Source organism: uncultured Cloacibacillus sp. (assembly GCF_963926575.1).
Classification (GTDB): Bacteria; Synergistota; Synergistia; order Synergistales; family Synergistaceae; genus Caccocola; species Caccocola faecigallinarum.
In genome coordinates this window covers 1-55,296 of sequence record NZ_CAWUXW010000005.1, presented here as the reverse complement: position 1 = coordinate 55,296, position 55,296 = coordinate 1, and the positions used below count along the sequence as shown (strand labels likewise).

The window sequence follows — 55,296 nt, the reverse complement described above, 5'->3', positions numbered from 1 at the left end:
ATCCCTGTAAGTTAACTGGATAGAGCATTATAACCGCGCCCGCGATTTCGCGCGCGTCGAGCTCCTGTCCAAGCTCTGAAAGCGCGGCTATCCCGGGATATTCTGCGCCGTGTATCCCCGCGGTGAGCAGCAGCGACGGGCCGGGCCGTTCGCCGTTTACGAGCACCAACGGGATTTTCACGCCGCTTCCCGGAACGACGGCGAATCCGCGCGCGGTTTCGCCGCGTCCCGCCGTTACGCCGCATATTGACATTGTGTCGTTTCGCATAAAATTCATCTCACTTTCTTAGCGCCGCGAGCCCTGCGTCATGCGAAGTGGCACGCCGTCCAGTGCCCCGGTTCCTTCTCTTTCAGCGCAGGTTTCTCTTTTGCGCATATCTCCGCGCATTCGGGGCAGCGGCTGTGGAAGGGGCAGCCGGAGGGCAGGTCGCGCGGGCTGGGTATTTCGCCTTCGAGCGGCTGGACTTTTTCGCCGCGGCGGAAATCGACCTTGAATATGGCGCGCATCAGAGCTTTGGAATAAGGATGGCGCGCCTTCTCCGATATGCGCCCGTGCTCTATGACTTCCATGATGTTGCCGAGGTACATGACCGCTATGCTGTCGCACATGAGGTCTACGAGGCCGATGTCGTGGCATATAAATATGTAGGTTATGCCGCGTTCCTTCTGGAGTTTGACGAGCAGGCGGCAGACCTTCTCCTGTACGGAGACGTCGAGCGCCGAGGTTGCTTCGTCGCAGACGACGATTTTCGGTTCGAGAGAGAGGGCGCGCGCTATGCCGAGGCGCTGGCGTTGTCCGCCGCTCATGCTGTGCGGATAGCGTTCGGCGAAATCTTCCGGAAGCTCGACCATGCGCAGCAGCTCCCTCGCCTTTTCGCCAATTTCGCTCTTTTTTATCAGGCCGAAGTTAAGCAGAGGCTCGCAGAGTATATCCTTGACCTTCATCTTAGGGTCGAAGGCGGCCGTCGGGTCTTGAAAGATCATCTGTATTTTTCGTCTGTTCTCTCGGCGTTCCTCGCCTTTTGTCTTGAGTATGTCTTTCCCCTCAAAGAACACCTCGCCCGATGTAGCGGGGTGAATCTGCAAAATCGTGCGCACCAGCGTGCTTTTGCCGCATCCGCTTTCGCCTATGACGCCGAGCGTCTCACCTTCGTAGGCGCGCAGATTTATGTCGTCGCAGGCGGTCACGTATTTGCCGTCCTCCAGCGTGAACTTTTTCGTAAGGTTCTTTATGTCCATCACGACGCGCCTTTCCGGCGCGCGTACAGCAGTCTGATTATTCATCGCCGTACTGCCTGCCTCCTATCACGGGGACCGCCGAGAGCAGCTGCTTGGTGTATTCGTGGCGCGGAGAATATATTATCTGCTCGCGCGGGCCGCTCTCGACGACTTCACCATTCTTCATAACCATTATCTTGTTCGACATATACGAGGCGACGCCGAGATTGTGGGTCACGATGATGACAGCGGCGTTGTATTTGTTGCGGACATCTACTATTTGGCGTACTATCTGCGCCTGGGTCGTCACGTCGAGCGCGCTCGTCGGCTCGTCCGCGAGCAGCAGCTTCGGGCCGAAGGTCATCGCCATAGCTATACCGACGCGCTGGCGCATTCCGCCCGAAAGCTCGAACGGGTAAAGCTTCATTATGTTGTCGTGGTTGGGCAGGTTGACGCTGCCGAGCATCGCCTCGGCCCTTTTGACGGCTTCTTCTGCGGAGCTTTTCGGCTCGTGCGCGCGTATGTAGTCGACGAACTGCTCGCCGACGCGGCGTATCGGATTTATCATGTTGCCGCTGTCCTGAAAGATCATCGACATCCCGCGCCCGCAGAGCGCGCGCCATTCTTCCGCCGTGTTCGCGAGCAGGTCGCGCCCGTCGAAAACGACGGAGCCGCCGGTCACGCGCCCGTTGCCCGGAAGGCAGCCCATGACGGCGCGTATCACAGTCGTTTTTCCGCTGCCGCTCTCGCCGACGATAGAGAGTATCTCGCCCGCGTCGAGCGAAATGTCCGCTTCCTTCACCGTCGGCTTCGAGCCGTAGCTGACCGTCAGGTTCTTCACTTCAAGAAGCATTTTGCTCCTGCCCTTCCGCTACTTCGCCGCAGCGGGCTTTATCTCTTTCGTGAGCCAGTAGTAGTCGCATGGCAGAATCTCGGCGTTGGCGACGGCCTTGCTGCTTACCATGTTCGTCTCGGGGTGGCCGAAGATTATCGTCGCCGCGTCGTCGAGCAGTATCTGCTGCATCTTGATGACGAGCTCGCGGCGCTTCGCGGGGTCGAACTCGACTGCGAGCCGGTCGCTCAGCGCGTCGAACTCCGCGTTGCTGTATCCGCTTCCGTTCTGCGGGTTGCTTCCGTTTACGTTCGTCTTCCAGTACTGGTTGATGAAGACCTCGGGGTCTCCGGCCTGCGCCGCAAGGATATTCGAGATAAGCAGGTCGTATTCGCCGCGTACCCCGATGCCGTCGAGGACGTTGTAGTCGACGTTCTTGAGGTTTATCTTTATGCCCACGTTCTTAGCGTCGGACTGGGTCGCCTCAGCGAAGAGCGGCAGCTCGGCGCGTCCGCTGTAGAAGATGAATTCAAGTTCGAGGGGTTTGCCGTCCTTATCGACGTAGCCGTCGCCGTCCGTGTCCTTCCAGCCCGCCTCGGCGAGAAGCTGCTTCGCTCGCTCGGGATTGTAGCTGTTGGGATCTTTGAAAGTGTCGAAGCCGTAATCCATCGACGGAGGGATCGCAGGACCGCCGGGAACGAATGTACCTTTAAGCAGCACCTTACAATATGTCTCACGGTCAAGAGCCGAGAGCAGCGCCTGACGGACGCGCTTGTCATGCAGAGGACGCCCCTCCGCACTGTTGAGCCGCGCGAGAACGTCGCGGAGCGACGCTATAGAGCTGATGTTGAAAGCCTTTTCGTCGGAGAAGAGCGAAAGGTCGCCTGGCGCGATGTTGATCGCCATGTCTATCTCGCCGGACTGGAGCGCCATCGCGCGCGTGTTCGGGTCGTCTATCGTCGGTATCTCGACTACGTCGTAGGGAACCTCGCCGTCCCAGTAGTGCGGGTTGCGCTCCATTACGGCCTTGGCTTTGCTGTATTCCTTAACCATGTACGGCCCGGTGCATATAGGCCCTTCCTTGGCGTAGTCGCGGTCCTTCACGTCCGTGTCGATGATTATGAAAAGCGGGTCGCCGAGCATTCCGGGCAGCGTCGGCACTGGGCGCTTCGTCTTGACGTAAAGCGTCTGCCCGTCGGCGCGGATTTCGTCGTATTCGAACATCGCCTTCGCGCGCGCGGCCTTCTCGAAGGTGCGCTCAATCGTCTTCTTCGCGTCCATCGCGGTCATCTTCTTGCCGTTTGAGAACGTCGCGCGGTCGTCGATAACGAAGGTCCACGTCAGGCCGTCGTCGCTGATTTTCCAGCTCTTCGCGAGCCACGGCACGGCGTTCATTTTCTTGTCGAACTTCACGAGGCATTCGCCGAGGCCGTAGCGCATGACGACCCAGCCGAAATAGTTGTCCGTCGTCTCAAGGCTGTCCGCGAAGTTCGTAACGCCGAAGCGCAGCGTGCCGCCGCCCGAGGCCGCAGTCGTCCCCGCTTCTTCGCCTTTCTGTCCGCTCATGAAGGCGAAGGCCGCCGCCGCTATTACTGCGACGGCTATGATTATTTTTACCGCTTTGCTCATTTTTACCTCTCCTTTATATTTTTGAAAAATTTTTTGAATCCTGTGTCAAGCGCAGGCGCTTAATCTTCCTGCCTCGGGTCGAGCACGTCGCGCAGAGCGTCTCCCCAAAGGTTGAAAATTACGACGGTGACGAAAATCGCAAGCCCCGGGAAGACCATCAGCCACGGCGCGGTCTGCAGCTGCTGGCGTCCTTCGTTGAGCATCAGCCCCCATTCGGGCGCGGGCGGCTGCGAGCCGAAGCCGAGGAACGAAAGCCCCGCGAGCTCCATCATCATCGCGCCGATGTCGGAAGCCGCGGTGATTACCATAAGAGGCAGAATGTTCGGCACGATATGCCGCGAGAGTATATGCAGCGGCTTTCCTCCGTTCACTACGGCGGCCTCCACGAAGTCGCGCTTTTTAATTTTGAGCACCATGCTGCGCGCGAGGCGCGCGTACTTCGTCCACGAGACGATAGTCAGCGCAATGATGGCGTTTATCAGGCTTCCGCCAAGGATGCCAGCGATGGCTATCGCGAGTATCATTCCGGGGAAGGAGATCATCATGTCGGAGATTCTCATAATCACTGTGTCTGTCTTGCCGCCGAAGTACCCCGCCGCCACTCCGAGCGACGTGCCGACGGCGAAGATGACAGCGACGAGCAGAAGGACGCTCGACAGCGAGTAGCTCGCGCCGTAAAGTATGCGGCTGAAGCAGTCGCGCCCGAGCTTGTCCGTGCCGAAGAGGTGTTCGCCGGACGGCGGCAGATAGGCGTTTTTCATCTCCGCGGTGAGCGGGTCGTAGGGCGCGATAAGAGGCGCGGCGAGCGCCAGAAGTATAAGCAGAAGCACGAGCGCGCTCGCAAAGGCGAAGGCGCGGTTCGTTTTGAGAGCGTTGACGAGGTTTTCCATTTTTATTTACCTGCCTGCCTTTCTAAGACGTGGGTCGAGCCTGTTGTATGAAATATCTATGACGAGGTTGATTATCATATACATGAGCGCTATCCAGAGCACTATGCCCTGCACAAGCTGGAAGTCGCGGTAGATAATCGACTGTACTGCGAGGTAGCCGAGGCCGGGCCATGAGAATACTATCTCGACGACCGCCGCGCCGCCGAGCAGGTTGCCGAACGACAGGCCGAGCAGAGTGATGAGCGGCAGCATAGCGTTCGGAAGGACCTCTTTCCATAGTATGTGGCTCTCGCTCATGCCGCGCGCCCGCGCGCCCGTTACGTAGTCCTGGTTAAGCTCTTCGAGCACCGCGGCGCGCACCTGGCGCGCGTACTTCGCCGCCATGACGATTCCGAGCGTCAGCGCCGGAAGCACGAGATTCCGTAAATTTACCGAGCCTCCGACTATCGGAAGCCAGCGCAGCTTGAGGCCGAAAATCCACAGAAGCATGAGCCCCATCCAGAAATTCGGGATAGATATGCTGACGAAGGTCATCGCGCGCACGATGTAGTCGGCGATGCTGTTTCGTTTAACCGCCGAATAAATCCCGAGCGGGACGGCGACGGCAAGCATGAATAAAGTCGAAGCGAGGGAAAGTATCACCGTCGCCGGCAGGCTGTGCATCAGCTCCTCGACGACGGGCTTCTTCACCATGTAGGAGAAGCCGAGGTTGCCGCGGAGCGCGCGCCCCAGCCAGTCGAGATACTGGAAGACGAAGGGCTTGTCGAGGCCGAGCTCGGCGCGCAGCGCGTCGATTTCCTGCTGGCTCACGATAATGTCTTCATTGCCCGCTATCATCTGTCGCACCGGGTCTCCTGGTGAGAGCATCACCAGCGCGAAGGTGATGAAGCTGATTCCGAGCAGGACGAGAACGATCTGCCCGAGACGGTACAAAAGCTGCTTCTTTGACACTACGCATCATCTCCGTATAACAATAAAATCCCTTTCCGCAAAACACGGAAAGGGACACGTCACGACGATGCGCTACATACCTTCCGTCACTCGCGGAAAAAATACGCTGCATACCGGCGGGGCTGCGCTCTGGCTTAGCATCACGACGGAAGCATCACAGTTGCGTGACAGCTGCGGAATCTCACCGCATTCCCTGATTTAACTCTCCGAAGAGAGCACCTCGCGGTCAAATTTTCGTTGTTTGGATTATAATACCGACTGTGAAAAAATTGCAAGTACGCAGTTTTGATTAACTTAAATTTCATCTGTGGGCTGCGCCATGCTATTTACAACACTGTATATAGTGTTATAATCACTTAGCAGTCTGCATATAGTGTATGGAGGGTTCAAAGATGAGATGTCCCGTGTGCGGAGCGCCGGAGACCAGAGTGATAGAGACGCGGAGCGCCGACGAAGGGCGCGTCAACCGCAGGCGGCGCGAATGCCCCGAGTGCCAGAACCGCTTTACGACCTACGAGCGGCTTGAGGAGAAGAGCTTCCTCTGGGTCGTGAAGAAGGACGGGCGGCGCGAGGCCTTCGACCGCGAGAAGCTCATACGCGGCTTCCAGCACGCCTGCGAGAAGCTCCCCGTCACGCTCGAGACGCTCGAAGCGGCGGCGGCGCGCATAGAAGAAGAAATCCGCGCGACGGGGCAGGGCGAGGTGCCGACGACGCAGCTCGGCGAGATGGCCTCGGACGAACTGAAAAAGATAAACAAGGTCGCATACGTGCGATTCGCTTCGGTTTACAGGGAATTCACGGACGTATCAAACTTCACGCACGAGATAGCGCGGCTTTTGGAAGACAAGGAGGCACACCGCAATGGATAAGGAAATACAGACATTCGGACGGCAGGAGCAGCTCTTCGCGGGGAACGGCGAATCGACCGACCTCGCGCTGATGGTAGACGCGCTTGCGCAGGAGGAGCGCTCGCCGTGGGACGCGAGCCGCATCCGCGACGCGCTGATGGTCGAGGCGGGCACCGACCCCGCGACGGCCGAGAGCATCGCGCTTGAGGTCGAGGAAGATCTGCTCAAATACGGGCGCACGAAGGTGACGACCTCGATAATCCGCGAAATGGTCAACGTCAAGCTCTTCCAGCGCGGCCTCGATGCGAAGCTCGCCGACCACTCGCGCATAGGGCTTCCCGTCCACGACCTCGAGACGATGATGTTCAACAAGAACAAGGAAAACAGCAACACGAGCCACAACCCCGAGTCGATAAACCTCTCGATAGCGGAGATGGTGCTCAAGGAATACGCGCTGACGAAGGTGTTCTCGCGCGACGTCGCCGACGCACACCTAAAGGGCGACATCCACCTGCACGACCTCGGCATGGTCAACCGCCCCTATTGCTCCGGACAGAGCGTCGCATACCCCGCGCGCTACGGCCTCAACATCCCCTCGATAACGAGCGTCTCAAACCCCGCGAAGCACGCCGACGTGCTGCTCGCGCACATGCTTAAGATGACCTCCGTGCTCCAGAACCACTTTGCGGGTGCGATCGGCTGGGACGCCGTAAACATGTTCTTCGCGCCCTACACGGTCGGCTGGAGCTACGAACAGTACCGCCAGCTCGCGCAGCAGCTGATATTCGAGTTCAACCAGCTCGCGGGCGGACGCGGCGGACAGGTCGCCTTCACCGACATCAACCTCTATTACGAAATTCCGAACCACTTCCGCGACGTGCCCGCGATAGGGCCGGGCGGGAAATTCACCGGCAAGACCTACGCCGACTACGCGCCGGAATCGAAGATGTTCCTGCGCGCTCTGTTCGACGTCTACATGAGCGGAGACAGCCGCGGGCAGCCCTTCTTCTTCCCGAAGCCGCTGCTTCACATCACGGACTATTTCTTCAAGGAAGAGGGCTGGGAAGAGTTCCTGAATCTCGCCTGCACGCTCTCGTCCGAGAAGGGGAACACATATTTCGTCTTCGACCGCGGAGGCGTCGCGAAGCTCTCCGAGTGCTGCCGCCTTTCCTTCGAGCTGACGCCGGAGGATCTTGACGAAGCCAAGCACCCGTGGAAGATGCGCTACTGCGCGCTCCAGAACGTCACTCTCAACCTGCCGCGCGCCGCGTACCGCGCCGCGGGCGACGACGAGCTGCTCTTCGACATAATCGACGAGGAAATGGAGCTCGCCGCGAAAGCGCACCTTCAGAAGCGCGCCTTCATAAAGAGCATACTCGACCTCGGGGAGAAAGGGCCGCTTGCGGCGCTCTGCGTCTCGCACGACGACGAGCCCTACCTGCGCATGCGCAAGGCGAGCCACCTCATAGGCATCCTCGGCCTCAACGAGATGGTGCAGGCGATGACCGGCAGCCAGCTCCACGAAAGCGAGGAAGCCGCGACGCTCGGCCGCGCCGTCATACAGTACATGGACCTCAAGTGCCAGCAGCTCTCCGAGCGGCTCGGCCTCAAAATCGTCCTCGAACAGACGCCCGCCGAGAGTACAGCGCTGCGCTTCGCGAAGCTCGACCTCCGCGCCTACCCCGACGTCGCGAAGAAATACGTCAAGGGCGACCTCGAAAGCGGCGAGATATACTACACGAACAGCACGCACCTCAACTACAGGCTCGCGCAGGACCCGATAGACAAGGTCGTGCGCGAGGGCGAGCTGCACCCGATGATAAAGGCCGGAGCAATAACGCACGTCTGGATGGGCGAGCACAAGCCCGACCCGAAGGCGCTCGCCTCCTTCGTAATAAAGACCTTCAGACACTCGGAGAACGCGCAGGTAGCATTCAGCCCCGAGTTCACGATATGCAACGAATGCAGCCACATGGAACGCGGCCTGCACGACCACTGCGAGCTCTGCGGCTCGGAGGACGTCGACGGCATCACGCGCGTCACGGGATACTTCACGCGCATATCCTCGTGGAACGCCGGAAAGCGCGGCGAGCTCAAAGACCGCGCGCGCACGCCCGTCGGCGCACCGAAATAACGCGGCGCAAATCATGGAAAAAAACATAGACTTCGCGGCGGGGGGATACCTCCCCGCCTCTTTTTTAGACTGGGAGGCGCACATCTGCGCCGTGATATTCTGCCTAGGCTGCAACTTCCGCTGCCCGTGGTGCCACAACGGCGAGCTCGCGCTCGGCCGCGGCGAACCTCTCGGCCTCGCGCAAATCTTAGCCGACATCAAAAGGCGCGCAGCCTTCCTCGACGGCGTGGTGATAAGCGGCGGCGAGCCGACATTGCAGCCCGGCCTGCCGGCGCTCGCGCGCGCGATAACCGCGCTCGGCCTCCCCGTAAAGCTCGACACAAACGGCTCGCGCCCCGAAGTTATAGAAAAGCTGCTGAACGAAGGACTCGTCGAGCACATAGCGATGGACGTCAAAGCCCCTCTCGACGCCGCATCCTACGAACGGCTGACCGGAACGCGCGTAAACGTCGAAAAAATCCGCGCTTCGGTGGAAATCATCAAAAGCCGCGCGCCCTCATACGAATTCCGCACCACCTACGTCCCCGCGCTGCACACGCGCGAAGACCTCCTCGCGCTGCGCGAAGCCCTGCGCGGCGAGCCGTGGTTCGTCCAGTGCTTCAAGCCCAACAACTGCCTAGACGAAAAATTCCTAACCGCCGAAGCCGCAAAAGCCGAATACCTGCGCGAACTGCTGCCTGGCGTGGTTGTGAGAGGGTAAACGCGCGGTTATTCAACTATTTGAGAAAACGTCCGCTGCCCGTCGCACCGCGTCAAGCGCGGGACGACAAGCTATGTCGTTTTTCTTGTAAAGTTATAGTTGTTTTACTATATGAAGGATACGCAAAGCATCTCGTCATGCCGCGCCTGACGCGGCATCCAGGGGCTTTAATTCGTTAGGTTTCGGGAGTTTGAGTCTCTGGACTCCGCGTCCATTGGCGAAAGCGCCGCCGATACTAGCAATGCGCTAAAGAAATTTGAAATGTCCGCTTACGCGAACGGCGCATTGCGTCGAAGCGCGGAGTGACAAAATTTATTGTTTTTATTTTTTAGTTAAACGACAATAAACCGCTATAATATATGGGCCGTTTCTCACCTTTCGTAAACAAAACAGAGCCGGAGCTTGCGTCATCGCGCTCTGGCTTTGCTGTTCCGCCGCCGCACATAAGCGCTTCAATCCGCGCGCTGCACGGGGCGCTGGGATTGGCTTCTGCGCCTTAAACGTAACATAAGCGTTTCAACTCACGCGCCCCTTAAGGGCGCGGCTTTGTGGAAAAATTGGAAAATTCGAAGAGTGCGGAAGGGCTTTTCGCCGCTTCCGCACTTCGCGCGTGCGCTATTTCTGCGCTTCGAGCTTCTTCGTCAGCTCGCGGATGAGTTTTTCGTTCTGTTTCATTATCTCCGCGTTCTTCTTGATTATTTCTCTATTCTGCCTGTTTTCGTCGGCCAGCTTCGCCTGCTCGGCTTTGCTCTGCTTGTCGCGCGCTTCGAGCTCGTCGAGCTTCGCCTGCATAGCGATCACCTGATTGCGCAGGCCGTTCATCGTTCCGGCGACCTTCGGCTTGTCCGGCGATTTGCCGACCGTGAAGCTCACGCCCGCGCGGCCCATGATGTCTCCGTCCGAGCAGAGCGACGCGCCCAAGTTGAACATCACGTTCTCCTTCGCGTAGTGGAAAACGCCGACAGCTACCGCGTACTCGTCGCGGTACGTGCCTATCGCGGCGGAAAGCGTCGTCGGCTCATAGGGGTTATAGTCGATCGGGTGAAGCCCCGACAGCGCCGCCGCGTGCGCACCGACCACATTCACATCCTCGCGCAGGTCGTCCATCTCGCGATAGATATTGTTCTCCATCATCGTCCCCATGCGGTTGTAGGCGTCCCACAGCTGACCGCCGTTCACGGCGTCCGTGCTTCCCTGCGCAATCGCGCCGCCCGTGACGTTCGTTATCCTGCCGCCGCCCATATCGATATTGCCGCCGCCGGTCGTGATGTCCGCGCCGCCCATGCTGATGCCCGAGCCGGAAATATTGACCTTGCCGACGTTTATATCGTTCGCCGTCACCGTGTCGAACGTTGGCTTCTTATACCCGTTCTCCGCGCCGCCGAGGACGGAGCCGATTTCACCAATCGTCTCGGAGTTTTTGTCGATATCGGCCTTCAGCGCAGAGTCGGCTTGCTGGTAGGCTTCGGTTATCTCGGTTCTCAGCGCAGAGTCGGCGGCGGTGTAGCCCTCCTCGATTTCCTCGCGCAGGCTCGGGTCTACGCCGATTGTGTAATCCTTGTCGCCGTTCTGCGTGATATTGATATCGTCGCCCGCGTTCACCGTCAGGCTGTCGCCGGGCTTGATCGTCGAAGCTGCCGGAGGAGCTCCGGCGCCGTCGCCTGCTCCCGCGCCGCCGGACTGCTGAGAATCGTCGGTCGGGTTGAACGTCCAGCCCTCGGAGAGCGCGGAGAAAAAAAAAAAAAAAATGCACTGCTAAACTAATCCTGTACACGCAGGGGGTAGAAATGGGACAAGATATAATTGTTCTCGGTACATGACAATCATATCTTGAGTCATAAGCATAGTGCTTATATGTACAGGAGGCCTGCCATGCGGTACACGAAGGAAGAACGTCTTGAGATAGGGCGAAAGGTTTATGAAGGTACAATGAGCCGTTATGAGGCTGCGGAAGCCTACGGCATCAGCGACGACACTGCAAGGGACTACATGCGCATGTATCGTGATTCCAACAGTCTGCCGCCTAAATCCTCGGGGAATAACACAGGCTGCTATGTTTACAAGCCTTCCGAAAGCCGACCGGACATCTCAGATTATGAGTCTATGACTAAAAAAGAACTCATTATCGAGCTGATAAAATCAAAAGTGGCTGAAGCAAGATTAAAAAAAGGCTACGAGGTGAAAGGAGATGGTCGAACAAAGGAATATATTCTTTTAGACAGCTCGAATACCAAGTAATCCTCGAACTCTCCGAATATTTTCCGGTAATCCTCCTATGCCGCGTAACCGGAATCCCCAGAAGCAGTTTCTATAACTGGAAGCGCAGCATTTTTGAACCGTCCAAGAGGGCGGTGGATTTTGCCGGAAACATAATGCTCTTTATGGAATATCATAAGAAGTACCCATCGCACGGATACAGATGGCTCAACGCGAAAATAAGGCTTGATACAGGGATAGTCCATTCCGATCCGTACGCCTATAAATGCTGCAGGGCTGCCGGTATAAAAAGCAGGACGAAACACTACCGCTATAAAAAACCAGGCAATCCGTACAGGCTGTTTCCGAACCTGCTTCTCGCCGGCCTTCCCGCATACGCGCCGATGCAGTACATAGCGAGCGACATGACGGCGTTCTGCTTCAAAGGGACGTATTACGAACTCACGCTGTACATGGACCTGTGGAACAACGAAATAGTGAGCCATGCGTTGTCTTCAAGACGCGGAGACAGGATGACATACATAAACGGTTTAGAAGGACTGATAAAAACCAGAGAAAAAGAAACGGAATGGCAGACGATACTGCATTCAGACCAGGGCGCGGTATATGCGTCCAAGAAATACAACGACATACTTCGCCTTCACCACATAGGACATTCAATGTCCAGAGCTGGTACGCCGACGGACAACGCTGCGATGGAAGCGATAAACGGCTGGCTGAAATCGGAACTGTTTACAGACTTTCACGTAACTGGCAAAGAAAGCATAGAACGGGAGATAGAAGAATACATAAAATTCTTCAACGAAGAGCGTCCCGCCTATGCGCTGGGATATATGACGCCGAAACAGTATAGGGAGGCGTATAGCGGAAACGGTAATTCTAAGAGGAAGAAGTGAAGTAAAGAGATATACCCCTATTGTACAGGATTAGAAAAATCTAATGTCCAATTTTTGTTGACTAGTGCAGCTCGGTCAAGCTCGCCAAGGGCGAGTTCTTCGCTGGGTGCGCCGTATATCCTGCGGAGGTCGTTCGCGAACGCCTTGCGGTCTTTGTCGCTTACATATTTCAGCGTGTTCCTGACTTGATGTACAATGCATCTTTGATATTCGGTCTGCGGGAAGGCCGCCTCTATGGCATCCTTGATGCCGGTAAGGCCGTCGGCACAGACGATAAGGATGTCTTTTACGCCTCGGTTCTTAAGCTCGTTAAGGATAGAAAGCCAGTACTTCGCGCTCTCGTTCTCCCCAATGTAGATGCCAAGAACGTCCTTGTGTCCGCTCGCAGATATGCCTAGAACAATATACGCAGCCTTCCTGCGTACGCCTACCTCGTCCCTTACAGCGTAGTGAATTGCGTCGATGAAGACTACCGGATATACATCTTCGAGCGGACGTGACTGCCATTCCTGTATCTTAGGCAGAAGCTTATCAGTAACGTCTGAAATGAATCCCTCTGACACCTCAAAGCCGTATATATCCATGATAGTGTCGGAAATATTGCGTGTCGTCATTCCTCGTGCGTACATGGCGATTATCTTCTGCTCGATGGCGTTGATATCCTTCTACGGCAGACGCCCCCGCATACTGCGCCGGCTGAGGATATTTTTGAATGCGCTCCGCGCAGCCGGCTTGTAATGTCCCTTCTTCACAACCTTTGGTTCAAAGGCTGAGTCTCGATCCTGAGGAACGTCTATAGTGATGCTGCCAGCGCTGCTCATGATTTCCTTTGATTTGTATCCGTTACGGCTGTCGGGGTTGTCTGAATGTTTATACTTCTCGTACCCAAGATGCTCGTTCATTTCCTCTTCGAGCATATCCTTGATGGTGTCTCCGAGAAGGTCCTTGACGGCATCTTGGAGATCCGCCGCTGTCTTGATATCGTACATACCGACGAAATTGCGGAGGAACTCGCGCTTTTCCGGGCTCATCTCGGAACGGCGCTGCCGCCTGGTTTTCTTAGGCTCATCTGAAGAACTCTGCTGTTTGCTGATGCGTGACATAATAAACCATCCTCCTAGCAAGTCTACCATAGCAGGGTGGGATGGATTTCAACTTACAGAATTCTGTTCACACTCTCTTTTTGCAAGACTTTGCTTTTTCGTTCGTCTCGCTTTTTTGTTTTCTCGCGGCTTTCATCCGCGTTCGTCGTAGAACGCGCCGCGGAGCTTCGCGCGGATTTTCTTGACGCGCGCGGCGACGGCCTGCTGCGTTACTCCGAGGCCGCGCGCTATCTCGGCCTGCGTGAAGCCTTCCATGAGCGCCTGCGTTATGTCCAGCTCCTCACGCGTCAGCAGGCGTTCGAGCGTTTCGCGCAGCTCCGTCTCTTCGTAGCGTTCTTCGTTTTTCCCGAGCGTCGCCTCAAGTTCTTCCGTCATCGCCCCGCCGCCGTACGCCGCATGTCTTCTCATTCTCGCCGCCGCGTCGCGCACGAAGCCCGGAAGGTTGACTTTGAAGCAGCGCGCAAGCTACCGATTGTCCGGGCAGCGCGGTATCAGCACTATCAGCGCGAGGTTGCCCTCCTGCACCAAATCCTCAAAGTCAGCTCCGCGCCCCGCGTAGCGCCATGCGACGGAACGCACGAGCGGCGCGTATGCCGCGATGTCTTCGTCCACGGCGCGCGCCGTGATTGGGGGATCTTCCATGAATGACATGACTGTGCCCTCCTTTGGATAAATTGCCTCCAATGGTGGGGAAGCGGCGGCAGTTTTACAAAGGCTGGAATTTTACGAAGGCGCGGAACGCGCGGCGGCGAGGGCGGATGCAGGAGGGTGCGCGGCGGCTGCGGCGATGCGCTTGTGCGGCTGCCGGCGTTTATAGTCATTTGACTTCTGGATAAGGACGTGTCATACCGGGCTTGACCCGGTATCCAGATACCGTCTTGAAAGTCAAACATAAATGTAAGGCATCTCGCTGTCTTTCGACAGCATCATCATAACTCTGCGGCATGTATTGTCTCTTGTATGTGTACGTGCCGCTTTTTGTTGTGCCTTGTACTGTTTTTCGCCTGCCGTCCACAGCCTAGGTTTATGCCGGTGCGTACTCCGGATCGAATTTTACCCTGTGTGTAAGCACTCCCCAGATTATGTGAAGCAGTTTACGCATGCTTGCTATTACAGCTAGCTTTTTGCATTTCCCTCGCGCCAGCAGTCTGTTGTAGAAAGCGCTTATCACCTTGTTTTTTCGCGTAGCTACAAGCGCCGCCATGTACATGGCGTGTCTCAGCACTGCGCTTCCCATGCGGCTCATCACAGGCTTTTTGTGTATCGATGTACCCGACTGGTTTTCGCAGGGTGCTATCCCAAGACGTGAGACCAGCTGTTTTACGCTCCTATATCGGCTTATGTCTCCGGCTTCGCCGATAAACGACGCGGAGCTTACTTTGCCTATGCCGTCTATGCTGCGGAGCAGCTCCGCCGTATCTCTTAATCCGGCATCGTCTATGTGTTTCTCTATCGCTTCGTCTATCTCGCGTATCTGCTGTTCAAGATGGGCTATGAGTTCTTGTACGCTCTCTATGACCGGATGCGGATGGCTGCCGCCGGCTCTGAATTTTTCAAGCCTGTTATATTCAGCTTCCCTCAGCGTTACAAGCTCAGCACGTCTCCGTGTAAGTTCTCTCAGCAGACGTTCCGCCAGGCTAGGGGCCTGCCACGGCGTGATCTGTCCTGTCGTAATCATTGAGATTAGGTACGAGGCTATGAGTCTTGCGTCAGCGGCGTCGTTCTTGTTGAGATGCATCGTCGCCTTTCTGTAAGATTTCACTGCAAATGGGTTCAGCACATACAGGGATATTCTGCCGGACATATTATTGTCTGCGAGGTAATAAGAGAGCTGTTCCCCGTATACTCCTGTGGACTCCATTCCTGCGGCTATAGAATAGTCATCCCCGTCTGCATGTTTTGAAGCAATCTTTGATGCGTGTTCAACCATCTGTTTGAAACCCGATGGTTGGTTCGCTATTTTTTGCTTGACCACAGCACCTTGCTGTCGGAGCTCATAAGCACGACGGAAAGAGAAGCCTTAGAGACGTCGATTCCAAGATAGAAGTTATACGGCATTTCGTCACCTCCGAAAAGATAAAAGTAAAAGATTCCACAATGCACTGCGTCGGAGAGCGCCTGGTTTCAACATACTCGCATATTCAAGTTCGCGTCAACATATGACGGACTTAGGATACCTGTTCGTTGTAAAGCAGGGCGGTTGACCAATCTGGACCACAGTATCTATGTACTCAGCGTCTTTCCGGTCTTTCCGACACCTGTATCATAAGGGCTGACGCCCGAATGAACCAGTGATGACAGCTTACTTTTTCTACAATCACCTCATTTTTGTTTGCGTTACTGTATTATACGAGTGTCTTGTGTTTCCCGCGGCCTCACATGTTTGAAGTCGCTGGATGCCGCGTCCACCGGCGAAAACGCCGCCGGTACTAGCAATGCGCTAAAGAGATTGCGATTTGTTCGCTGACGCGAACAGCGCATTGCGTCGAAGCGCGGAATGACGACAAATCCAACTACTTCTCGTTAGTAGTTAAATGAGTACAGCGCCGGAAGCTGGAAGATTTCCGGAGCGGCACAGGATGGGCATATGGAGCGTGCGGCACGTAGTTTGGCCCCGTGTGCCGGATAATTAAAAAAATACTGTAAAATATGCAGGCGCAGGGCTGAAATTTATAAAAAGATAAGTTATAATTTGCGGCATATTCATATTTTACAGAAGAGGGGTAGTTCTTATGAAGTTGACCAAACGTTTTGTTCTAGCCCTTGCGGCCGTCTTCGCGGCGGCAGGCATCGCGTCGGCGGCTGAGACCGTCAAGATAGGCGTCTATCTGCCGATAACCGGCGGCAACGCGGTCGGCGGGCAGCTTGAGCTCGACGGCGTGAATCTCGCGCACAAGCAGTATCCCGAGGTTGACGGCAAGAAGATCGAGCTCGTCGTAGTCGACAACAAGAGCGACAAGGTCGAGGCGGCGAACGCCGTCAAGCGTCTCATAGAGCGCGAGAAGGTCTGCGCGATAATCGGAACCTACGGCTCGTCGCTCGCGATGGCCGGCGGCGAAGTGGCGGAGAAGGCTGGCGTCCCGATGGTCGGCACGTCGTGCACGAACCCGCTCGTCACGCAGGGCAAGAAGTACGTCTTCCGCGTCTGCTTCATCGACCCGTTCCAGGGCGCTGGCGCGGCGAACTACGCCGTCACCGAGCTTAAGGCGAAGACCGCGGCTATGCTCATCGAGGTCACCGAGGACTACAGCGTCGGCCTCGGCAACTTCTTCAAGCAGAATTTTGTGAAGCTCGGCGGCGAGGTCGTATCGGTCATGAACTACCAGAAGGGCGACCAGGATTTCACGGCTCAGCTCACCGAGATAATCAGCAAGAATCCCGACGTCCTCTACATCCCGGCTAACTTTGCGGAAGGCGCGATAATCATGCGCCAGGCGCGCGAGCTCGGCGCGACGTTCAGCATCCTCGGCGGCGACGCTATGGACAACCCAGAGATGGTTTCGATAGGCGGAGACTCCGTCGAAGGATTCAGCTACACCTCGTTCGCCTACTCGCCGAACATGCCTGAGAAACTCATGAGCGACATACAGAAGCAGTTCACGAAGCAGTGGCGCGAGACCTATCCCGACAAGGACCCCGCGGCCCTTACCGGATGCGGATACGACGCGTACCTGCTCATCTACAACGCGATAAAGAACGCGAAGAGCACCGATCCTGAAAAGATAACGGCGGCCATCGCCTCGACGAAAGACATGCCCGGCGTAACCGGAACGACGACGATAAACGCGACGCACGACGCCGAAAAGCCGATAGGCATCATCAAGGTCGAGAACGGCAAGCAGGTTTTCCACGCTATAGTGGACGCGCCCGCGAAATAGCATAAACTCATAGGGCCGCGCTTTCCGTGCGACGGTTCGCCGGCGGTGGGGCGGCGGCCCTCTTTCTCTTCCGGCGGGGACGCTCCGCCGGACTACATTTTTTCTGCGGCCTTCCGCGCGCGCGGTAAACAGGCGCGCGCCGGAGCTTCCGGCCCGGATCTCTTAAAAGGGGAGAGCCAATGACTTCAAACATGATGATCCAGCATCTTTTCAACGCTCTGATGCTGGGCAGCCTCTACGGCCTCATAGCCATAGGCTACACGATGGTCTACGGCATACTGAGGCTCATCAACTTCGCCCACGGCGATATTTTTATGATAAGCACATATTTCGTCTTCGTCGCTATCGCCGCGCTGCATCTGCCGTGGATACCGGCGGTCGTTCTTTCCATAGCGGCGACGGCTGTCTTCGGCTTTATGATCGACAGGGTGGCCTACCGCCCGCTGCGCTCCGCGCCGCGCATTTCCGCTCTCATATCGGCGATAGGCGTATCGTTCTTCATTGAAAACCTCTGCCTTGTAATTTTCACCGGAGTTCCGAAGCCGATGCCGCGCTTCGAGCCTCTCGTAAAGGTCATATCGCTCGGCGACGTCAGGATTCTGCCGCTCGTCATTTTCGTTCCGGTCATTTCGTTCGTACTTGTCGGCGCGCTTCTGTGGATGCTCTACCGCACGAAGCCTGGGCTCGCGATGCGCGCCATCTCGCGCGACATCGAGACGACGCGGCTGATGGGCGTCAAGGTCGACAGAATCATAGCGCTGACCTTCGCGGTCGGCTCCGCGCTCGCGGCCTGCGCGGGCATCATGTGGGCGCTGCGCTATCCGCAGATTCATCCGTTTATGGGAGTTTTCCCGGGGCTTAAGGCCTTCATCGCCGCGGTGCTCGGGGGCATAGGCTCGGTGCAGGGCGCGATGATAGGCGGGCTTCTGCTCGGCTTCATGGAGATTCTGCTCGTCGCCTTCTTCCCGGCGCTTTCGGGCTACCGCGACGCCTTCGCCTTCGTCCTGCTTATCGTGATACTTTTCTATCGTCCGACGGGACTGATGGGCGAGAAGATGGAGGATAAGATATGAAGAAGTCCACGAAGAATCTGCTGAATATCCTCTGCATCGTCCTGCTCGCGCTCTTCCTCAAATGGGCCGGCGCGAGCCTCGACGGGTACAAGGTGCAGGTGCTGAACCTCATCGCGATAAACGCGATACTCGCCGTCAGCCTCAACCTCATATACGGCTTCACGGGGATGTTCTCGCTCGCGCACGCGGGCTTCATGGCGATAGGGGCCTACGTCACCGCGATACTGATTCTGCCGCAGGCGCAGAAGGAGATGATGTATATCCTCGAGCCGATGATGTGGCCGTTCAACGTCGTGCATGCACCGTTCTTCGTCGCGGTCGTCGCGGGCGGAATCGCCGCGGCCTTCGTCGGACTGCTGATGGCCGCTCCGTGCCTGCGGCTCGGCGGCGACTATCTCGGCATCGCGACGCTCGGCTTCGGCGAGATAATCCGCGTCATCTTCACGAACATCACGCCCGTCACCAACGGCGCGCTCGGCCTCAAGGGCATACCGGCCTACGCGAATCTCGGCTGGAACTATTTCTGGTGCATCTTCACGATATATGTGATAGTCAAGCTGCTTTCGAGCAACTTCGGCAACACGCTGCGCGCCGTCCGCGACGACGAGGTCGCCGCGAAGGCTATGGGCATAGACACGTTCAAAGCCAAGACGATATCGTTCGTCGTCGGCGCGTTCTTCGCGGGAATCGGCGGCTCGCTGACGGGCAGCCTCATAACGACGATAGACCCGAAGATGTTCAATTTCCAGCTCACGTTCAATATCCTGATGTTCGTCGTAGTCGGCGGCCTCGGCTCGATAACGGGCTCGCTCGTCGGCGCGGCGGTCGTCACGGTGCTGCTCGAATGGCTGCGCTTCGTCGAGGACACTATACAGATAGGCTCGTGGGAAATCGCGGGCATTCCGGGAATGCGCATGCTCATCTTCTCGCTGCTGCTGCTCTTCATAATCCTGTACAGGCGCGAGGGCATCATAGGCGGCTGCGAATTCAGCTGGGACGGCGCGGCGCGCTTCCTGCGCAGGCTGAGGAAAGGAAAGGGAGGCGCGGCGAATGGCTGACGCAATACTCAAGACCGAAGACGTAGTGATAAAGTTCGGCGGGCTGACCGCCGTCAGCGGCTTCAGCATAGAGGCCGAGCGCGGCTCGATAAGCAGCCTCATCGGGCCGAACGGCGCGGGCAAGACGACCTGCTTCAATATAATCACTGGCTTCTATAAGCCGACCTCGGGGCGCGTCATATTCAACGGCAAGGACGTGACCGGCATGCCGCCGCACCTCGTCTGCAAGACAGGCATCGCGCGCACCTTTCAGAACATAAGGCTCTTCACGGGCGGCACCGTGCTGCAGAACGTCATGACGGCATGCTGGGTGCGCCAGCGCGCGCCGTGGTGGAGCGCGCCGCTCCAGCTTCCGATTTTCCGCCGCGAGGAGCGCGAGATACGCGATCGCTCTATGGAGCTGCTCGCCGCTGTCGGCCTCGACGGCCTCGCGGAGGAGGTGGCGACTGGGCTGCCCTACGGAGCGCAGCGAAGGCTTGAGATAGCGCGCGCTCTCGCGACCGGGCCGGAGCTCCTTCTGCTCGACGAGCCCGCCGCGGGCATGAACCCGCAGGAGAGCCTCGAGCTGATGGATTTCATAAGAGACATACGCGACCGCTTCAAGGTCACGATATTGATGATAGAGCACGACATGAAGGTCGTCATGGGCGTTTCGGAATGGATTCGCGTGCTCGACTACGGGCAGCTCATCGCTGAGGGGACGCCGGACGAGATAAAGAAGAATCCGCGCGTCATCGAAGCCTATCTCGGAAAGGAGGCGGCGGGATGCTGAAGGTAAAGGACCTCTCCGTCAACTACGGCGGCATACGCGCGCTGCGCGGCGTTTCGCTCGAAGTCCCCGCCGGGAAAATAGTCACGCTTATAGGGGCCAACGGCGCAGGAAAGAGCAGTACTCTGCGCGCGATAGCGGGGCTCGTCAAGACCTCCGGCGGCACCGTAACGTGGGACGAGAAGCATCTGCTCGGCCTGCCGCCCGAGGACGTGCTCGCGCGCGGCGTCGCGCTCTGCCCTGAGGGACGGCGCATATTCCCGCACCTCACGGTGCTCGAGAACTTACAGCTTGGCGGCTACGGCTGCCGCACGAAGGAGGAACTCGAAGCGGGCATAGAGCGCGCATTCACGCTTTTCCCGCGCCTCAGGGAGCGCTCGTGGCAGAAGGGCGGCACGCTCTCGGGCGGAGAGCAGCAGATGCTCGCGGTCGGGCGCGCACTGATGAGCGACCCGCAGCTGATTATGCTAGACGAGCCGTCGATGGGGCTCGCGCCGATACTCGTCGAAGAAGTCTTCCATATAATTTCGCAGATAAACGCCGAGGGCAAGACCGTCCTGCTGGTCGAGCAGAACGCCTTCGCGGCGCTGCGCATAGCGGACTACGCATACGTGCTCGAGGTCGGCGAGATAACGCTCGAAGGCACGGGGCGCGAGCTGCTCGACGACCCGCGCGTCGTCGAAGCCTACCTCGGCGGCTAGGAAATTTATATCAACAGCGAAAGAAGCGCCCTTCCTGCGGGAAGGGCGTTTTTTTATGTGTGCCCTTCCGCGCGGCGGGTGGCTCGCGGCGTTTGCGTTGAAATTCGGAAGCGGATATAATGTATCGCAGATTCCGCATTTTTGTTTCACGGTTCGTTTTTTCTCGGTATAAATACGCAGATAGGGGCCGCAGATTACGTGGACGTGCGCTGAATTTTGCGGCGCGTGCAAAATTTTTATCCTTTTTTTGAGTTTTCGTCTCTCCGCTAAAAGCATATTGCAGGCGGATATTGTATAATCGAAAGGTATTTTGTAAAGACTTTATGCAAGGAGCTATGCTTATGGAAAAGAACGAAGTGAAAAGACTGCTGTGCGAAGCCGTCGATTCCGTCAAGGAAGAGACCAAGGCTTTCGCGGACGACATCGCCGGACATGCGGAGCTGGGATTTTTCGAGACGCGCACCTCTGACAAGCTTGCGGAGGCGCTTGAAGGGCTCGGCCTCGACGTTAAGCGCGGACTCGCGCGCACGGGACTGCGCGCCGATATGGCGGGCGGCGCGGAAGGGCCGAAGGTAGCCGTAATAGGCGAGCTGGACGGCATCGTCTGCCGCCAGCACCCGCTCGCCGCAGCGGACACCGGCGCGTCGCACGCATGCGGGCACAACCTCCAGATATCCGCCGTCTACGCGATGGCGGCGGCGCTCAAAAAGACGGGGCTCATGAAGGAGCTCGCCGGCTCCGTAGCCTTCCTCGGCCTTCCGGCGGAGGAGTTCATCGAAGTCGGACGCCGCACCGAAATGCGCGACAAGGGCGAACTCGTTTACTACGGCGGCAAGCAGGAGTTCGTGCGTCTCGGCGTATTCGACGATATAGATATGAGCATGATGGTCCACGCGGGCGACAACGCGCCGGGGCGCGGCTTCACCGTCCCGGACGGCGGCAACGGCTTCCGCATCTTCATGCTGCGCTACGAGGGCAAGCAGGCGCACGCGGCGGCGGCTCCGCATCTCGGAGTGAACGCGCTTTACGCCGCGGTCGCCGGCATCAACGCCGTCAACGCACTGCGCGAGACCTTCCGCGACGAGGATCACATCCGCGTCCACTACATCATCACGAAGGGCGGAGATTCGGTCAACAGCGTACCGGACGACGTGCGCCTCGAAGGCTACGTCCGCTCGGGCAACATAGAGAAGATAGACGAAACCTTCATGAAGGTCGTCCGCGCCTTCAAGGCGGGCGGCGAGGCGCTAGGCGCGAAGTGCCACGTCCGCAGCATCGCGGGCTATCTGCCGCTCAACGCGAGCAAGGATCTCAACAGGATTTTCGCCGACAACGCGGACGCGCTCGTCGGACCCGAGCATGTCGAGCGCCACACCTATTTCGCGGCGTCGACCGACCTCGGCGACATCGCGCACCTGATGCCCTCTATCCAGCCCTCTGGCGGCGGCACGGTCGGCGCGCTGCACTCGAAGGAGTTCTGCGCGGAGGATTTCGAGGCGGCGGTGCTCGACCCCGCGAAGGTCATGCTTATGACGCTCGTCGATCTGCTCTACGATGGCGCGAAAGAGGCCAAAGAGGTGCTCGCGAATTTCAAACCGGTCTATACGAAGGAAGAATATCTCGCTGCGATGGACAGCAGGTTCTTCTCTGAGTAATAGAAAAATTCTTTATTCATTTTAAGGAGGCGTTTCTGCCATGGATATTGTCGACAAGGCGATACGCAACTGGAAGCTCCACGTCCTCGCGCTGGTGCTTACGGTTATCGCCGAACTCATCGGGCCGAAGAGCTTCAAGCTCGGCCCCGGCCTTCTCGTGCTGGTGCCACTGCTCTACTCGTTCGCGCTCGGCGCGCTCTGCGGCATACCGAAGCTGAAGATCCTCAAGCGCAGCGATATGTTCGAGGCTTCATCTCTCGTCGGCGTGACTTTCTTCTTCCTTATGGCGCGCTACGGCACGCTTGTCGGCCCGAGCTTCTGGAAGGTCGTCGAGTCCGGCCCGGCGCTTATTCTTCAGGAATTCGGAAATATCGGGACGGTCTTCTTCGGCGTGCCTATAGCGGTGCTTCTCGGCCTCAAGCGCGAGGCGGTCGGCGCGGCCTTCTCGAACGCGCGCGAGCCTAACATCGCCATCATCGGCGAAAAGTACGGCCTCGACACGCCCGAGGGGCGCGGCGTCATGGGCGTCTACGTCACCGGTACGGTCTTCGGCGCGATATTCTGCAGCCTGCTGAGCTCCTTCGTCGCCTCGACGATGCCCTTCTTCAGCCCGCAGGCGCTTGCTATGGCGACCGGTACGGGAAGCGCGGGCATGATGACCGCGGCGCTCGCCCCGCTCGTCGAGATGTACCCCGACATTAAGGACGAGCTGACGGCTCTCGCGGCCGCGAGCAATATGTTCTCCGGCCTCGACGGCGTCTACATGTGCGTCTTTATGAGCCTCCCGCTCGCCAACTGGCTCGTGCGCAAGATGGGCGTCAAGGACGCCCCGAGCGTCCCGACGAAAGCCGGAGCGCAGGAAGGAGGAAACAAGTAATGAATTACCGTCAGATGGCAGTTTTCCTCATGATCTGCGGCCTTCAGATACTCGTCGGCAACTGGGTCGGCGCTAAGGGTTACGCGAGCGGAGCCGCCGCCGCGGCCTTCGTCGAGTCCATCCCCGGCCTGCTCGTGCTGCTTGCGATAATCGTCGGCGGAGTCGCGGTCGCGCACTTCATCCCGTGGAAGGGCCTCCCCGCGGTCGCCTATATAGTCACGCTCGGCTGCATAGTCACGATCCCCGGATTCCCCGGCTCGGAGATGCTCACGGCCTACGTCTCGAAGATCAGCTTCATCGGCCTCTGCACGCCGATACTCGCCTACGCGGGCCTCGCGGTCGGCAAGGACATCGACGCGCTCAAGTCGCAGGGCTGGAAGATAGTCGTCGTCGGCCTCTTCGTCTTCGTCGGAACCTTCATCGGCTCCGCGATAATCGCGGAAATCGTGCTGCGCATGATGAACTAGCGCCGCGGACGATTTTTTACGAAAAGCCTGTAAAACTTAAGGCCGCCCGAGAATGGGCGGCCTTTTTCGTATTAGAAGTCGTAGTGCGACCACATGCTGATGATTTTGACTGTCATTATCTCTTCCAGAACTTGATAGACGAGCCTGTGCTGTATGTTGTTGCGGCGCGAAAGAGCGCCCTCTAGGTCGCCTTTGAGCCTTTCGTAACGCGGCGGAGTCTGATAGGGATTCTGCTTTATCAGCTCAATCAGAGCCTTCGCCTTGCCGTCGAGCTTCGCCGCCTTGAGTTTGGGAATGTCCGCCGCGGCCTTCTTCGTGTAGATGATTTCGTACATCACCAGGAGACCTGGTCCTCGGTGATGCATTCCTCCGGCGGCGTGGCGAGGCCGTCGATTATCTTCTCGCGCATACCTGGAATGGAGGTCAGGTACAGCGTCTCCATTATGCTGTTGTAATCGTCCTCGCTGAGGATGACCGCGTTGCCTTCTTTGGTGCTGACGCTGACCGGCTCGTTGTACTTTATCGTCTGCTCAAGGATGCCGAAGAGGTTCCGGCGCAGCGCCGTGGCGTTCGTAGTGAACATGACAATCACCTCGCATGTACATTATAGCGTACATTTATTGATTCGTCATTGCGGCTTCGCCAGCAGCGGCTCGGGGTCGAAGAATATGCCGCGCCATGCGGTGCTGAAATGGAGGTGCGGGCCGGTCACGCGGCCGCTGCTGCCGGAGAGCGCTATGGTCTGCCCGGCCTTCACCTCGTCGCCGGCCTTGACGCGGATTTCGGAAAGATGGCAGTAGAAGGTGGTGAAGCCCGCGCCGTGGTCTATGTAGACGCAGCGGCCCGCGAAATAAAAATCCGCCGCGAGCGTCACGACGCCGTCAGCCGCGGCCTTGACGGGCGTGCCCGTCTTCGCGCGCATGTCCGCGCCGCCGTGGCGTCCGCTGAATTTGCCGTTGAACCAGCGGCTCTTGCCGTAGTGCGACGTGAATATGCCCGGCACCGGGCGCGTCAGCGGCAGCGACGGCGCGTGTCCGGCGCGCGTGCTCATGAGCGCCGCGCGCCCGAGCTCCGCCTCGCACTTTATGCGCTCGGCCTCCTTCTGCGGCGGCGCGGCCTTCGACGGCGCGACGGTCAGCTTTTCGGCGGGGTAGCTGTGCGGCAGAAGCTTCACCCTGTGCGCGACGCGCTCCTCCGCTCCGCCGTCCGAGCGGAAGACTACGGCGAGCTCCGCCTCTCCGGGCTCCGTCCCCTGAACGTCGCTGCCGAGCAGCGCCGAGTAGACGCCGTCGGCGCCAGCGGCGAGCGGCGCTTCGCGGCCGAGCCACGAAACCTTTACGGACGAGAGCTTCTCTCCGCGCGCCTCGACGCGCACGAGGAACGGCCGCCCGGTCTTGACCTCCGAGGGGGCCTTCACAGTCACGTCCGCGCTCGCGCCTCCCGTGAGCAGGGTTATAAGCGCAGCCGCGGCCGCGCAGCGTTTTATAAGTTTTATCATGACAAGCGCCTCCGATACGAGCTCCGATAATGATAGTAAGCGCGCGCGCCGCTGTCAAACCCGCGCGTTATACATTCCCGCGCGCATTTGAGGCCGAGAGCGGAAATATTATATAATTGTAACATTAAGCGAACGAGCGGACGGCGCGGCGGCGCGCGCCGAAATCACGCGACGGAGAGGGCGGTTGGATGAAGAGGATATTCTGCGTTTTTGTTTCGATGTTTATCGTTATGTTCTGCGCCGGAAGCTGCGGCGCTGCGGAGCGCGTCGCGCTCATGCTCGAAGGGGCGGACCCGAAGGCTCTGCCGAACAGCTTCAACGGGCTCTGCTACAGCGGCCTCGAGAAGGCGCGCGAGCGTTACGGCAGGAAGATACAGACGAAGGTCTACAACTCATACGGCGACGACAACATACTCGCGCCGCTGCTGCGCAGCGCGTCGTCCGATTCCGACCTCGTGATAATCACCTCGGCGCTCTACATCCCCGCGCTCAAGGAAATGAAGAAGGACTTCCCCGAATGCTCGTACATAGTCTTCGACAGCCGCGATATAAAGGGCGTCACCAATATAATATTCCGCGAGGAGGAGGGCGGCTTCCTGGCCGGGGCGCTCGCCGCGATGATGACGCGGCAGAGCGGCATCGAGCGTATAAACGACGAGCTGGTCGTCGGCATAATCCTCGGCGAGAAGGTGCCGCCGGCGCAGCGCTTCCACCTCGGCTATAAGGCCGGCTCGTGGTACGCCTCGCCCGAAGTCGAGGTGCTCTGCGAATACACGGGCAGCTTTGTGGACGGCTCGCGCGTTGAAGCCGCGGCGGCCAAGCTCAGCGCGAAGGGCGCGGACGTGATATTCTGCGCCGCGGGCCCCGCCTCGATGGGCGCGATACGCTACGCCGAACGCGGCGGCTATTGGTGCATCGGCGTGGACAGCGAGCTAGAGGCCGAGTTCCCGAACGCGGTCCTCGCGAGCGTCGTAAAAAGAAGCGGCCTCGTCGTCACGAAGGTCGTCGAGAGCTACATGAGCGGCAGCCTGCCGAAGGACAGCTTCTCGATAGGCCTCGCCGAGGGCTGCATGGATATATCGACCTGGACGCGCGAGGCTAAGATGAACATCCCCGTCGACGTCCGCGAAGACATCGACGAAATAGCCGAAAAAATCAAAGACGGGCTCATCGTAATAAACGGGCAGAGCTACGGCGGAATAACGGCGGATTAGCGCCGCGGCGCGCATTTGCCGCGCGGACGGCTCTGTAGTAAACTCATGTCGGAAATAAAAAATATTTTGGAGCTGATATAGATGCTGCATTGCGGAATTATCGGACTGCCTTTGAGCGGCAAGAGCACAGTCTTCAACGTAATCACAAGGGCCGGGGCGGAGGTCAAGCCCTACGCGGGAGGCAAGACGGACCCGAACAAGGCCGTCGTGCCGGTGCCGGACAAGCGCTTCGACGCGCTGGTGGAGATTCACGCGCCGCGCAAGGAGACGCCGGCGCAGGTTGAATTCGTCGACCTCGCGGGGCTTTCGCGCGGGGCCGGAAAGGGCGAGGGGCTCGGCAACGCCTTCCTTTCGTTCGTCGCAGACGCGGACGCGCTGATACACGTCATTCGCTGCTTCGCGAACTCCGCCGTCGAGCATCCCGAGGGGAGCATCGACCCGGTGCGCGACTGGGACATCGTGGACAACGAGCTGATCTTCCGCGACCTCGGCGTCATCGACAACCGCCTTTCCAAGCTGCGCGCGAAGAAGAAGCTGACGCCCGACGAGGACAAGGAAAAGGCGCTGCTCGAAAAATGCTACGACTGCCTCATGGAGGAGAAGCCGCTTTCGAGCATCGAGCTGAAGCCCGAAGAGACGCGCCAGCTGCGCGGATTCGCCTTCGTCACCTCGAAGCCGCAGATAATCCTGCTCAACCTCGACGAGAGCCAGAACGAGGAGACGAAGATTCCGAAGTGGGACGAACTCAAGAAGCGCGCCGAGGAGCGCGGGGCGAAGCTCTGCACGCTCTACGGAAGCCTTGAAATGGACATCATGGACCTCGAGCCCGAGGAGGCGAAGGAGTTCACCGAGGGGCTCAACATCACGGAGCCGGGGCGCGAGCGCCTCATCGAGGAGGCCTACCGCGTGCTCGGCCTGATAAGCTTCTTCACCTGCGGCCCGGACGAGGTGCGCGCCTGGACGCTGCACAAGGGAGAGAACGCCGTCGACGCGGCGGGTACGATACACTCGGACCTCGCGCGCGGCTTCATACGCGCGCAGGTCGTCGCCTTCGACGACTACATGGCGCACGCGCATTCGTTCGACGAATGCCGCAAGGCCGGAGTGCTGCGCCTCGAGGGCAAGGAGTACATCGTCAAAGACGGGGACATGATAGAGATTCGCTTCAACGTCTAAAATCTGCACGCAGTCCGCGCCGCTTCGTCCCCATGGGAAGGCGGCGCGGATTTTTTTATATTTTTAATGAAACGGAGGCGCTTGCCCTGAAAATTTTTATAAGCTCCGACATGGAGGGCTCGACTGGCGTCGTCAGCCCGGCGCAGGTGCGCGCGGCGCGCGCGGAATACGCTTTCGGACGCGCGCGGCAGGCCGGGGACATGCGCGCCGCGGTGCGCGGCGCTCTCGACGCGGGCGCGGAGCGCGTGGTGATATGCGACGCGCACGGCTCGATGACGAACCTCGATATAGCGGAGTTCGGAAAGCACGTCTCGCTCGCGAGCGGTTCGCCGAAGGTGCTCGGCATGGTCGAGGGCGCGGCGGGCTGCGCGGCGGCGTTTTTCGTCGGATACCACGCGATGGCGGGGACGGAGAAGGCCGTGCTCGACCACACCTTCGATTCGCGCACGATATACGGCCTCGCGGTCAACGGCGTGAAGATGGGCGAGACGGGCGTCAACGCGCTGTTCTGCGGCGCGCTCGGCGTTCCCGTGGCGTTCGTCTCGGGCGACGACGCCCTCTGCGCCGAGGCGCGCAGCCTGCTCGGGCCGCGGCTCCGCCTCTGCTCCGTAAAGGAGGGGCTCGGGCGCGGAGCGGCGCTCTGCCGCACGCCCGAGGAGACGGAGCCCGAAATTTACGCTGCGGCGAAGGATGCCGCCGAAGCGGCGCTGCGCGGGGAGCTGCGCCCCTTTACGCTCGAAGGGCCCTATTCGCTCGAAATCACCTTCATGAACACGCTCCAGACGGACGCGGCGGCGCTCGTCCCGGGCGCGCAGCGCATGGCGGGGCGCACGCTGCGCTTCGAATGCGAAGAAGTGTTCGAGCTGCGGCGCTTCATCTGCACGGCGGCGGACATCGCGCGCGCTGCGCAGGAGAATTATTAAATGAAACGAATCGGCCTCGACGTAGGCGGACATACTATCACTGCGGGCGTCGTAGATTTTTCGCGAAGCCCCGCGAAGCTGCTGCGCGCGGAAACCGTTGCGGCTCCGTCGCCGCGCGCGGCGGAACCGCTCGTCGAAGCCGCAGCGGCGCTCGTCATGCGCTTCGCCGAAAGCGGTGAAGAATGCTTCGCCGGCATGGGGCTGCCCGGCTTCGTCGCGAAAGACCGCAAAACCGTCGCGCGGCTCACGAATTACGAAAACTGCGACGGCCTCGCGCTCGGCGCGGCGGTCGAGCGCCGTCTTGCGGAACGAGGCATTCGCGCGAAGGCCGCGATTGAGAACGACGCGAACTGCGCGGCGCTCGGCGAGGGCATGGCGGGCGAAGCCGCCGGTATGGAGGACTACGTCGTGCTGACGCTCGGCACGGGGGTCGGCGCGGGCATAGTCTCGGGCGGGCGGCTCGTGCGCGGCGCTCACGGCATGGCGGCGGAGTGCGGCCACATGGCGCTCTGCGGCGCGGAGCTGACCGGCTGCGGCTGCGGCGGCGCGGGACACCTCGAAGAGGCGGCCTCCGCCGACTGGCTTGAACGGCGCGCGAAGGCCTCGGGGCTTCCCGCGGATTTCAAATCGCTCTGGCAGATGCGCGCCGCGCCCGAAGCCGAGGCGATAATCTCGCCCGCGCTCGAAGCTCTTGCGCGCGGCATAGCCTCGGTAACGGTGACGCTCGACCCCGAAGCCGTGATACTGAGCGGCGGGATGAGCCGCGCGGACGGGCTCGCGGAGGAGCTCGCCGCGCGCGCGCAAAAATACCTGCCCGAGCCCTTCCGCCCCTATTTCACGCTGAAAACCTCGAGTCTAAGCGGCGAGGCCGCCGTCATAGGCGCGGCGTCGCTCTTCAGAGAGTCGCTGTAATTTTTCCACCGTATAAAAAACGGAGCGCGGAGACTGAATTTGTCCCGCGCTCTGTGCGTTTTGCCCCTTTCGTCTGTACGGCGGCCGCCGCTATTTTCCGCCGCCCGTTATCTTTATCCTGCCGTCGAGCTTCGGCTCGAAGCGCCGTCCGAGCGCCTCGCCGCAGTAGGCGTCGAAGGCCTCTATCACGCTGTGCGGCGTCTCTTCGTTCCTTATGCAGCCGAACTCGCGGCAGAGGAAGGCCGACGCCGCAACGGAATAGACCGCTTCGTCGTCGAGCGGCTCCCAGCCGCGCGCGCTTTCGACGGTTACGTTCCGCACGCGGCTTCCGGCGCGCGTCATGCGGCGGTTCATGACCTCCGCGGCCTCGCCGTCAAGGTCTATCTCGAAGCGAAGCCCCGCAACGTGCAGGAACTCGCCCGAATGCGTGCGCCGCGCGTAATCGTACTCCTCGCCGGGCGCGACGAGCGACGAGGCCGAAATTTCAAGCTGCTCGCGTATCTGCGCGCCGGTCATCAGCAGGCGGCGGAGCTTGTCGCCGTAGGGGATGAGGTCGAGCATGTCCGTCGACGAGAAAGGCCCCGGCGGGACGACGCGGCCGATGCGCAGCGAGCCGCCGTTGATGAAGCCTATCCTCGCGTTCGCGGAATATCTGAAAGCCTCCGCCGCGAGGTTGCCGAACTCGTTCTCGCGCGTGCGCGCCGCCGTCCGCGTGCAGTCCACGGCGCGCGTCAGCCCCATGATAGGGTTGCTGATTTTCAGCGCCGCCGCGATTTCGCGCTGCGCCGCGCGGCCCATGGCCTCGGCCTCCGGCACGCCGTGCGTCTCGGGCGTCACGCGCAGCAGCGTCCACGACGACTTTTCCGCGACGAGGCCGCAATCGTCCACCGTCACGTCGAAGCGCCCCGCGTACCGCCCGTCGAGGCCCGCCTGCCCGACGAGCGTCGAGTTCGTGCCGTTGTCTATGATTATCTTTTCCTCCACAGCGTCGTGTGTGTGTCCGCCCACTATCACGTCGATGCCGCGCGCTTCGGCGGCGAGCTTTTTGTCGAGCGGCAGGCCGATGTGGTTTATCGCGACGACTGCGTCCGCGCCAGCCGCGCGCAGCTCGCGGACGTACCGTTCCGCGACGGCGGCGAGCTCCGCGTCGACGCCGAAGCCCTCGGGGAAGCTCACCACAGATTTGAGCTCCGGCGTCACGAGGCCGAATACTCCGAGCTTCACGCCGCCGCGCTCGATTATCGCGCTCTTCGCGAAATACCGCCCGACGGCCTGCTTGTCCTCAAATTCTATGTTCGAGGCGAGGACGGGGAATTTCAGCTTCGGCCCGAGCTTCGCGAGCGTCTTAACGCCGCCGTCGAAGTCGTGGTTGCCGAGCACGCCCGCGTCGAAGCCGAGCAGCGCGAGCGCGCCGTACTCCGCCTCGCCCGCCGTCAGCGCGCCCTTGAGGCCGAGCATCACGTCGCCCGCTTCAAAGAGGAACACAGGCGCGCCGGACTCGGCCTCGATTTTCGCGCGCTCCGCGCGCACCAGCTCGAGAGCGCGCGCCATGCCGCCCGTGTAAGCGACGGACTGCCGCCCGTCCGCCTCCGTCACAGCCTCGCGGTAGGGCAGAATGTAGCTGTGCGGGTCGTTTATCATAAGTATGTGGAACCGCTTTTCCGCGGCAGCCGCCGGAAGCGCGGCGAGCAGCGCGAGCAGCAGCGCCGCGAGCAGCTTTTTCAGGAATTTCGCCTTCAACGCAGTCAGTCCTTTCTTTGTACGTTCCGAGGCTATTTTATCAGAGCGGCGCGCTGTTGACCTGGAGCGGCTCCAACATCTATACTTGACCTCATGTTTAGGATAGTTGCATTCGTTTTGGTGATTTACACAGTTCTGCGCTTCGTCCTGCCGCTTCGCGCCGCGTGGCCCGCGAAGGCGGCGCTCTCGGTGTTCATAGTCGCGGCGGCCTTCAAGCAGCAGTTCTTCACCCACATAGGCGGACACTTCTTCTCGCCCGAGCTGCCGAAGCTCGTCATCGAGGGCTACACCGCCGCCTTCGTCGCGCTCGCCGTGCTCTTTGCGCTCACGCTCTGCCGAGACCTGTTGCTCGTGCTGCGGAGCATAGCGCGCGCCGCGGACGCTTGGCGCACGGGCAGCGGTATGTATTACGGCGTCTTCTCGTCGTCGGGCATATCGCCTGCGACGGCGGCTCTGATGCTCGCTCTGTCGCTCGCGGTCGGAGTTTACGGCGTTTACGAGGCGCAGCGTCAGCCGCGCATAGTCGAGCGAGAAGCGGCGTTTGCGGAGCTTCCGCCGGAGTTTGACGGCTATCGGATAATCCACCTCAGCGACCTGCACATAAGCGCCTCGCGCAAAGCGCCGTGGACGGCGGAGCTCGTCCGCCGCATCGCCGAGCTCGAGCCGGACATGATACTGATGACGGGCGACTTCATCGACGGCACGGTCGAGGCGCGCCGCGGCGACGTGGAGCCGCTCGCGGGGCTGCGCGCGCGCGACGGAGTTTTCGGCGTGCTCGGCAACCACGAATATTATTTCGGCTGGCGCGAATGGACTGCGCGGCTCGAAGAATTGGGCGTCGACATACTTTTCAATGAGCACAGGATAATCCGCCGCGGGGACGCCGCGCTCGCCGTCGCCGGGCTGCCCGACGGCTATTCCGCGCGTTACGGCGGCGGAGTGCCTGACGAGCGCAGGGCTATCGAAGGAGCGCCCGAGGGCGCGTTCGTCATAGTGATGGACCACCGCCCGGGGAACGCGCGCGCGAACGCCGCGGCGGGCGCTGACCTCCAGCTCTCGGGCCACACGCACGGCGGCATGGTCCGGGGGCTCGCGCGCGTGATTGCGAAATACAACGGCGGCTTCGTAAACGGCTGGTACGATGTCGACGGCATGAAGCTCTTCGTCTCGCCCGGCACCGGGATATGGAACGGCTTCCTCACGCGCATCGGCGTGCCCTCGGAGCTGACCGTGCTGACGCTGCGGCGCGACGGCGAATGATATGGAAATCGTAAAAATCTCGGAGGATAAGGAAAAATACATCCCTCTGCTGCTCGTGGGCGACGAGGAAGAATCGATGATCATGCGCTACCTTCCGCGCGGTGAACTCTTCGTCATGCGCGAGGGCGAAACTGCGCTCTGCGCCGCCGTCGTAACGGACGAGGGCGGCGGCACGGCGGAGCTCAAAAACATCTCCGTCGCGCCGGAGCGTCAGCGGCGCGGGCACGGGCGCGCGATGATGGAATTCATCGAACGGCATTGCCGCGGGCGCGGCTTCTCCGAGCTGATACTCGGCACGGGCGAAACGCCGCAGACGCTCGGATTTTACGAAAGCTGCGGATATTCGGTATTCCGCCGCGAGCGCGGCTTCTTCACGAAAAACTACAGCCGCCCGATAATCGACGGCGGCGTGCTTCTGCGCGACATGATATATTTGAAGAAGAAACTATAAATATGAAAGGAGCGCACCATTCATGGAAAAACGCGCGCTTGAGCCGAAAGACCGCGAACTTATAGAAATCGCGCGCGGCGCGATAGCGCCCTGCTACGACGGAGAGGAATACCGCCACACCGTCGGCTGCGCGCTGCGGGCCGCGGACGGGAAAATATACCGCGGCGTCAACGTCTACTCGATACACGGAACCTGCGCCGAGCCGGTCGCGATAGGCGCGGCGGTCATGGACGGCGCGCGGGAGTTCGACTGCATTGTCGCGGTGCGCGGCGGCGAGCGCGGCGAAATAATGCCGCCCTGCGGCAACTGCCGCCAGATACTCGGCGACTACATGCCCGACTGTTGGGTGATAGTCGAGGACGAAAGCGGCCCCTGCAAGGTGCGCGCAAAGGAGCTCCTTCCGTTCCCGTACCATGCCGAATATTAGCCGCGCGGCGCTCAGCTTTCGGGCGGGTACTTTTTATCCTTCCAGTACCACCATTTGAGCTTCGCGGGGTCGCGCACAGGATTCTCAGCGTAATATACGGCGAGACGGAAAACGTAGAGCGCGCACGGGTCGTCGCGGAAGCCCTTGAATTTGCAGTTAAGCTCGAAAAGCTCCTCCGGACTGCGCCCGACGAGCTCCTCGACGCAGCTCACGCCGATATTGCGGAAATGCGTCTCCATCCGCTCGCCTATGCCCGGGATCTCGCGCAGGCTCGTAGTCATCGCGCTCACTCCTTCGCTGCGAATTGTGCCTCACGGCAAAAGTATCGGCGAAGCGGCAAAATTTTACAAGAGGTGAAGCTTTCATGAAAATTCTCGTAATAGACGGACAGGGCGGCGGCATAGGCCGCCAGGTCGTGCAGGCGGTCAAGGCCGCCTTCCCCGAGGCCGACGTCACCGCGGTCGGCACGAACAGCACCGCTGCCGCCGCGATGCTCAAGGCCGGGGCGAACCGCGCCGCGACCGGAGAGAACTCCGTCAAGGTCTGCTGCCGCAGCGCCGACGTGATAATCGGCCCCGTCGCCATCGTCATAGCCGATTCGCTGCTCGGCGAAATCACGCCCGCGATGGCCGCGGCGGTAGGGCAGAGCGCCGCCGCGCGCATCCTCATCCCAGTCAACTGCTGCGGCAACATCGTAGCCGGAGTCCCCGACCTCACGATAACGCGCATGGTCGCAAGCGTCGTCGAGGAATTAAGGAAGCTCGTGTAAAAGTCCGGCACGCCCGCGAAAGGCGCGCCGGTCCCGCAATCTGTACGTTCCGTCTGAATTTTACAGCCGTCCGATGATCGCCGCGTAGAACTCTGCGGCTTTCGCTATCTTCGACGTTTCGCAGTTCTCGTCGCGCATGTGGGCGAGCTTGTACTCGCCGGGGCCGAAGCCTATCGTCGGGATGCCCATGCTGACGGGGGTGACGGCGTTTGTGCCGAAGTCCCAGAAGTCGTAGCGCGCGGGCGCTTCGCCGAAGGCGTCGCGGTACGCTTCGTCGGCGGCGCGCTTGAGCGGCGCGCCGTCCTCTATCTTCCACGCCATGTGCAGCGGCTCGTAGACGAGCGGCACGCCGGTCCAGCTCGTGCGGCGCAGAGTGCCGGTCTCCCACGTCGCGCGCTTGCCCGCGACGAGAGAATCCATCTCTGCGCGCACCTTCTCCTCCGTTTCGCCGAGGACGAGGCGGCGGTCGAGGTATATCTCGCACTCGCTCGGCACGGCGTTGAGCGACGCGGTGACGCAGCTGATGTTCGATAGCACTATTGTGCCGTGCGGGTCACCCTCGTCTGTGAGCTTTTTGTTCAGCGCTTCGACGCGCTCTATAATTTCCGCCATCTCGTAGACGGCGTTGACGCCCTTCTCGGGCGCGGAGCCGTGCGCCGAAAGGCCGTGCGTGACTATGCGCATCTGCGCCTTGCCCTTGTGGCCGAGCGTTATCACGTCGTCGGACGGCTCGCATATCACGACGAAGTCGGGGCGCAGGCTGAGCTCCTTGTACATCATCTTGATGTTCTCGCCGTCGCAGTACTCCTCGCAGACGCTTCCGCTGACGCATATGCGTTTGCCCTCCGTCAGCCCGCGTTCGCGCGCGAGCGCCGCGCCGTATATCGAAGCCGCGAGGCCGCCCTTCATATCGACGGAGCCGCGCCCGTAGATGCGCCCGTCCTTTATCTCGGCGGCGAAGGGCGGAAGAATCCACTCGTCCGCGTCGTTTACCTCGACGTTGTCCATGTGCGAGTCGAAATGGATGAGCTTTTCGCCGTTCCCGATGAATCCGACCGCGTTGCCCGTGCCGTCGATGAAGGCCTCGTCGTAGCCGAGCTCCTTCATTTTTGCGACGACCGCTTGCGCTACGCCGCCCTCCTCGTCCGAGTAGCTGCGTATGCGCACGAGCTCGCGCGTGAATTCGATTACATCTTTCTCAAAAGTGTCCGCCAGCGCCATAAACCGGCCCTCCCTGCGTAAAGTTATAAAAAAGGACGCGCCGCGGGGGCGCGTCCGCTGAAAACTGCTCTATCCGTGAATCACGCGGTCGTCGTCGAAGAATTCGGTCAGCGCGTTCCTGATGTATCCGTCGACGATCTCTTCGGCGTTTTTCTGAATTTCGCCGCGGTGCTCTTCGAGGTACTTGGCGGCGGCTTCCTTCTCCTCGTCGGGAATCGAAGGAATGTCCACGAGGCACTCTATGCACTTCGTGCTGAACTCCGGCAGCTCGATGTGGGCGAGCGCCGCTTCCTTCTCGTGGCGGCGGTGTACGCTCGTCGCGAAGACCGCGTGCGTACCCTTGCCTCCGGCCTCCATCTCGTGCGCGAAGTGGCGCGCGTCGGACTCATGGTCGAACACCAGCACGGACTGTACGCCGTCCGCGTCCTGACATACTACGGCCCAAACTTTTTCCTGCATGAAAAACACCTCCGAAAGGTTATTGCTTTTGCCTGTTAATAGTATAAAACAAAAACGGCGAGAGAAGAACCGTCCCGCGGAAATGTTTTACAGGCCGAGGCCGGCGCGTGCGCGCGTTATCTCTTCGAGCTCTTCGTCCGAGAAACGCCTGTCCTTGAAATAGAATGCTAGGTCGTCCTCGGTGATTTTCCTTATCACGCGGCACGGGTTGCCTGCGGCGAGCGACCAGGCGGGAAGGTCGCGCGCGACTACGCTGCCCGCGGCTATCACGCAGCAGTCGCCGACCGTGACGCCGGGCAGTATCATCGCGCCGCCGCCTATCCAGACGTGGTTTCCTATAGTGACGGGCGCGCCGTACTCCCAGCCCGCGGCGCGCGCGGCGGGGTGCAGAGGATGGCCCGCGGTGTAGATTGCGGCGTGCGGCGCCATGAGGCAGTTGTCGCCTACCGTGACGCGGCAGACGTCGAGTATAGTGCAGTTGTAGTTGATGTAGAGGTTTTTTCCCGCGTGTATGTTGAAGCCGTAGTCGCAGTAGAAGGGCGGGTTTATCGTCGCGTTCTCCGATTTGCCGAGAAGCTCGGCGGCGAGCGCCTTGTGCAGCTCGAGGTCGTCGAAGGGCGCGCGGTTGAGCCTGTCGAGCAGCGCGCGGCAGCGGCGGTACTGCGCGTAGACCTCTTCGTCGGCTATATATGGCAGCCCCGCGTCGCGGCGTTCTGTGTTCGTCATGCGTCTCTCTCCTTTATTGCGTTTCGCGCGTGCGCGCACGGAAGATTATACGCGCGGCGGCGCGCAAAGAAAAACGCCGGCGCGGGGAATTTTTCTCCGCTCCGGCGTTTTGGGATTTTTTCGTGAGCTTTAGGCGCGTCCGCACTTTCTGAGCAGCTTCGCCCAGCTTGCGTCGGCGTCGCGCTGCGCCTCCTCGACGAGGTCGGGGCGCTCCGCGCCTTTTTTGAAGAGGTGGGCGTAGCGTCCCTGCGCGCGCAGGAAGTCTTCTATCGTGACGTTCTTCTTCGGTTCGTAGGAGAGGCTGTACTCGCCGTTGACTACTTCGTAGACGGGCCAGAATTTGCTGTCCGCCGCCATCTGGCATATCTCCGTCTGGTGCGACGGGTCTATCTTCCAGAAGAGCGGGCAGGGCACGAGCACGTTGACGAAGGCGGGGCCCGGCGTCTCGACGGCGCGCTTGACCTTCGTTATGAGGTCGAGCGGGTTGTGCAGCGTCGTCTGTGCGACGTAGGGAATTTCGTGCGCGGCGACGATTTCCGTCAGGTCCTTCGCGCGCTGGAGCTTTCCGGGCATCACCTTGCCCGCGGGCGAGGTTGTCGCGTTCGCGCTCTGCGGCGTCGCGCTGGAGCGCTGCGCGCCGGTGTTCATGTAGCCCTGGTTGTTGTAGCAGATGTATGTGAAGTCGTGTCCGCGCTCGAGCGCGCCGGAGAGCGACTGGAGGCCGATGTCGTAGGTGCCGCCGTCGCCGCCGAAGGCTACGAATTTTATATCTTTGCCGACCTTGCCCTTGCGGCGCAGAACCTTGTAGGCCGCCTCGATGCCGGAGATGCCGGCCCCGGCGTTCTCGAAGGCTATGTGCATGAAGGGCATGCGCCACGCGCTGTAGGGATAGACCGTCGTCGAGACCTCCATGCAGCCGGTCGCCGCGACTACGACGACGGGATAGTCGACCGCCATGAGCGACTGGCGTATCGCAGTCGGCGCGCCGCAGCCCGGGCACATGCGGTGGCCCTGCGTGAGCGGGCTCGGTTTTTTCGTAAGTTCCTTTATGTTAATCGCGCACATCTTCGCCGCCCCTTTCGAGAAGTCCTATGAAGCGCGCGCCCGCGCGGTAGTCGTTCTTCATCATGCGCTCGAATACGGCGCGCGCGTCCGCCGCGAAGAAGTCGCGTCCGCCGAGGCCGAAGATGTATTCCTGCACCGGCACGCGCTCCTCGAGGTCGTAGAGTACGCTCTTTATCTCCGCGGCGAGCGGGGCCGTGCCGCCTATGCTCGCGCTGCGGTCGAGCACCGCGACGCCCTTTTTGCCGCGCGCGAGGCGTTTGAACTCCTCCGCCGGGAACGGACGGAAGAAGCGCACGCGCAGCATTCCTGCCTTAACGCCCTCGTCGCGCAGCTCGTCGACGACGTCCTTGACTACGCCCGCCGCCGAGGACATTATGACGATGACGTAATCGGCGTCGTCCGCGCGGTAATCCTCGACCGGCGCGTAGTTGCGCCCGGTCTCCTTCGCGAGCTCGGCCGCGAGCTCTTCGTAGACGGGGAGGACGTTGTTCATCCCCTCCATCTGATTGCGCTTTATCTCAAAATAATATTCAGCCATCGTGAACGAGCCGTAGGATACGGGGTTGTCGACGTCGAGCAGCGGATAGGCCGCTTTGCGCTCGCCGACGAAGCTGCGCACCGTCTCGTCGTCGAGCAGCTCGACCGGCTCGTAGCAGTGGCTCGTGATGAATCCGTCCTGGCAGACGAAGACCGGCGTCAGCACGCGCGGGTCCTCGGCGAGGCGCACGGCGAGCAGCACGGAGTCGTAGACCTCCTGCGCGTCCTCGCAGTATATCTGCACCCAGCCCGAGTCGCGTTCCGGCATACTGTCGGAGTGGTCGCAGTGGATGTTGACCGGCGCGCCGAGCGAGCGGTTGACGAGTCCGAAAACTATCGGCGCGCGGAACGAGGCCGCTATCGGGAAAATTTCGTGCATCAGCGCGACGCCGTTCGCCGACGAGGCGGTCATGACGCGCGCTCCGGAAATGGAAGCGCCGACGCAGGCCGATATCGCGGAGTGTTCGCTTTCGACCGCGACGTACTCCGAGTCGACCTTGCCGTTCGCGACGAAGTCCGCGAAGCGCATCGGTATCTCCGTGGAGGGCGTGATGGGGTATGCCGCGACGACGTCGGGATTGATCTGGCGCATCGCCTCCGCGAAGGCGAGGTTGCCCGAGGTCATGACTTTTTTCTTATTTGACATGCGCGCCGACCTCCCCGGGGTGTTCTCCCGAAACTGCGTCGCCGTCGGCGAACGAGGATTCAGAATGCATCGTTATGGCTTTCGTCGGGCAGAGGCGCTCGCAGAGGGCGCAGCCCTTGCAGAAGAAAAGATTGATTCCCGTTACTTTGTTATCCGCGTCGAGCTCTATCGAGTCGTCCGGGCACTGAAGCCAGCAGCGGAGGCACGAGACGCATTTCTTCGCGTCGATGACGGGGCGCATCGAACGCCAGAGCCCCGTCTGTACTTTCAGAGCGGAGGCCCCGAAGGCTATCGTGGCCATCGGCACCTCCTGCCAGCATTGCGGTTTACTCATGCGAAGACCGCCTCGCTGCGTCCGCGCAGTATCGCGCGGCGGTTGGCCTCGAGCACCGGCTGCGGAAGCTTCGTCATCTTGCTCGTGAAGTGGTTGACGAAGGACTCGACGGGAACGTCGGTGAAGACGTGCGAGAGCGCGCCGAGCAGAGGGGCGTTCGGGCGGTTCTGTCCGAGCTCTTCGAGCGTGATCTTCGTCGCGTCGACGACGAGCACCTTCGCCTTCGACGAAACGCCGAGGCGGCGGCGGAGCTCCTTAGCGTTCTCCGCGCTGTTGACGAGATATACGGCGTCCTCCGTCGTGCCCTCGGTCGGGTTGGCGCTCTCGACCATCGTCGGGTCTACGACGACGACTATATTGGGGTTCTGCACGCTGCAGCGGCGGCGTATCGGGGAATCCGAGACTCTGTTGTAGGCGCGTATCGGCGCACCCTGGCGCTCCGCGCCGTATTCCGGGAAAGCCTGGACATGCTTGCCTTCCTCGAAAAGGACCTCGGCGAGTATAGCGGAAGCGCTCTTCGCTCCCTGTCCGCCGCGTCCGTGCCATCTTACTTCAAGTGTCTTGTTCATCTGTGGTTCCTCCTTGCATAAATCCGTGGTAAAAAATTTTTGCACTAAAAAAGGGGCCCTTTCGTCTTGAAAGGGCCCCTTACTCGTCTGCTCAAACGGCGCTAAACGCCGTTCCTACGAGAAGGAGCCGCGTTAATAATTATAATTATTATGTTATTGTTGGTGATGCTTCTTAACATAACGTTTCCTCCGTTCCCGCAAGATGGTGGCATCTTATCATCGACCGCCGCGGCTGTCAAATGTTACGGAAATTATTTTTTAACGCTTAAAGAACTCATAGTGCTTTGCAATATTTTGCGGAAGCACGCGAACGCTTAGAAAATCACGCGCGCTTTGCAAAGGCGCATAGACGATGAAAAATTTTTGCAGCCTGCGCGCGCCGCCGTCAATCGCCGGAATCCGCGCGCGCTTGGGCGCGTCCGTTCCAGCGGCAGGCGCGCATGTCGACGCGCCCGTCGTCGGTGAACGGCACGCCCTCGGCTATAAGCTTCGCGCGGCGCAGCTCCGAGTAGCCGCCGCCCGCTATCGAGCCGTCGCTCATCACGACGCGCTGCCACGGCAGATCGTCGGGGCAGCGGCGCATCGCCCAGCCGACCTGGCGCGCCGCGCGCGGAGCGCCGAGCATATAGGCTATCTGCCCGTAGCTGACGACGCGGCCGCGCGGTATCGCGCGCACGATTTCGTAGACACGCTCGAAAAACGTCGCGGCCTCCGCGCGCGCGGCTAGCCCTTCGCCTTTATCTTTTCCGCCATGCGACGCCCCGCCTCGCGCGCGGCCGCCAGCTCCTTCGGAAATTCTTCGTCCCGCCATATTTTCTTTTCCGCCTCGTCCCAACCGTCGGCGTCGTATTTCGAGTAGTCAGAGAATTGCGTCGTGTTGAATGCGCAGACGCGCTCCGGCTTCGTAAAGACGCGGCCGATGAAATTCTCGAAGGCCGCGAGTGGGCCGCCCTCGCCGTTTATGAATTTTTCTTCGAAGAGCGGCTCTTTGACGTTCATCGTGTAAATCATCGCCGTCTCCGCGCGTTTCGGCGCCAGCGTCGGATATCCCTTGCCGTAGCTGATGAAGGGAAAGACGAGCCGTTCTATCAGCGCGTGGAGCTGCGGCGTCACCGTCCACAGATACACCGGCGAGGCGAAGACGAGGCCGTCGGCCTGCGCCGCACGTTCAAGCAGCCCGCTCGCGCCGTCGCGCTGCGCGCATCTGCCGTACGACGCGCCGCCCTTGACCTTGCATGCGAAGCAACTGCGGCAGCCCTTGAAGTCGAGGTCGTAAAGCCGTACCGTCTCGACCTCCGCTCCAGCCTCCGCCGCGCCCGCGGCGAAGCTTTCGCACATTCGCGCCGTGTTCCAGCCCTTACGCGGGCCGCCGTCGAATATGATTATCTTCATCGCGTTAGTGCGCGCCGGCCTCGCGGCTGCCGGGCTTCACGCCGTCGAAGCTGTCGAAGAACACCGTCTCTTCGCGCGCGAGCCGCTTCTCGTGGAACGGCGCGGGCGCGGCGTCCGCAGCGGGATAGCCGACGGGCAGTATAGCGACGGGGATGAGGTAGTCGCGCAGCTCGTAGGCCTTGCGCACCTCCGCGGGGTCGAAGTAGCCGACCCACGTCGTGCCGAGGCCGAGCGACGCGGCTTCGAGCATCATCTGCGTCGTGACGATGGCCGCGTCCACAGCGCCCATGTCGCAGTTGTCGAACGAGCGCTTCCAGCTCGCCTCGCGGTCGTAGCAGACGAGCAGCGCGAGCGGCGCGTGGAAGTGGTAGGGCGTGCGGCCCTTGAGCTTTTCAAGCGCCTCGGGGCTTTCGAGCACGAGCACGCGCTGCGGCTGGTAGTTCACCGCGGTCGGCGCGCAGCGTCCCGCTTCGAGTATCGCGTCGAGCTTTTCGCGCTCGACCTTCTTGTCGGAAAACTTTCTTACAGAGTAACGTTCCTTCGCAAGTTCGAGAAAATCCATTTTTTCGCGCTCCCTTCGTTTAGCGTTCCGCTTCAATGATAGCGCGGCGGCGCGAAAGCGCAAGTGCGCGCGTGTTGACAGAGGAACGGCGGCGAACATATAATGAAGTTTAGCCGTCTTCGGACGGGCGGCCCGATAAAAAGGCCGCGCACCGCATGAAGGTTCTTTGCACCGCGTATCGCCTGCGAACGAAATTTCTCGTTTCTTCTCATCGATTTGATAGATTTTCGCGGCACGGGAATGTTTGTGCCGGATGCATAGGGGACAGCGTGATACTGCCGCGCTGCGGAGCGCACGAGCGCGCCGCCCGGCCCGCGCGTGTCCGTATATTTTCAGGAGGTAAAATTTTTTAATGCAGGAAATTCAGGAAAGATTCACAGATTTCAACCTAAGGCCGGAGCTGCTGCGCGCGCTGGAGCGCAAGGGCTTCGAGCACCCGATGCCGGTGCAGACCGCCGTGCTGCGCGACGAGAGCCTCGCCGGCGACGACCTCATAGTGCAGGCGCGCACCGGCAGCGGAAAGACGCTCGCCTTCGCGCTGCCGCTGCTCAACGAAATGGAGCAGGGCGCGCGCACGCCGCGCATAATCGTGCTCTCGCCGACGCGCGAGCTCGCGCAGCAGACGGCGCGCGAATTCGCCTGGCTCGGCTCGGATATGGGCGTCCGCGTCGCGACGCTCGTCGGCGGCCTCGACATGGAGCGCCAGATACGCTCGCTGCGCGACGGGGCCTCCGTAGTCGTCGGCACGCCCGGGCGAATCCTCGACCACCTGCGCCGCGGCACGCTCAAGACCGACGACATCACGAGCGTGGTGCTCGACGAGGGAGACCACATGCTCGACATGGGCTTCCACGACGAGATGGAGGCGATACTTCAGGCGATGGACCACGTCGAACGCACGTGGCTCTTCTCCGCGACCATGCCGCCCGAGGTGCTCTCGCTGACGAAGCTCTACCTCGACGCGCCGAAGAAAATCTCGCTCGTCTCCGACGTCGCCTCGCACAGCGACATCACACAGAAGGCCTACATCATCCCGTCGCGCAAGCGCTTTGAAGGTCTCGTCAACGTCCTGATATGGGAGAACCCGAGCAAATCTCTGCTCTTCTGCGGAACGCGCGCAGAAACGCAGGACATAGCCGACCGTCTCTGCGACATAGGCTTCCGCGCCACGGCGATACACGGCGACATGAGCCAGCGCGAGCGCAACAACGCGCTCTCGGCGCTGCGCGGCGGCCGCGTCTCCATACTCGTCGCGACCGACGTAGCGGCCCGCGGCCTCGACATCGACGCAGTCAGCCACGTCATACAGTACGGACTGCCGCAGAACCTCGAAGCCTTCGTCCACCGCAGCGGACGCACCGGCCGCGCGGGCCACGAGGGCAGCAACCTGATACTGCTCACCGCGCGCGAGGCGCGTCAGTTCAAATTCATGCTGCACCAGTCGCATTCGAAGCTGACGCTCGAATGGATACCGGCCCCGGACGCGGCGGAAATAGAAGGGCAGTCGCGCATCCGCTTTGAAAACAACATCATCGAGCACGCGCTGGAATCCGACGAATTCGAGGAATGGGCGCGCGAGCTCCTGTCGCGCGAGGAAGCGCCGGTGCTCGTCTCGGGGCTTCTCGCGAAGGCCTACGGCGACCAGCCGAGCGGCTACTCGATACGCGAGGACGTGCAGTTCGAGATGGACCGCGAAAAGGGACGCCGCGACGCGGCGCAGCGCGGAAACGGCAAAGACGCGGCGCGCAAAGAACGCTTCAAGCAGCCCGAAATGACCGGCGGCCTCTCCGTGCAGTTCGCCGCGGGGCGCAACGACGGCTGGGAGGTCGGCCCGCTGCTCGGCGCGATATGCCGCGGCGCGGGGCTCGGACGCGAGGACGTCGGCAACATCCGCCTGCGCGACACGAGCGCCGTCGTCGAAATATCGCCGCGCGGAGCCTCCTACATCGAAGCGCGCCGCGAACGTCTTGAGAAAGAGGGCCTGCCGATAGCCGCGATGCGCGAAATCAAGGGAGACGGCGAACGCCCGAGAAGAACCGGCGACCGCGCGCCGCGCCGCGAAAACCGCGAAGCCCGCGAGCCGCGTGAAGGCCGCGAAAGCTTCCGCCCGCGCCGGACGCGCGACGGCGAAAGCGGCGGACGCAGAAAATTCCCGAAATATAAAGACGAATAGCATAAAAAAGCGCCGCGCCGGAAATTTCCCGCGCGGCGCTTTTTTATGCGCGCGCGGCGCGTCCGGCCTTTTCTGACGCGCGGCGATAAAGAGATATATTACGCGAATTTGACAGTGTACGCCGTTCTTAATACAATCGCTGCGGAAATCCATTTTGAACGGGGCGGTAAAATTGTCGTCTTCATCCAATCCAATCTCGGCCTTCCTTGCACGCAAGGACATTCGTTTTTCTTTCTCGCGCTACTTCGTGGACGCGCTCGGCGCTATGGGCGTCGGGCTCTTCGCGTCGCTCATCACGGGGCTGATACTCAAGACGATCGGCTCGAAGTGTGGGATTCCGATACTCGTCGAGTTCGGCGGCCTCGCCGGGCAGATGGTAGGCCCGGCCATCGCGGTCGCCGTCGCTCAGGCGCTCAAGGCTCCGCCTATGGTCGTCTTCTCGTGCGCCGCGGCGGGCTTCGCCGGCAACGCGTGGGGCGGGCCGGTCGGCGCTTTCGTATCGGCGATAGTGGGCGCGGAGTTTGGCAAGGCGGTCTCGAAGGAGACGCCGGTGGATATAATCGCGACGCCCGCGCTGACCGTCATCGCCGGCATGGCCGCGGGAAAGCTCATCGGCCCGCCCGTGAGCGCGATGATGACGTGGCTCGGCCTCGTGATAATGCGCGCGACGGAGCTCCAGCCGGGGCCGATGGGCGCGCTCGTCTCCGCGATAATGGGCATGATCCTCACGCTCCCGATATCGAGCGCGGCCATCGCGGTGGCGCTGAACCTCTCCGGTATCGCGGCGGGGGCCGCGGCGGTCGGATGCTCGACGCAGATGGTCGGCTTCGCGGTCATGTCCTTCCGCGAGAACGGCGTCGCGGGGCTTCTGTCGCAGGGGCTCGGCACCTCGATGCTCCAGATGCCGAACATCGTGCGCCATCCGATGATTTGGATTCCGCCGACGCTCGCGAGCTTCATCCTCGGCCCGATATCGACGGTCGTATTCAAGATGACGAACGTCCCGTCGGGTGCGGGCATGGGGACGAGCGGCCTCGTCGGTCAGTTCGGCGCAATCGAGGCGATGGGCAGCTCGCCCGCCGTGCTGATGCAGATCGCGCTGATGCACTTCGTCCTGCCCGCCGTGACGACGCTCGTCATAGCAGAGGCGATGCGGCGGATGAATTTCATCAAGCCCGGAGAGATGAAGCTCGACCTGTAATCTGGTATCATATACTGACAACAATTCCATCAGGGAGGAATGTATCGTGAAAGTAAAAATGTCCGTCGCGTGCCTCGCTCTTTGCCTCGCACTGGTCATGGGCGCGGGGGCCGTTCCGGCGCAGTGCGCGGAGATAGGACGCGAGCAGGCGTTCGCCATCGCTCTGAAGAACGCGGGAGTGCCGGAGAGGGACGCCTACAACGTCGAGATCAAGAGCGACCGCGAGAACGGCATCGCCATCTATCAGATAGAGTTCGAGACGCGCTACGGCGACTACGACTTTGAGGTCGCGCGCGAGGGCGGACGCATCATCGGCGCCGACTACGAGGTCAGCGAAGAGTGGCTGCGCACGCTCGGCGGCAGCCCCGTCAGCATCGACGAAGCGAAGCGCGTCGTACAGAAAAAAGTCCCCGGCTCGCATTTCAGGGACATCCGTATGCACCGCGAGGGCGGCGGACATGACGCGCGCTACGAGGGCGAGCTCTTCCACGAAGGCATAAAGTACGAATTCGAGATAGACCCGAGGACGGGCCGCATAGTCGACTGGAACGCGGACCTGCGGGGATAGGTTACTGAAAACGCACCGTGACGGTAAACGCACGGCGCGAACACAAAATTCTGGATGTTCACGGCTCCCGGCATGACGCCGGGAGCTTTGCTTTATCTTACCTCGGCGTCTTCCACTTCCCGCTCTTGAGGAACCAGAGACTTATCACTATCGTCAGCAGCGAGGCGAGCGGCGCGGCGAAGCCTATGGTGAAAAGGCTCGCGCCCGCGATTCCGCTTAAAATCCACGTCGCGGGCACGCGCACCGCGAATGCGCAGAAGATGTTGTTCATCATCGTGAAGGTCGTGTGGCCGCAGCCGTTGAAGAAACCGTTGAGGCAGAAGACGAGGCAGACGAGCACGCAGTCGATGCTGAAGGATTTGAGATAGAGCGCCGTCGCGTCGATGAGCTCGCGGTCCGGCGTGAATATCCGTATCACCGGCTCGGGGAAGAAGAAGAGCGCCGCGAAGGTGACGACGCCGAAGGCGAGCGAAATCGCGAGGCCGGAGAACATCGTCGAGCGCGCGCGCTTCGGCTTGCCCGCGCCTATGTTCTGCGCGACCATCGCCGAAATCGCGGCCGCGAAGGAGTGCGGCGGCAGCATCGTGAAGCCGTTGAGCTTTCCCGTGATTCCTATCGCCGCGGCAGCCGCGACGCCGCCCATCTTGCTCACCGTCGCGAGTATGAAGATGAACGAAATGCTCGTCAGCGAGAACTGCACCGCCATCGGCAGGCCGATGCGCAGAAGGTTGACGAGCTTGTCCCATTTTATCCTCATGCTCGCTAGCTTGAAGTCGAAGTGATAATCGGCGCGCCGCGCGTAGACGACGGCGAGATAGGCGGAGAATCCCTGCGAGAATACCGTCGCTATTGCCGCGCCGTTCGCGCCCATGCCGAAGATGCCGACGAGCGCGAGGTCGCCGACGATGTTGAGCACGCAGGCGACCGCGACGAACATCAGCGGCGAGGTCGAGTCGCCGAAGCCGCGGAAGACCGCCGCAAGCGCGTTGTAGGCGAACATCGTCGCGAGCCCCGCGACGTTGATGAAGACGTAGCCGCGAGTCGGCTCGAACGACTCTTCCGGTGTGCCGAGCAGCCACACTATCGGGTCGATGAACAGGAGCAGCCCAACCGTTATGACGACGCTCAGCAGAGCGAAGAGCGTCAGCATAGTCCCGATGGTGTCGTGTATCTCCTCCGTGCGTCCCGCGCCGAAGAAGCGCCCGATCATTATCGTGCCGCCTATCGAAAGCCCGATGACGATGCTGTTAATCATGAAGATGAACTGGCTCCCGATGGAGACGGCCGAGAGTCCCGCCGCGTCGGTGAACTGTCCGACGATTATCATGTCGGCGGCGCCGTAGAGCGCCTGCAGCAGGTTCGCCGCCATGTAGGGAATCGCGAAGCGCGTGAGGAGCAGCGGGATGCTGCCCTCCGTCAGCGACTGCGCGCCGGTCGAGAAGATGCCGGAGAAAAATTTCTTAAAATCTGCCATTCAGCGTTACCTCACGAATCTTTCCTGGTCTTTCAGTCTTCGCAGAAAATAATATAGGAACGGCAGGCTCGTCGCGAAGCTGAAGGCGTCCGAGACGGTCTGCGTAATTTCGACGCCGGTCATGCCGAGCATGCGCGGCAGCACGATTATGAGCGGGAGGAAGTAGATGCCCTGCCGCGTGCATGCGAGGAAGGTCGCGCGCCACGCGAAGCCCGAGGCCTGGTGCATCATGTTCGTCGCGACGAAGAGCGGCTGAAGCATCAGCGCCGCGCACTGGAAGCGCATCGCGCGCGTCCCTATCGCTATGACCTCCGCGTCGTCGGCGCGGAAGAGCGCGATAATCTCCGGCGCGAAAATCCATCCGGCGAGAGTCAGCGCCGTCATCAGCGCCATGCCGGCCTTGACGGTGAACCAGAAGGCCTCGCGCACGCGCGAGTAGCGGCGCGAGCCGTAGTTGAAGCCGACGACCGGCGTGAAGCCCTGGCCGAGGCCGATCATCACGGAGAGTATGAACATGAATATCCTGCCGACGATGGACATCGCGGCGACCGCGGCGTCGCCGTAGGCTCCTGCGCTCGCGTTGAGCGCCGCCGTCGAGATGCTCGCGAGCCCCTGGCGCGAGAGCGACGGGAAGCCGAGGCGCACGATTTCGCAGTAGGTCGCCGCGCGCCGCGGGAGATTCTTCACGCTTATGCCGACCATGCTCTTTCCGCGCAGGAAGAACGATGCGAGGATTGTGAAGCTCACGCACTGGCTCAGCAGCGTCGCCGCCGCCGCGCCGGAAATTCCGAGGTCGAAGGTGAAAATGAAAATCGGGTCGAGCACGATGTTCAGCAGCCCGCCGGTGACGAGGCCGCACATCGCGAAAGCCGAGTGCCCCTCCGCGCGCAGGATGTTGTTCATCACGAAGCAGCAGCACATAACGGGCGCGCCGAGCAGAATCCACCGCGCGTATGCGCGCGCGTAGGGAAGTATCGTGGGCGTGGAGCCGAGCAGAACCATCAGCGGGTCGATGAAAATTTGTCCGAGGACGCAGATGCAGGTCCCTAGCGTCAGCGCGCTGAAGAAAGATGCGGAGCCGTAGGCGCTCGCGGACGCGGCGTCGCCGCCGCCGAGCCTGCGCGAGATGACGCTGCCCGCGCCCATGCCGAGCGTGAAGCCCGTCGCCTGGAAGATGGCCATGAGGCAGAATACGACGCCGACCGCGCCGCTCGCGCTCGTGCCGAGCTGCGAGACGAAGTATGTGTCCGCGGTGTTGTAGAGCGCGGTCGTCAGCATGCTCAGAATCGTCGGTATCGCGAGAGATATTATAAGAGGCCCGATAGGAGCCTCGGTCATTCGTTTCAGCTGCTCGTCGCGGCTCTGCGACGCGGCGGCGAAGATGTTGAAGCAGCCCATTCTTCCACCTCCAGACCCTAAATAAATCCGTTGCCGGCCGTCGATGTTTTATCTTGATAAAATACCACCAACCGCCGCCAATCTCAATAATTCTCGCGTTGTAAAACGCGAAAAAAATCCCGCCCCTGCGCGGGCGGGAGAAATTCGCCGTTTATCCGCGGGCCGCGAGGCTAGGCCTTCGTCAGCTCCTTGCGGAAAATCAGGAAATAGAAGAGCGCGACGAAAATTGCGCCGCCCGCGGCGTTGCCTATCGTGACGAAGAAAAGATTCTTCGCAAAGGCCGCGGCTGTGAGCGCGGGGAACGCGCCGCCGTTCAGCATGAGGCCGAGCGGGATGAAGAACATGTTCGCCACGCAGTGCTCGAAGCCCATCGCGACGAAGGCCGAGATCGGCAGCAGCGCGGCGACGAACTTGCCCGCCGTGTCCTGCGCGCCGAAGGCTATCCAGACGGCGAGGCAGACGAACCAATTACAGAGAACGCCGCGTATGAGCATGTACGAGACGGGGAGCGACGACTTCATCGCCGCGAGCGAGAGCGCAGCCGCGCCGCACTGCTCGGAGATGAGCCCGCTCGAATATATGAGCGCCGCGAAGAAGAGCGCGCCCGCGAAGTTCGCGCAGTAGACTGCGCAGAGGTTGCGCAGCATCGCGGCGAAGGAGATTTTCTTAGAAAGGTATGCGATAGGCATGAGGCAGTTGCCCGTCACGAGCTCCGCGCCCGCGGTGAGCACGAGGAAAAGTCCGAGCGAGAAGACGACGCCGCCCAAAAGCTTCGAGATGCCGACGCCCGCCACCTGCGCCGCGTCCTGCGTGACGACGAGCATGAAATATCCGCCCATTCCTATATATGCTCCCGCGAGGAAGCCCATCAGCAGCATAGTCCCGAGCGCGAGCCGGCTCTTCGCGATTCCCGCCGCGAGCGCGGCCTGAGAAATTTCCGCCGGCGTCTTGATACTCATAAAAATTTCCCCCTCGGATTTTTTTTCAGGCTATTATAGCGTGCCCCCGTCAAAAATCTGTAAAAACGCGCCGCGGCGCGCGGAAGGAAAATTTTAGCGGCTTTTGCCCGAAACGGCGCGATTTGTAATAATATACGTTGTGTAAAATCATTGGCAGGGGGAATGCTCATGACGACCAAGGTAACGTTTCCGAACAGCCGTATGGCTTCGATAAAGATGGCGGGCGGCATACGCGAGATACTCGCGCGCGCCGAGGAGATGGAGCGCGAGGGGCGCAGCATCATCCACATGGAGATAGGGCGTCCGGACTTCGACTCGCCCGAGTGCGCGAAGGAGGCCGCGGCCGCGGCGCTGCGCGCGGGCAACGTGCATTACACCGACATGGCGGGCGCTTACGACCTGCGCTGCGCCGTTGCGGAGAAGTACCGCCGCGACAACGGCATGGACGTCGACGCAGATAAGAACGTCGTCATCACGAACGGCGCTATGGAGGCGCTGACGGCGTCGTTCCTGACGCTGCTCGAGCCGGGCGACGAGGTCATCGTGCCCGCGCCGTACTTCTCGGCCTACGCAGACGTGCTCGCGATTGCGAACGGCGCGCTCGTCCCCGTCGCGACGAGGATGGAGGACGGCTTCAAGCTGCACGTAGAAGATTTGAAGAAGGCGCGCACCGCGAAGACGAAGGCGATACTGCTGAACTCGCCGAACAACCCGAGCGGAGCGGTGCTCACGCGCGAGAATCTCGAAGAGATCGCGGCCTTCGCCATAGAGAACGACATCTGGGTGATATCCGACGAATGCTACGAAAAATTCCTCTACGACGGCGAGCACGTCAGCATCGCGAGCCTGCCCGGAATGGCGGAGCGCACCGTGACCGTCTCCGCGGCGTCGAAGACGTGGTCGATGACCGGATGGCGCATCGGCTGGATAGTCGCTCCCGCGGCTATGCGCCAGTACGTGAACAAGTGCCACCAGAACCTCACGACCTGCGCCAACTCGTTCGCGCAGGCGGGCGTCGTCGAAGCCTTCGCGCACGCGGGCCCCGACGTCGATGCGATGGTTAAGGAGTACCGCCGCCGCCGCGACATGGTCGTCTCGTGGCTCAACAAAATCGAGGGCTTCGAGGCCATCACTCCGGCGGGAGCCTTCTACGCCTTCCCGCGCATCTCGTCGCTCGGCATGGACGGCTTCAAATTCTGCTCGTGGCTTCTCGAGGAGGCCGGCGTCTCGACGGTGCCGGGCGAAGTTTTTGGTATGCCGGGCCACATCAGGCTCGCCTACTGCCGCGGCTACGATTATATCGAAGAGGGCATGAAGCGCATAAAGGAAGCCGTCGAGGGGCTGCGCAGGTAAGCCGCGCGCGTTTCGCGAAGCTTCGGAATTTTGACGGGAGGCCGGCCGCGCGCCGCCTCCCTTTTTCGTTCATGGCGCGCGCCGCAGCTTTGCGCCGCCGCCGTATTTTTGTTAAAAAGCTGTTACATAAGGGCCGCGTGGTGCTAAAATGGGAATGAGACGCCGCGCACGCGCGGCGCACATATTTTATTACAGGCAGGTATGGGCTTATGCACGTTTTCAGAATAAGGACGATACACACGCACAGCTCCGGCAATAAACAATTCAAGATAAATATGTGCAGCGGCCCCATCTTGCCCAAGATGCTGCTCTTCGCCGTGCCGCTGATGTTTTCGAGCATTTTGCAGCTGCTCTTCAACGCCGCGGACATCATCGTCGTCGGACGCTACGCGGGGGACAACTCGCTCGCGGCGGTCGGCTCGAACACGGCGCTCATAGGGCTGCTGACGAACCTCTTCATCGGCGTCTCGATAGGGACGAACGTCCTCGCCGCGCGCTACTACGGCGCGAAGGAGGAGAAGGCGCTCTCCGAGACGGTACACACCTCGATGTTCCTAGCCGTCGCGAGCGGGATTTTCCTGACGCTCGTCGGCGTCGTCTTCGCGCGCAAAATCCTGATAATCATGCAGACGCCCGCCGAGGTGCTCGGCCTCGCGACGCTCTACCTCGTCATATATTTCTTCGGCATGACGCCGATGATGATATACAACTTCGGCAGCGCCGTGCTGCGCGCGGTCGGAGACACTCGCCGCCCGCTCTTCTACCTCGCGGTCGCCGGGGTCATCAACGTCGTGCTGAACCTTTTCTTCGTCATCAATCTGCACCTCGACGTCGCCGGCGTCGCGATCGCGACGGTCATATCGCAGTGCGTCTCGGCCGCGCTCGTCGTGCGCTGCCTCATGCGCGAGAGCGGCGGCATACGCTTCGTGCCGTCGGAGACGCGCATCCACGCCGACAAGCTCGTGAAGATTCTCAAGATAGGCGTGCCCGCGGGGATTCAGGGCGTGCTCTTCTCACTCTCGAACGTCGTCATCCAGTCGTCGATAAACACCTTCGGCGCCGTCACGATGGCGGGCAACTCCGCGGCGCAGAACATAGAGCAGTTCGTCTACTTCGCGATGAACTCCTTCTATCAGGCCATCATCTCCTTCACGAGCCAGAACATGGGCGTCGGCAACGTGAAGCGCGTGCGCCGCATACTCAAGACGGGGCTCGCGTGCAGCACCGTCGTCGGCGTGGTGCTCGGAATGTCGTGCGTCATCTTCGGCCACGCGCTGCTGCGCATCTACTCGCCGAGCGAGGAGGTCATCGCGGCGGGCATCTCGCGCTTCCACATCGTCGCGGCGACATATTTCCTCTGCGGCCTGATGGACGGCATGGTCGGCGCGCTGCGCGGCCTCGGCTACTCCGTGCTGCCGACTATAGTCACGCTGATCGGCTCGTGCGGGCTGAGGCTCGCGTGGATTTTCCTGCTCTTCCAGATTCCCGCCTTCCACACGGTCACTGTCGTCTATCTCTCTTATCCCGTGTCGTGGATCGTGACCTTCGGCGCGCACGTCGCGGGTTTCCGCTGGGCGATAAAGAAGGCCGAGCGCGAGGCGGAGGCGAAGCAGTCCGCCGCCGCGGCGCCCGCGCAGAAGCCCGCCGCCGCGCAGTAAAAATTCCGGAGCTTCCGCAGAATACGAAAAATCCCCGCAGCCTCGAGGCGCGGGGATTTTTTTACGGTTTCGCGGACGCGCGAAGCTCGCGCCGCCGCTTCTAGCCCTTTTCCGGAAGCGCTATCGTGAGCGCCGAGTTGAAGCAGAGGCCGACGTTTTCGCCCGCTTCGCGCCGCGTCGCTCCGGGGAAGTAATTTTCCATGACGGAGAGCTTTTCTCCGCTTTCGAGAGCTACGACGTATTCCATGCGGTCGCCGCTGAAGACCGCGCTTTCGACGCAGCCGCGCAGCAGCCCCTCGTCCGGCGATTTGAGCGTGACGGCCTCGGGGCGCAGGATGAGGCGTATCGTGCCGCCGGTTTTGTATTCCATGTCGTCGAAGAGCTTGACTGGGAATTTCGCGCCGCCCGCCGCCATCACGCCGCGCTCCGGCGACTCGGCGGCTTCGAGCGTGCCGGGCAGAGCGTTGGCCTGCCCGATGAAGTCAGCGACGAAGAGCGTGCGCGGGTGCGTGTAGATGTCGAAGGGCGTGCCTATCTGCTCGACGCGGCCGCGGTTCATGACCATGATGCGGTCCGCCATCGTCAGCGCCTCCTTCTGGTCGTGCGTGACGTAGAGGCATGTTATGTCGAGCTGCTTCTGTATGCGGCGTATCTCCGTGCGCATATGCAGGCGCAGCTTCGCGTCGAGGTTCGAGAGCGGCTCGTCCATGAGCAGGACCTTCGGGCGCATGACGAGGACGCGCGCGAGCGCGACGCGCTGCTGCTCGCCGCCCGAGAGCTGGTTCGGGTAACGCTTTTCCGCGCCCTTGAGGCCGACCATCTCGAGCGCCTCTGCGACCTTGCGCGTCACGTCGGGTCCGCTCTCCGAGCGCATCTTCAGCCCGTAGCCGACGTTGTCGCCTATCGTCATGTGCGGGAAGAGCGCGTAGTTCTGGAAGACGAAGCCTATCTCGCGCTTGTTGACCATGACGTTCGTCACGTCCTGCCCGTCGATGAGGATGCGTCCCGCGGTCGGCGTCTCGAAGCCCGCGACCATGCGCAGCGTCGTCGTCTTGCCGCAGCCCGAGGGGCCGAGGAACGTTACGAGCTCGCCGCCCTTTACGTCGAGCTCGACGCGCTCGACGGCGTTGAAGCTCGCGCCGTCCTTTACGAAGGTTTTTCTTATGTCGTGAAGATGAAGTTCTACAGCCATTATCTGTTACCTCCCTGCCCCCTGTAGCCGAAGCCCGCGGCCCGGACAAGAAGCGTCAGCAGTCCGTTGAACAAGAATACGAGCAGAATGAGCACGACGGAGAAGGCGCAGGCGTTGCCGAACTGCAGCTCCGTCATACATTCGAGGATGCGCGCCGTGAGCAGGGACCAGCTCACGGAGACGAGGAATATCGTCGCGCTTATCGCCGTCATCGAGTGGATGAAGAGATACTTCATGCCCGCGAGCAGAGCCGGGACGACGAGCGGCAGCGTCACGTTGCGGAAGGTCGCCGCGGACGACGCGCCGAGGCTCAGCGAAGCCTCCTCGAGCGACGTGTCTATCTGCTGCAGCGACGCTATGACGGAGCGTATGCCCGCCGAGTCGTAGCGGAAGACGTAGGCCGCGACGAGTATAGACATCGTGCCCGTCAGTATCAGCGGGCTCGAGTTGAAGGCGATGATGTACGCGATGCCGACGACCGTGCCGGGCAGCGCGAAGTTGAGCAGCGAGACTATCTCCATAAGCGCGTTGCAGGGGAACGACTTGCGCTGAGTGATGTAGGCGACGAGCACGGCGATGAGGCCGCCGAGCGGCGTCGAGACGCAGGCGATTATCAGCGTGTCGATGATGGCCTTGCGCCCGTGGTTGAATACGTATGCGAAGCTGTCGAGCGTGAAGCTGTTGTCGAGCCCCCATGTTTTTGTGAAAGCGCCCATCGTTATCAGCGCATAGAGGAATACGATGAAGGCTATCACGACGGCGCAGACTCCGAGAATCGCAGCCTCGGCCGCGAGGCCGATGCCCTTGGGCCGCGTCTGCGCGCCGGACTTGCCGCTGACCGTGACGTAGCTTTTGCGGCTGACCCACCAGCGCTGGAGGAAGAAGACGAAGAGCGCCGGGACGAGCAGCGCGAAGGAGAGCGCCGCGCCGCCGCGCAGGTCGTAGAGCCCCGTTATCTGAAGGTAGGCCTGCGTCGGGAGGACGGGGAACTGATGCCCCGCGAGGACGAGCGGCGTAGCGAAGTCCGCGAGCGAGCAGGCGAAGAGCAGAAGTATCGAGTTCGCGATCGCGGGCATCGTCAGCGGCAGCGTCACGGTGCGGAATACGCGGAAGGGCGAGCCGCCGAGCGAGAGCCCCGCGTCCTCAAAGTTCGGGTCGATGCAGGCGAGCACCGACGAGATGGTGAGGAAGGCTACGGGGAAGTATGTCAGCGACTCGGACATCCACGTGCCCCAGAAGCCGTAGATGTTGAAGTCCGGTATGCCGAGCAGGTTGAGCAGTATGCCGTTCGGTCCGAGCGAAAGCGTCAGCGCGATGCTGCTCGTGAATGGCGGCGAGATGAGCGGCAGCACCGTCACCGCCGCGATGAACCAGCGCACGGGCGCGGGCATCTTGATGCGCACGACGGCGAAGGCGAAGCAGAAGCCGAGCGCCGTGCCCGTGACGGCGACGGCTATCGCGAGCCAGATGCTGTTCATCAGCGCTAGCCTGTCGTAGCTGTTGGAGAAGACCATCGTGAGGTTTTCGAGCGAAAGGCCGCCGT

At 60.9% G+C, this 55,296-nt stretch carries 56 protein-coding genes, 1 pseudogene and 1 riboswitch (1 of these 58 only partly in view); of the genes and pseudogenes, 26 read left to right on the top strand and 31 right to left on the bottom strand.

The annotated features are described in order from the left end of the window. The 6 genes in view from ABGT66_RS11485 to nikB are tightly spaced (at most 59 nt apart) and all read right to left on the bottom strand, a layout consistent with a single transcriptional unit that may run on beyond the window. Window positions 1-253, bottom strand: the 5' end (the start) of a protein-coding gene (locus ABGT66_RS11485) for a M14 family metallopeptidase (RefSeq protein ID WP_346690771.1). The gene continues 698 nt to the left of window position 1, outside the view; the window shows 253 of its 951 coding nt (coding positions 1-253); its start codon is at window positions 251-253; its stop codon lies beyond the left edge, outside the window. Window positions 254-306: 53 nt separating this feature from the next. After that, complete coding sequence (locus tag ABGT66_RS11480) at window positions 307-1,284, bottom strand: ABC transporter ATP-binding protein (protein ID WP_346690769.1); 978 nt, start codon at window positions 1,282-1,284, stop codon at window positions 307-309. Beyond that, entirely contained in the window at window positions 1,277-2,071 is a 795-nt protein-coding gene (locus ABGT66_RS11475; protein WP_346690768.1) for an ABC transporter ATP-binding protein, read from the bottom strand. Before ABGT66_RS11475 ends, ABGT66_RS11480 begins: the two co-directional genes overlap by 8 nt. Before the next feature lie 18 nt (window positions 2,072-2,089). Next, a complete protein-coding gene (locus ABGT66_RS11470) occupies window positions 2,090-3,679 on the bottom strand; it encodes an ABC transporter substrate-binding protein (protein ID WP_300264326.1) in 1,590 nt (529 codons plus the stop codon). A 59-nt stretch (window positions 3,680-3,738) separates the two neighbouring features. Further along, window positions 3,739-4,569, bottom strand: a complete 831-nt coding sequence (gene nikC, locus ABGT66_RS11465) for a nickel transporter permease (RefSeq protein WP_300264328.1) — start codon at window positions 4,567-4,569, stop codon at window positions 3,739-3,741. A 6-nt stretch (window positions 4,570-4,575) separates the two neighbouring features. Next, window positions 4,576-5,520 (bottom strand): nickel ABC transporter permease, encoded by a 945-nt coding sequence (gene nikB / locus ABGT66_RS11460; protein ID WP_300264330.1) that lies wholly within the window; start codon window positions 5,518-5,520, stop codon window positions 4,576-4,578. A 102-nt stretch (window positions 5,521-5,622) separates the two neighbouring features. Continuing rightward, a riboswitch (cobalamin riboswitch) is annotated at window positions 5,623-5,758 on the bottom strand. A gap of 154 nt (window positions 5,759-5,912) precedes the next feature. Here nikB and nrdR point away from each other — a divergent pair. Genes nrdR through ABGT66_RS11445 form a run of 3 tightly spaced genes read left to right on the top strand, consistent with a single transcriptional unit; the run spans window position 5,913 to window position 9,202 of the window. Continuing rightward, window positions 5,913-6,389 carry a transcriptional regulator NrdR gene (gene nrdR, locus ABGT66_RS11455; RefSeq protein ID WP_294194062.1) on the top strand — a complete coding sequence of 159 codons (477 nt, stop codon included), beginning with the start codon at window positions 5,913-5,915 and terminating at the stop codon, window positions 6,387-6,389. Beyond that, the gene (gene nrdD, locus ABGT66_RS11450; RefSeq protein WP_346690765.1) at window positions 6,382-8,502 is read left to right on the top strand and encodes an anaerobic ribonucleoside-triphosphate reductase; all 2,121 of its coding nucleotides are present in this window, start codon (window positions 6,382-6,384) and stop codon (window positions 8,500-8,502) included. The genes nrdR and nrdD overlap by 8 nt, the downstream gene beginning before the upstream one ends. 13 nt (window positions 8,503-8,515) lie before the next feature. Next, a complete protein-coding gene (locus tag ABGT66_RS11445; protein WP_346690763.1) occupies window positions 8,516-9,202 on the top strand; it encodes an anaerobic ribonucleoside-triphosphate reductase activating protein in 687 nt (228 codons plus the stop codon). Window positions 9,203-9,817: 615 nt separating this feature from the next. On the opposite strand, the gene ABGT66_RS11440 is transcribed toward ABGT66_RS11445, so the two are convergent. Next, entirely contained in the window at window positions 9,818-10,804 is a 987-nt protein-coding gene (locus ABGT66_RS11440; RefSeq protein WP_346690761.1) for a YadA-like family protein, read from the bottom strand. A 270-nt stretch (window positions 10,805-11,074) separates the two neighbouring features. Here ABGT66_RS11440 and ABGT66_RS11435 point away from each other — a divergent pair, with 270 nt between their 5' ends. Together ABGT66_RS11435 and ABGT66_RS11430 are read left to right on the top strand one after the other, a co-directional pair. Continuing rightward, on the top strand, window positions 11,075-11,440 hold the full coding sequence (locus ABGT66_RS11435; RefSeq protein WP_346688532.1) for a hypothetical protein: 366 nt from the start codon (window positions 11,075-11,077) through the stop codon (window positions 11,438-11,440). Beyond that, window positions 11,407-12,315, top strand: a complete 909-nt coding sequence (locus tag ABGT66_RS11430; protein WP_346691142.1) for an IS3 family transposase — start codon at window positions 11,407-11,409, stop codon at window positions 12,313-12,315. The genes ABGT66_RS11435 and ABGT66_RS11430 overlap by 34 nt, the downstream gene beginning before the upstream one ends. Window positions 12,316-12,386: 71 nt before the next feature. Here ABGT66_RS11430 and ABGT66_RS11425 read toward each other — a convergent pair. From ABGT66_RS11425 to ABGT66_RS11410, 4 genes and pseudogenes are all read right to left on the bottom strand, one after another. Then, window positions 12,387-13,418: pseudogene (locus ABGT66_RS11425) on the bottom strand (IS256 family transposase); the annotation flags it as partial. A 132-nt stretch (window positions 13,419-13,550) separates the two neighbouring features. Next, on the bottom strand, window positions 13,551-13,826 hold the full coding sequence (locus ABGT66_RS11420) for an ECF-type sigma factor (protein ID WP_346690760.1): 276 nt from the start codon (window positions 13,824-13,826) through the stop codon (window positions 13,551-13,553). 57 nt (window positions 13,827-13,883) lie between these two features. Next, window positions 13,884-14,069 carry a sigma factor gene (locus tag ABGT66_RS11415; RefSeq protein ID WP_346690759.1) on the bottom strand — a complete coding sequence of 62 codons (186 nt, stop codon included), beginning with the start codon at window positions 14,067-14,069 and terminating at the stop codon, window positions 13,884-13,886. A gap of 373 nt (window positions 14,070-14,442) precedes the next feature. Continuing rightward, window positions 14,443-15,348 carry a transposase gene (locus tag ABGT66_RS11410; protein ID WP_346690757.1) on the bottom strand — a complete coding sequence of 302 codons (906 nt, stop codon included), beginning with the start codon at window positions 15,346-15,348 and terminating at the stop codon, window positions 14,443-14,445. Window positions 15,349-16,150: 802 nt separating this feature from the next. Here ABGT66_RS11410 and ABGT66_RS11405 point away from each other — a divergent pair. From ABGT66_RS11405 to ABGT66_RS11370, 8 genes are all read left to right on the top strand, one after another. After that, window positions 16,151-17,296, top strand: a complete 1,146-nt coding sequence (locus ABGT66_RS11405; protein ID WP_346690756.1) for an ABC transporter substrate-binding protein — start codon at window positions 16,151-16,153, stop codon at window positions 17,294-17,296. 179 nt (window positions 17,297-17,475) lie between these two features. After that, complete coding sequence (locus ABGT66_RS11400; protein ID WP_346690755.1) at window positions 17,476-18,369, top strand: branched-chain amino acid ABC transporter permease; 894 nt, start codon at window positions 17,476-17,478, stop codon at window positions 18,367-18,369. Further along, window positions 18,366-19,427, top strand: a complete 1,062-nt coding sequence (locus ABGT66_RS11395) for a branched-chain amino acid ABC transporter permease (RefSeq protein WP_300263215.1) — start codon at window positions 18,366-18,368, stop codon at window positions 19,425-19,427. The genes ABGT66_RS11400 and ABGT66_RS11395 overlap by 4 nt, the downstream gene beginning before the upstream one ends. Further along, window positions 19,420-20,199 carry an ABC transporter ATP-binding protein gene (locus ABGT66_RS11390; protein ID WP_346690753.1) on the top strand — a complete coding sequence of 260 codons (780 nt, stop codon included), beginning with the start codon at window positions 19,420-19,422 and terminating at the stop codon, window positions 20,197-20,199. The genes ABGT66_RS11395 and ABGT66_RS11390 overlap by 8 nt, the downstream gene beginning before the upstream one ends. Next, entirely contained in the window at window positions 20,193-20,897 is a 705-nt protein-coding gene (locus ABGT66_RS11385) for an ABC transporter ATP-binding protein (protein WP_346690751.1), read from the top strand. The genes ABGT66_RS11390 and ABGT66_RS11385 overlap by 7 nt, the downstream gene beginning before the upstream one ends. Window positions 20,898-21,238: 341 nt before the next feature. After that, window positions 21,239-22,552 (top strand): amidohydrolase, encoded by a 1,314-nt coding sequence (locus ABGT66_RS11380; RefSeq protein ID WP_346690750.1) that lies wholly within the window; start codon window positions 21,239-21,241, stop codon window positions 22,550-22,552. 40 nt (window positions 22,553-22,592) lie between these two features. Then, window positions 22,593-23,429: a DUF3100 domain-containing protein gene (locus ABGT66_RS11375; RefSeq protein WP_346690748.1), complete on the top strand. Its 837-nt coding sequence runs from the start codon at window positions 22,593-22,595 to the stop codon at window positions 23,427-23,429. Then, on the top strand, window positions 23,429-23,896 hold the full coding sequence (locus ABGT66_RS11370) for a DUF340 domain-containing protein (RefSeq protein WP_294193677.1): 468 nt from the start codon (window positions 23,429-23,431) through the stop codon (window positions 23,894-23,896). The genes ABGT66_RS11375 and ABGT66_RS11370 overlap by 1 nt, the downstream gene beginning before the upstream one ends. Window positions 23,897-23,967: 71 nt before the next feature. On the opposite strand, the gene ABGT66_RS11365 is transcribed toward ABGT66_RS11370, so the two are convergent. The 3 genes from ABGT66_RS11365 to ABGT66_RS11355 are packed head-to-tail and all read right to left on the bottom strand — an operon-like array spanning window position 23,968 to window position 25,394. After that, window positions 23,968-24,231 (bottom strand): Txe/YoeB family addiction module toxin, encoded by a 264-nt coding sequence (locus ABGT66_RS11365; protein WP_346691140.1) that lies wholly within the window; start codon window positions 24,229-24,231, stop codon window positions 23,968-23,970. Then, window positions 24,231-24,479, bottom strand: a complete 249-nt coding sequence (locus ABGT66_RS11360; RefSeq protein ID WP_346690747.1) for a type II toxin-antitoxin system Phd/YefM family antitoxin — start codon at window positions 24,477-24,479, stop codon at window positions 24,231-24,233. The genes ABGT66_RS11365 and ABGT66_RS11360 overlap by 1 nt, the downstream gene beginning before the upstream one ends. A 45-nt stretch (window positions 24,480-24,524) precedes the next feature. Further along, window positions 24,525-25,394, bottom strand: a complete 870-nt coding sequence (locus ABGT66_RS11355; RefSeq protein ID WP_346690746.1) for a M23 family metallopeptidase — start codon at window positions 25,392-25,394, stop codon at window positions 24,525-24,527. Window positions 25,395-25,582: 188 nt separating this feature from the next. Between ABGT66_RS11355 and ABGT66_RS11350 the strand changes: the two genes are divergently transcribed. The 4 genes from ABGT66_RS11350 (at window position 25,583) to ABGT66_RS11335 (ending at window position 29,619) form a co-directional block, all read left to right on the top strand. Beyond that, entirely contained in the window at window positions 25,583-26,608 is a 1,026-nt protein-coding gene (locus ABGT66_RS11350) for a BMP family ABC transporter substrate-binding protein (RefSeq protein ID WP_346690744.1), read from the top strand. Window positions 26,609-26,689: 81 nt separating this feature from the next. Next, window positions 26,690-27,784, top strand: a complete 1,095-nt coding sequence (gene ychF, locus ABGT66_RS11345) for a redox-regulated ATPase YchF (protein WP_294193681.1) — start codon at window positions 26,690-26,692, stop codon at window positions 27,782-27,784. Between the two features lie 32 nt (window positions 27,785-27,816). Beyond that, window positions 27,817-28,707 carry a M55 family metallopeptidase gene (locus tag ABGT66_RS11340; protein WP_346690743.1) on the top strand — a complete coding sequence of 297 codons (891 nt, stop codon included), beginning with the start codon at window positions 27,817-27,819 and terminating at the stop codon, window positions 28,705-28,707. Then, window positions 28,708-29,619, top strand: a complete 912-nt coding sequence (locus ABGT66_RS11335; RefSeq protein ID WP_346690741.1) for an ROK family protein — start codon at window positions 28,708-28,710, stop codon at window positions 29,617-29,619. A 90-nt stretch (window positions 29,620-29,709) separates the two neighbouring features. Here the strand turns inward: ABGT66_RS11335 and ABGT66_RS11330 are convergent, their stop codons facing one another. After that, the gene (locus ABGT66_RS11330) at window positions 29,710-31,359 is read right to left on the bottom strand and encodes a bifunctional UDP-sugar hydrolase/5'-nucleotidase (protein ID WP_346690740.1); all 1,650 of its coding nucleotides are present in this window, start codon (window positions 31,357-31,359) and stop codon (window positions 29,710-29,712) included. A gap of 93 nt (window positions 31,360-31,452) precedes the next feature. Here ABGT66_RS11330 and ABGT66_RS11325 point away from each other — a divergent pair, with 93 nt between their 5' ends. From ABGT66_RS11325 to ABGT66_RS11315, 3 genes are read left to right on the top strand one after another with little or no spacing between them, the layout of a single operon-like run. Next, the gene (locus ABGT66_RS11325; RefSeq protein ID WP_346690738.1) at window positions 31,453-32,619 is read left to right on the top strand and encodes a metallophosphoesterase; all 1,167 of its coding nucleotides are present in this window, start codon (window positions 31,453-31,455) and stop codon (window positions 32,617-32,619) included. A 1-nt stretch (window position 32,620) separates the two neighbouring features. Further along, window positions 32,621-33,070, top strand: a complete 450-nt coding sequence (locus ABGT66_RS11320) for a GNAT family N-acetyltransferase (RefSeq protein WP_346690736.1) — start codon at window positions 32,621-32,623, stop codon at window positions 33,068-33,070. 22 nt (window positions 33,071-33,092) lie between these two features. Continuing rightward, window positions 33,093-33,497: a hypothetical protein gene (locus ABGT66_RS11315; protein WP_346690734.1), complete on the top strand. Its 405-nt coding sequence runs from the start codon at window positions 33,093-33,095 to the stop codon at window positions 33,495-33,497. An 11-nt stretch (window positions 33,498-33,508) separates the two neighbouring features. On the opposite strand, the gene ABGT66_RS11310 is transcribed toward ABGT66_RS11315, so the two are convergent. After that, window positions 33,509-33,778: a helix-hairpin-helix domain-containing protein gene (locus ABGT66_RS11310; protein WP_300263243.1), complete on the bottom strand. Its 270-nt coding sequence runs from the start codon at window positions 33,776-33,778 to the stop codon at window positions 33,509-33,511. A gap of 83 nt (window positions 33,779-33,861) precedes the next feature. On the opposite strand from ABGT66_RS11310, the gene ABGT66_RS11305 reads away from it, so the two are divergent. Next, window positions 33,862-34,266 (top strand): DUF3842 family protein, encoded by a 405-nt coding sequence (locus tag ABGT66_RS11305; RefSeq protein ID WP_346690731.1) that lies wholly within the window; start codon window positions 33,862-33,864, stop codon window positions 34,264-34,266. 60 nt (window positions 34,267-34,326) lie between these two features. Here the strand turns inward: ABGT66_RS11305 and ABGT66_RS11300 are convergent, their stop codons facing one another. The 10 genes from ABGT66_RS11300 to ABGT66_RS11255 all read right to left on the bottom strand — a co-directional run bounded on the left by ABGT66_RS11300 (window position 34,327) and on the right by ABGT66_RS11255 (window position 41,777). After that, window positions 34,327-35,487 (bottom strand): YgeY family selenium metabolism-linked hydrolase, encoded by a 1,161-nt coding sequence (locus ABGT66_RS11300; protein ID WP_346690730.1) that lies wholly within the window; start codon window positions 35,485-35,487, stop codon window positions 34,327-34,329. Between the two features lie 69 nt (window positions 35,488-35,556). Next, complete coding sequence (locus ABGT66_RS11295) at window positions 35,557-35,946, bottom strand: hypothetical protein (protein WP_300263252.1); 390 nt, start codon at window positions 35,944-35,946, stop codon at window positions 35,557-35,559. Window positions 35,947-36,033: 87 nt separating this feature from the next. Further along, complete coding sequence (locus ABGT66_RS11290; protein WP_346690728.1) at window positions 36,034-36,672, bottom strand: sugar O-acetyltransferase; 639 nt, start codon at window positions 36,670-36,672, stop codon at window positions 36,034-36,036. Between the two features lie 129 nt (window positions 36,673-36,801). After that, window positions 36,802-37,737, bottom strand: coding sequence for a thiamine pyrophosphate-dependent enzyme (locus tag ABGT66_RS11285; protein ID WP_346690727.1), 936 nt, complete (start codon window positions 37,735-37,737; stop codon window positions 36,802-36,804). Continuing rightward, complete coding sequence (gene porA / locus ABGT66_RS11280; protein WP_346690726.1) at window positions 37,724-38,920, bottom strand: pyruvate ferredoxin oxidoreductase; 1,197 nt, start codon at window positions 38,918-38,920, stop codon at window positions 37,724-37,726. The genes ABGT66_RS11285 and porA overlap by 14 nt, the downstream gene beginning before the upstream one ends. Continuing rightward, window positions 38,910-39,254 carry a 4Fe-4S dicluster-binding protein gene (locus ABGT66_RS11275; protein ID WP_294193693.1) on the bottom strand — a complete coding sequence of 115 codons (345 nt, stop codon included), beginning with the start codon at window positions 39,252-39,254 and terminating at the stop codon, window positions 38,910-38,912. Before ABGT66_RS11275 ends, porA begins: the two co-directional genes overlap by 11 nt. Continuing rightward, the gene (locus ABGT66_RS11270; RefSeq protein ID WP_294193694.1) at window positions 39,251-39,823 is read right to left on the bottom strand and encodes a 2-oxoacid:acceptor oxidoreductase family protein; all 573 of its coding nucleotides are present in this window, start codon (window positions 39,821-39,823) and stop codon (window positions 39,251-39,253) included. Before ABGT66_RS11270 ends, ABGT66_RS11275 begins: the two co-directional genes overlap by 4 nt. A gap of 385 nt (window positions 39,824-40,208) precedes the next feature. Continuing rightward, on the bottom strand, window positions 40,209-40,634 hold the full coding sequence (locus tag ABGT66_RS11265) for a methylated-DNA--[protein]-cysteine S-methyltransferase (protein ID WP_346690723.1): 426 nt from the start codon (window positions 40,632-40,634) through the stop codon (window positions 40,209-40,211). Next, the gene (locus ABGT66_RS11260; RefSeq protein ID WP_346690721.1) at window positions 40,547-41,215 is read right to left on the bottom strand and encodes a flavodoxin family protein; all 669 of its coding nucleotides are present in this window, start codon (window positions 41,213-41,215) and stop codon (window positions 40,547-40,549) included. The genes ABGT66_RS11265 and ABGT66_RS11260 overlap by 88 nt, the downstream gene beginning before the upstream one ends. 4 nt (window positions 41,216-41,219) lie before the next feature. Further along, window positions 41,220-41,777, bottom strand: a complete 558-nt coding sequence (locus tag ABGT66_RS11255) for a nitroreductase family protein (RefSeq protein WP_346690720.1) — start codon at window positions 41,775-41,777, stop codon at window positions 41,220-41,222. 352 nt (window positions 41,778-42,129) lie between these two features. On the opposite strand from ABGT66_RS11255, the gene ABGT66_RS11250 reads away from it, so the two are divergent. From ABGT66_RS11250 to ABGT66_RS11240, 3 genes are all read left to right on the top strand, one after another. After that, window positions 42,130-43,950: a DEAD/DEAH box helicase gene (locus ABGT66_RS11250; protein ID WP_346690719.1), complete on the top strand. Its 1,821-nt coding sequence runs from the start codon at window positions 42,130-42,132 to the stop codon at window positions 43,948-43,950. Window positions 43,951-44,197: 247 nt separating this feature from the next. After that, entirely contained in the window at window positions 44,198-45,151 is a 954-nt protein-coding gene (locus tag ABGT66_RS11245) for a PTS sugar transporter subunit IIC (RefSeq protein WP_346690718.1), read from the top strand. Window positions 45,152-45,197: 46 nt separating this feature from the next. Beyond that, complete coding sequence (locus ABGT66_RS11240) at window positions 45,198-45,719, top strand: PepSY domain-containing protein (RefSeq protein WP_346690717.1); 522 nt, start codon at window positions 45,198-45,200, stop codon at window positions 45,717-45,719. A 97-nt stretch (window positions 45,720-45,816) separates the two neighbouring features. Here the strand turns inward: ABGT66_RS11240 and ABGT66_RS11235 are convergent, their stop codons facing one another. The 3 genes from ABGT66_RS11235 to ABGT66_RS11225 form a co-directional block, all read right to left on the bottom strand. Continuing rightward, window positions 45,817-47,193: an MATE family efflux transporter gene (locus ABGT66_RS11235; protein WP_346690716.1), complete on the bottom strand. Its 1,377-nt coding sequence runs from the start codon at window positions 47,191-47,193 to the stop codon at window positions 45,817-45,819. Window positions 47,194-47,199: 6 nt separating this feature from the next. Continuing rightward, window positions 47,200-48,591, bottom strand: coding sequence for an MATE family efflux transporter (locus tag ABGT66_RS11230; RefSeq protein ID WP_346690715.1), 1,392 nt, complete (start codon window positions 48,589-48,591; stop codon window positions 47,200-47,202). Between the two features lie 170 nt (window positions 48,592-48,761). After that, the gene (locus ABGT66_RS11225) at window positions 48,762-49,550 is read right to left on the bottom strand and encodes a formate/nitrite transporter family protein (protein ID WP_346690713.1); all 789 of its coding nucleotides are present in this window, start codon (window positions 49,548-49,550) and stop codon (window positions 48,762-48,764) included. A gap of 168 nt (window positions 49,551-49,718) precedes the next feature. Between ABGT66_RS11225 and ABGT66_RS11220 the strand changes: the two genes are divergently transcribed. Beyond that, complete coding sequence (locus ABGT66_RS11220) at window positions 49,719-50,903, top strand: pyridoxal phosphate-dependent aminotransferase (protein WP_346689226.1); 1,185 nt, start codon at window positions 49,719-49,721, stop codon at window positions 50,901-50,903. A gap of 209 nt (window positions 50,904-51,112) precedes the next feature. Then, complete coding sequence (locus ABGT66_RS11215) at window positions 51,113-52,561, top strand: MATE family efflux transporter (protein WP_346689225.1); 1,449 nt, start codon at window positions 51,113-51,115, stop codon at window positions 52,559-52,561. A gap of 100 nt (window positions 52,562-52,661) precedes the next feature. On the opposite strand, the gene ABGT66_RS11210 is transcribed toward ABGT66_RS11215, so the two are convergent. Both ABGT66_RS11210 and ABGT66_RS11205 read right to left on the bottom strand, forming a co-directional pair. Beyond that, window positions 52,662-53,753 carry an ABC transporter ATP-binding protein gene (locus ABGT66_RS11210; protein ID WP_346689224.1) on the bottom strand — a complete coding sequence of 364 codons (1,092 nt, stop codon included), beginning with the start codon at window positions 53,751-53,753 and terminating at the stop codon, window positions 52,662-52,664. Further along, window positions 53,753-55,296 (bottom strand): iron ABC transporter permease (locus tag ABGT66_RS11205; protein WP_346690711.1); only part of this gene is annotated, 1,544 nt, incomplete at its 5' end. The genes ABGT66_RS11205 and ABGT66_RS11210, both read right to left, overlap by 1 nt.

Coding starts and splice junctions, on each gene's coding strand:
- ABGT66_RS11355 (WP_346690746.1), bottom strand. CDS start 25,394: ATGATAAAACTTATAAAACGCTGCGCGGCCGCGGCTGCGCTTATAACC.
- ABGT66_RS11340 (WP_346690743.1), top strand. CDS start 27,817: ATGGGAAGGCGGCGCGGATTTTTTTATATTTTTAATGAAACGGAGGCG.
- ABGT66_RS11435 (WP_346688532.1), top strand. CDS start 11,075: ATGCGGTACACGAAGGAAGAACGTCTTGAGATAGGGCGAAAGGTTTAT.
- ABGT66_RS11470 (WP_300264326.1), bottom strand. CDS start 3,679: ATGAGCAAAGCGGTAAAAATAATCATAGCCGTCGCAGTAATAGCGGCG.
- nrdR (WP_294194062.1), top strand. CDS start 5,913: ATGAGATGTCCCGTGTGCGGAGCGCCGGAGACCAGAGTGATAGAGACG.
- ABGT66_RS11335 (WP_346690741.1), top strand. CDS start 28,708: ATGAAACGAATCGGCCTCGACGTAGGCGGACATACTATCACTGCGGGC.
- ABGT66_RS11360 (WP_346690747.1), bottom strand. CDS start 24,479: ATGTTCACTACGAACGCCACGGCGCTGCGCCGGAACCTCTTCGGCATC.
- ABGT66_RS11395 (WP_300263215.1), top strand. CDS start 18,366: ATGAAGAAGTCCACGAAGAATCTGCTGAATATCCTCTGCATCGTCCTG.
- ABGT66_RS11225 (WP_346690713.1), bottom strand. CDS start 49,550: ATGAGTATCAAGACGCCGGCGGAAATTTCTCAGGCCGCGCTCGCGGCG.
- ABGT66_RS11320 (WP_346690736.1), top strand. CDS start 32,621: ATGGAAATCGTAAAAATCTCGGAGGATAAGGAAAAATACATCCCTCTG.
- ABGT66_RS11480 (WP_346690769.1), bottom strand. CDS start 1,284: ATGAATAATCAGACTGCTGTACGCGCGCCGGAAAGGCGCGTCGTGATG.
- ABGT66_RS11275 (WP_294193693.1), bottom strand. CDS start 39,254: ATGAGTAAACCGCAATGCTGGCAGGAGGTGCCGATGGCCACGATAGCC.
- ABGT66_RS11315 (WP_346690734.1), top strand. CDS start 33,093: ATGGAAAAACGCGCGCTTGAGCCGAAAGACCGCGAACTTATAGAAATC.
- ABGT66_RS11385 (WP_346690751.1), top strand. CDS start 20,193: ATGCTGAAGGTAAAGGACCTCTCCGTCAACTACGGCGGCATACGCGCG.
- ABGT66_RS11415 (WP_346690759.1), bottom strand. CDS start 14,069: ATGTCATTCATGGAAGATCCCCCAATCACGGCGCGCGCCGTGGACGAA.
- ABGT66_RS11285 (WP_346690727.1), bottom strand. CDS start 37,737: ATGTGCGCGATTAACATAAAGGAACTTACGAAAAAACCGAGCCCGCTC.
- ABGT66_RS11260 (WP_346690721.1), bottom strand. CDS start 41,215: ATGAAGATAATCATATTCGACGGCGGCCCGCGTAAGGGCTGGAACACG.
- ABGT66_RS11255 (WP_346690720.1), bottom strand. CDS start 41,777: ATGGATTTTCTCGAACTTGCGAAGGAACGTTACTCTGTAAGAAAGTTT.
- ABGT66_RS11295 (WP_300263252.1), bottom strand. CDS start 35,946: ATGCAGGAAAAAGTTTGGGCCGTAGTATGTCAGGACGCGGACGGCGTA.
- ABGT66_RS11370 (WP_294193677.1), top strand. CDS start 23,429: ATGAATTACCGTCAGATGGCAGTTTTCCTCATGATCTGCGGCCTTCAG.
- ABGT66_RS11270 (WP_294193694.1), bottom strand. CDS start 39,823: ATGAACAAGACACTTGAAGTAAGATGGCACGGACGCGGCGGACAGGGA.
- ABGT66_RS11265 (WP_346690723.1), bottom strand. CDS start 40,634: ATGGCGGGACGAAGAATTTCCGAAGGAGCTGGCGGCCGCGCGCGAGGC.
- ABGT66_RS11405 (WP_346690756.1), top strand. CDS start 16,151: ATGAAGTTGACCAAACGTTTTGTTCTAGCCCTTGCGGCCGTCTTCGCG.
- ABGT66_RS11250 (WP_346690719.1), top strand. CDS start 42,130: ATGCAGGAAATTCAGGAAAGATTCACAGATTTCAACCTAAGGCCGGAG.
- ABGT66_RS11300 (WP_346690730.1), bottom strand. CDS start 35,487: ATGGCGCTGGCGGACACTTTTGAGAAAGATGTAATCGAATTCACGCGC.
- porA (WP_346690726.1), bottom strand. CDS start 38,920: ATGTCAAATAAGAAAAAAGTCATGACCTCGGGCAACCTCGCCTTCGCG.
- ABGT66_RS11420 (WP_346690760.1), bottom strand. CDS start 13,826: ATGAGAAGACATGCGGCGTACGGCGGCGGGGCGATGACGGAAGAACTT.
- ABGT66_RS11410 (WP_346690757.1), bottom strand. CDS start 15,348: ATGGTTGAACACGCATCAAAGATTGCTTCAAAACATGCAGACGGGGAT.
- ABGT66_RS11305 (WP_346690731.1), top strand. CDS start 33,862: ATGAAAATTCTCGTAATAGACGGACAGGGCGGCGGCATAGGCCGCCAG.
- ABGT66_RS11380 (WP_346690750.1), top strand. CDS start 21,239: ATGGAAAAGAACGAAGTGAAAAGACTGCTGTGCGAAGCCGTCGATTCC.
- ABGT66_RS11310 (WP_300263243.1), bottom strand. CDS start 33,778: ATGACTACGAGCCTGCGCGAGATCCCGGGCATAGGCGAGCGGATGGAG.
- ABGT66_RS11220 (WP_346689226.1), top strand. CDS start 49,719: ATGACGACCAAGGTAACGTTTCCGAACAGCCGTATGGCTTCGATAAAG.
- nrdD (WP_346690765.1), top strand. CDS start 6,382: ATGGATAAGGAAATACAGACATTCGGACGGCAGGAGCAGCTCTTCGCG.
- ABGT66_RS11390 (WP_346690753.1), top strand. CDS start 19,420: ATGGCTGACGCAATACTCAAGACCGAAGACGTAGTGATAAAGTTCGGC.
- ABGT66_RS11350 (WP_346690744.1), top strand. CDS start 25,583: ATGAAGAGGATATTCTGCGTTTTTGTTTCGATGTTTATCGTTATGTTC.
- ABGT66_RS11215 (WP_346689225.1), top strand. CDS start 51,113: ATGCACGTTTTCAGAATAAGGACGATACACACGCACAGCTCCGGCAAT.
- ABGT66_RS11445 (WP_346690763.1), top strand. CDS start 8,516: ATGGAAAAAAACATAGACTTCGCGGCGGGGGGATACCTCCCCGCCTCT.
- nikC (WP_300264328.1), bottom strand. CDS start 4,569: ATGGAAAACCTCGTCAACGCTCTCAAAACGAACCGCGCCTTCGCCTTT.
- ABGT66_RS11235 (WP_346690716.1), bottom strand. CDS start 47,193: ATGGCAGATTTTAAGAAATTTTTCTCCGGCATCTTCTCGACCGGCGCG.
- ABGT66_RS11290 (WP_346690728.1), bottom strand. CDS start 36,672: ATGACGAACACAGAACGCCGCGACGCGGGGCTGCCATATATAGCCGAC.
- ABGT66_RS11475 (WP_346690768.1), bottom strand. CDS start 2,071: ATGCTTCTTGAAGTGAAGAACCTGACGGTCAGCTACGGCTCGAAGCCG.
- ABGT66_RS11210 (WP_346689224.1), bottom strand. CDS start 53,753: ATGGCTGTAGAACTTCATCTTCACGACATAAGAAAAACCTTCGTAAAG.
- ABGT66_RS11325 (WP_346690738.1), top strand. CDS start 31,453: ATGTTTAGGATAGTTGCATTCGTTTTGGTGATTTACACAGTTCTGCGC.
- ABGT66_RS11375 (WP_346690748.1), top strand. CDS start 22,593: ATGGATATTGTCGACAAGGCGATACGCAACTGGAAGCTCCACGTCCTC.
- ychF (WP_294193681.1), top strand. CDS start 26,690: ATGCTGCATTGCGGAATTATCGGACTGCCTTTGAGCGGCAAGAGCACA.
- ABGT66_RS11400 (WP_346690755.1), top strand. CDS start 17,476: ATGACTTCAAACATGATGATCCAGCATCTTTTCAACGCTCTGATGCTG.
- ABGT66_RS11365 (WP_346691140.1), bottom strand. CDS start 24,231: ATGTACGAAATCATCTACACGAAGAAGGCCGCGGCGGACATTCCCAAA.
- ABGT66_RS11230 (WP_346690715.1), bottom strand. CDS start 48,591: ATGGGCTGCTTCAACATCTTCGCCGCCGCGTCGCAGAGCCGCGACGAG.